Source organism: Halomonas sp. 5021, assembly GCF_036663435.1.
Classification (GTDB): domain Bacteria; phylum Pseudomonadota; class Gammaproteobacteria; order Pseudomonadales; family Halomonadaceae; genus Vreelandella; species Vreelandella janggokensis.
This window is the reverse complement of record NZ_JAXOVU010000009.1, coordinates 57,672-111,860: the sequence shown is the minus strand read 5'-3', so window position 1 is coordinate 111,860 and position 54,189 is coordinate 57,672. Positions and strand designations below refer to the sequence as shown.

Sequence of the window (54,189 nt, the reverse complement as noted above, 5' to 3'; positions counted from 1 at the left end):
GTTCACCGAGTCTGGGGTGTTGACCAACGGCTTCATTCTCTCCATGGGGTTATCGGCGCTGATGCTGTTGCCGGTGGGGCTGCTGGGCGGGCGCCTGATCCATCGTGTGGTCATTCGCACGCCTTATTATTTCCTGGTGCCGAGCATCGCCATGGTGACCATCCTTGGGACATTTGCATTGCGCAATAGCATGCTGGATGTAGGCATCATGCTCATCCTGGGCACGGCTGGCTACTTCTTGCGGCTGATCGGCATCCAGGCGGCCCCCATCGTGCTTGGCCTGATTCTGGGAGGCATTGCCGAACAGGGCTATGTGCAGACGTTGATGGCAGCGGTCGTCGACCCGATTCCCTGGCTGCGGCTGGTGAGCAATCCGCTTTCCATGGTGTTGGCCGGCATGGTGCTGCTGGGCGCCGCCACGGCACTGGTGCCCATGTGGCTGGCCCGCAAGGGGCTTTTGGACAAGGTCGAAGAGGATAGCGGAGGCTCGTCATGATCGTGCGCCTCAATACCGACATCGCCGCAGGCGCTCTAGGCCTGACTTTTGGTGCCGCGCTGTGGTTCCCGCGGGCGGATATCGGCCGACTGAGCATCATTTTTCCGCGTGCCGTCCTGCTGATCCTCACTCTCATTTCGGTCGCCCTGATCGTCAAGGGCTTCGTCAAGCCGAGTGGCCGCCAAGTCGAGATCACCGGCAGCCCACTGCGCCTGGTCACGGTGATCATCGGCTTCTTTCTCTGGTGGGGCCTGGTCGACCTGCTGGGGTTTCTGCTCACGACGCTGATCGCTTTCTTCGCGCTTACCTGGTACCTCGCCAGGGTCGAGACGGTGGTTAGCTGGCAGCGCATGCTGAAGTGGAGCCCCATCATCGTGGTGCTAGTCGGCGTCTTTTACCTGACCTTCACGGAGGTGCTCAATGTGCGCCTGCCGACGGGTTTGTTCTTTTAGTAGGAGTGATGCATGAAAATCACCGATATTCGTGAGGCGCGGGTGTCAATCGCCTCGGACATTGCCAACGCCTATATCTCCTTCGCGAAGATGGATGTATCGGTCCTGGCGATCTATACCGATGTCTGGGTCGATGGCCGTCAGGTAGTGGGCTACGGTTTCAATTCCAATGGCCGCTATGCGCAGAGTGGCCTGTTGCGCGAGCGCTTTCTGCCTCGCCTGCGTGAAGCCGACCCCACGGCCCTGGTCGATGACAGCGGGGCCAATCTCGACCCCTTCCGGGTCTGGAACGTGTTGATGGCCAACGAGAAACCCGGTGGGCACGGTGAGCGCTCGGTGGCGGTGGGCATCATCGACATGGCGGTGTGGGACATCGTCGCCAAGACGGAGAACAAGTCCCTGGCACAGCTACTGGCCGAGCGTCATGGCGATGGTAAAGCCGATGCGAACGTATCGGTCTACGCGGCAGGCGGTTACTACTATCCCGGTAAGCAGGTCAGTGCCCTTAAAGACGAGATGCGCGATTATCTCGACCTTGGCTATACCTGTACCAAGATGAAGATCGGCGGGGTGCCCTTGGCCGAAGACCTCGAACGGGTCGAGGCGGCAATCGACGTTGTCGGTGACGCTTCACGCCTTGCCGTTGATGCCAATGGCCGCTTCGATCTCAAGACCGCGCTGGCCTTCGCGGAGGGCCTGGCCCCCTATGGGGTTCGTTGGTACGAGGAGGCGGGAGACCCCCTCGACTACGCCTTGCAGCAGCAACTGGGTGAGCACTATGCGCCCCCCATGGCCACCGGCGAGAACTTGTTTTCTCATCAGGATGCTCGCAACCTGCTGCGTTACGGCGGCATGCGCGCTGATCGCGACATTCTGCAGATGGATCCCGTCCTCAGCTACGGGCTGGTGGAATACCTGCGCATGCTCGAGGTGCTGAAGCAACATGGCTGGTCATCGAGACAATGTATTCCGCACGGTGGCCACCAGTTCGCTCTCAACATCGCGTCCGGCCTCAAGCTGGGAGGAAATGAGTCCTACCCGAGGGTTTTTGCGCCGTTCGGCGGCTTCGCCGACTCGACACCCATCGAAAGTGGATATGTTGCCATCCCGGCGATGCCCGGCATTGGTTTCGAGGACAAACGAGAGCTCATGAACGTCTTCGATAAGCATCTCCGCTGAGCGGTACTGATAACGCCCTGGCCGCTCAGCCACAACAAGTTACAACAACGCTTTTTATAAAAGCAGGAGCTTACGATATGCGCAATCACCGTGTCGCTGTTATACCGGGTGATGGAATAGGCCTTGAAGTTATTGAAGCGGGTAAGCAGGTACTGGAAACGTTATCGCAGAAAAGTGACGATTTTCAGTTTGAATTCGAAGATTTCGATTGGAGTTCTAAGCGCTACCTCGAGACGGGCGAATACATCCCGGAGGGCGGACTCGAAAAGCTTTCGACATTTGATGCTATCTACTTCGGTGCGGTAGGCAGCCAGGAGGTTCCCGACCATATATCGCTTTGGGACCTTCGGCTCGCTATCTGCCAGGGCTTTGACCAATATGCCAATGTGCGCCCTGCCCGTGTGCTCCCTGGTGTGAATAGCCGCTTAAAGGGTGCTGAAACAATTGACTGGGTGATCGTTCGCGAAAATAGCGAAGGTGAATATGCGGGCAACGGTGGCCGAACGCATCGTGGGCATCCCGAGGAGGTCGGCACGGAGGTAGCGATATTTACTCGAAAAGGGATAGAACGCATTCACCGTTTCGCTTTTCAACTCGCCCAAAGCCGCCCGCGGAAAAAACTCACATTGGTCACCAAGTCCAACGCCCAGCGATACGGCATGGTGCTGTGGGATGAAGTGTTTTTCGAGGTTGCGAAAGAGTTTCCTGACGTGACGATTGATAGGGAACTTGTCGATGCAGCCACTACCCGTATGGTACTAAAACCCGAGACCATGGATGTTATTGTGGCGACTAACCTCCATGCCGATATCTTGTCGGACCTGGCCGCCGCTCTTTCAGGCAGCTTGGGCATTGCCCCCACTGCCAACCTTAATCCTGAGAGAGCGTTTCCCTCCATGTTTGAGCCGATTCATGGGTCAGCATTTGATATTGCTGGAAAAGGCATTGCCAACCCCGTGGGTGCCTTCTGGACAGCTGCCATGATGCTGGAGCACTTAGGGGAATTGACAGCAGCTGAGAGACTGATGGCGGCTATAGAGCGATTAACCGCCTCAGGCCAACAAACAATGGATCTTGGCGGTACTGCGACCACGCAGGATATGACCCGAGCCATCTGCTCCGACATCGAACAACAATAAGTGCATAGCCGTTGCTTCAAGCTAGCCGTTGCTTCAAGAATGGCGTTCTTGAAGCAACTTAAACAAAAAATTCGTGAATACGGCTTAACTGTGCCTCTTATACTTCATTTTTATCGACGACATACAGCACCTTAGATCGCATGACGGATTCAAAGAAGCAAAAGTGACCTTCCATCTGTCTTACCCTGGCAAGGTGAAGCGGAAGACATTTTTTCTTACGAAAAAACAGTATTCAGCTCTGATGGGAATGGTTGCATCTGTCAGGTAAACATCCCCGACATAGACAGGAATCGGCCAGGAGCGGACCCTGGCGGGAGTTCTGATTAACGCATAGCTCAGCCCCCGCTTTCAGCGGTTGGCGGGAGCGCTTTGTTCGGTACTGGCTTGGTGCTCAAGACGCTTACCCAGGATGCAAAGGTTATACTCTTTGCCATCCATCTGCGCGACATTCGGAAGCCGCCCCCACTCTTGATACCCGAATGCCTGCAGCAGTCGAATGCTCGGTGAATTGTGAGCGAAGACATAACCGACCAGAATCTGTATGCCCAGCCGAGGCGCCAACTCTTCCGCTGCCTGCAACATCTTCTTACCCATAAGCCTGCCCTGGTGCTCTGGCGCAACGTAAATGCTTAGTTCTGCCGTATGTTGGTATGCCGGCCTGCCGTAAAAGTCTTCGAAACTGATCCACGCCACAACCTCGTCGCCTTGCTCGTAAACGAGAAGAGGCCTACGGTCAGGATTGTGTTTGCGAAACCACTCAAGGCGCGAATTTATGGTGACTGTTTCGGTATCAGCCGTCGAACGCCGAGTCGGAATTGCGGCGTTATAAATTTCGACGATTCTCGGTAGATCCTGCTCCACAGCAGCCCTTATACCCACCTTAACTCCCTCCTTCCACATGGCCTTGAAAACTGCACTACTTGATACACAGAACGCCCGCCATTACCGGTGGCAAAACCAGAGGAAAGCGGAGGTTTTGGCATCCGGTGCATGGCCTGGTTATGCAGCATGTAGCGGCTTGATTCGATCCACTTCTTCCTTGACCGACTGAGCTGCCTTCCAAAGATCAACAGATCGCTGCGCATTCAGCCAACACCGAAACGGTAAAGCCATAGTCATCACCCCACTCAGTGGGAGTCACACACTTCGACTCCATAAGCATCGCCGTCTTCAAAACGAAAACAGATACGCCACTGATCATTGATTGAGATTGCGTGCTGCCCCTGCCTGTTTCCGGAAAGTGGGTGAAGGCGATTGCCGGGCGGCACTTTCAAATCCTCACGCTGTACGGCCAGATCCACGTATTCAAGTTTTCTAGCGGCTCTCGGTGCAACATCCGCAGGAAATTTCTTTGACTTGCCCTTGGAGAGTTCTTGGGTTCGTTTGTCAGCGAAGGGTTTGATAATGAGGAAAAACGTATTGCGTCACGGGACACTTGTCAACATAGCCTGAAAATGACGGAATAAACGGCGTTCGATGGAGGCCCATCGGACCGTCACGAATTTAATGCACTGCTTATTTGATGGCGGTCCACGTTGGCAGCCCCTCAAACTTGGGCACTTCCTCTAACCGCTCATCCCAAACAGCCTTGCCGGATGAGAAGATATGCGCCGTAGGCAACATCGTTATCTGAGAGTCCAGACACCCTGCCGGAACAACAAGCAAACCCGCGACCTGGGTATTTGGCAATGCTGAACCACACAACTTACAAAAGCTCTTGTTATGACGAGTACCTGGAAGCGTAAAGGAAACGACAGCCTCCGAACCCGATTGCCAGACCAATTTAGCGGAATGTGAGAATAGATTTGCCGCATGAGCCGACCCTGTGTCTTTTTGGCAATGTCGGCAATGGCACAGGTAGAAGCTATCGAAATCACCTTTTACCTGAAAACTCACTGTGCCACACAGACAAGAACCAAAATGATCAGTCATTAGAACCTCTTCCGTGGCCTAGAGGTGAAGTCCACTTAACAGCGTATTAGACGGCGCGTTCTATGATTGAATGAACGTGCTGGCACTTTTTCCAGCAAATGCAGCCTGCCAAACTCTCCCAAGCCTATGCTTATTTGGGATATTAATCACCTTCAGGCCGCATATCAAAACGTCGCGCGCTTGTGGCATTTCACGGCACTGCCACTCAGGGTTAACGACGTCATGCGCGCGCTCCCCCCCGCCGTCGCCTCAATCCCTTCAATCGGCTTCACCACGTAGCTCCAGGCAATGTCCTGGTTTTCGCCCAGCGAGAAATACGTGGTGTAACAACGGCTAAACGTTCGGGTTATCCCCATTCACAAACGAGTACAGCTGAATATCCGACCGACAGATCCAGCCCTGGCTAGCCCAGAATTGTTTGGCCGTTTCGTTCTCGGGGAGGATCATTAGATGCGACTTCAGAATGCCCTCATGCTTGAGCGCTTCCAGGCAAAGGCTTACCAACTGCGTGGCGATGCCTTTGCGGCGCTGGGAATCCGCCACCGATAAATGCTGGACATAGCCGCGCTTGCCGTCGTGGCCCGCCATGATCGTGCCCACCAGTTGCCCTTCCACTTCTGCCACAAAGCTCAGGCCGGGGTTGCGCCGCAGGTACTTCTCAATGCCCGCTCGGGAATCCGCATCGCGCAGCCGCACGCCCTCGCTTCCGCTCCATAGGTCGATGGTGGCGTCATAGTCATCGATGGTCATGGTGCGGTAGTGCATGTCTGTGGCTCTCACGGGTGACGGTTAGTTTCGGGCGTTAACATGCACTCTCACACATAGCGCGAACATCATCGATATCAACTGGTCTAGCGAGCTTCGATTTATAGTGAATCAAGTCTTCCTTCAACATCAGGGGAAGCGCAAGGCCCAATAAATTGACGGTTTCATAACGATCAAAATCTACGTCAAGCGGTACCCAGGACTGTCTGGCGGCATCTAGAATGTGCGCGCCTTTGGCGTTGCCAACTTCCACCTTGATGCCCTCATACTTGAACTGTACGTAGGTTAAATCCCAGCCCTCCTCGCAGCGGTGTGCGGCGGGCTTGGATAGGTAGGCCTGCCCTGCCTGCACCACCGTCGCGAAGTGCGCGTCGGGAACAAACAGATCAATATCATTCAGCGCTCGATCAGCACCATAGCCCCTTGCGGCGAGACCTCCGCAGATTTGAAACGGAATATTCCTATCCTTGAGTAGTCTCACTATCCATTGGGCGGCTAACTGATGCATGACGGCTCCTTTCAATGGGGCGTTGCAGCGGGTTCAATGCAGGCCGAGTCAGGGCCTTCCATAAACTGGTGGCCTCAGCTTAACGCAAGCGTTTCAACAACGGCTTTGACTCTTTCACGGGCTTCGCCTTGCAGCGTGTTCAGCGGCTGAGGCAGGCAGGGTTGGCTGACGTCACCGGTGAGTTCGGCGATGGTGGCGGTAACCCGTAGACTGCCGCCGTAGTCACGGTAGAGCGCCCATAGCGGCTCGAGTGCCTGGGAGCGGGCCATCGCTTGCTCGGTATCGCCTGCCTGGGCGGCGCGGGTGAGCGCCAGTGCGATGTCCGGGTAGAGCCCGCCGATCACCGAGTACCAGGCATCGCACCCGGCAAGTAACCCGGTGGCAGCGGCCGGGTCGCCGCTGATGCCGATGGTCACATCAGAAGGGATTACCCCGCGCAGCTCTGCAACGCGTGCCTGGGCAGCGGCCAGATCGTTCTGCACCGGCGGTATCTTGATCGAGCGCACCTGGGGCAGTTGGGCGATGCGCCCGTGCAGTTCGTCGCTGAAGTGAAAGTTCGTGGTGCCGGGATTGTCGTAAACGCAGAGCGGCACGCTCAGCGAGCGGCAGACCGTTTCGTACAGGCTGAACACTTCCTCATCGGTGAGCTTTTGATACGACACCGGCGCCAGCAGCACGCCACTTGCGCCTGCTTGCTGGGCATGTTCGGCATTGATCAGCACATCGCGGGTGCGTAGCGCGCCAATACCGGCGATGACGGGCACCCTGGCGGCCCTTTCCACGCTCAGTTTGACCACGCGGGCACGCTCGTCACTGTTCAAATAGGCGTAACTGCCCGTCGAGCCCAGCACACCGATGGAGTCCACCTCGGCTTCCGCCAGGCGCGCCACCAGGCGAGCAAACTCATGCTCGTTAATGCCCTGCTCGTTCATGGGGGTTAGCGGAAATGCGCTCAGGCCGGTCAACATGATGAAGGCTCCTTTACTGCCCAAAGCTGATCCCCAGGCGCAGCGCCTGGAGGCCGTCAAATTCGACACTGACTTCGTCAGAGAACACCGGGTGCCCCTGAACGGCCATATCCACGGTCGCCTGAGCGCCCTGATACGTAAGGGTAATGGCGATATTGGCTGAGGTGCTGATCGGCGCCGTCACCCCGTACGTCACGTCATCGACGTTGATGGACGACAGCCCGCGATCTTCCAGTTGCTGTTCAACTTCCTGTTGTACGGCCACGCCGTAATAGACGTACAAGCCAGCGTAACCCAGCGCTACCAGTACAATCAGTGAAAAGAGCTTTCCCATGTAAATTCCTCAAGCGTATGACGTTGGCACCATGCTGCCCGTCAGGGCTTTTCAGCGCTGGCCCACTCCGTCCGAGAGGTCGGGGCCGGGATACAGATGGCCCGGCCAGCGTAACACCATGATCGCCAGAACGTTGCGATGTTCACCCCCCGCCAGTCCCTTTTCCCCCGAGGGCGAGGGAATGATGCCGCTGGCCGGGTCCACCGCCGCCACCAGCGCCTCGCGCACCCGGCCCACCAGCGGGTGGTCGTCGCGACCGGCTAGCTGGAAGGCCAGTGCCACTTCGGCCTGGATGTCGGCCGTGGCCCGGGTCATGATACCGACTGCCTCCCGCTCCAGCGCTTCCAGCACCCAAGCGTGCACTTCCGGGTTCACCTTCCGCTGGTAGTAGCGGCTGTCAGCGATGACGAAGTGGGTCAAGCCATAGAGCCAGTTACGGTACTCGGCGTCGTCGAGTTCGGCGACTCGCTCGGGGGGGTAGTGGCGCCGGAAGGCTGCCTCCACCTCCCGGCGCAGATCCATCACGCCGAGCTGGTGAAGAAAGTACGCATAGTTGGCCACCTGAGCAGCATAGACCTCGATCACCGAGGGGTCGGTCAGGAAGGCCGCCCAGTCGACCTCTGCCTGGTAGTCCAGCGCCCGTTGGTGGTCCTCAATGGCTGGCAGCAGGTCGTGGTACTCGGCCTGGACAAGCCGGAACAGCAGAGACCGGGCAAAGGCGATTTCCCCCCACTCCCCCAGCATGGCACGTCGAGCGCGCTGCTTGGCCGTGCGCTGGGAGTAGTCGGCAACGATCGCCCGGCTGCGGGTAGCCGCGTACCCAGGCTCAGCCAGGCCGGCGATGTCTTCCTCGAGTCGCACCATTAGACGCTCGCCGTAGGCACGATTGAGGGGCCGCCAGCGCTGCTCGCCCGTCAGGCGGTAGAGCCGCTGGGCAAAGTGGCGCTGCTTGTCCTCGGACAGCGTCGGAAGCGCCTGTTCGTAGACTTCCTGGATGGCCAGACCGGCGTCACGCTGTGCGTCACGTTCCACTTGCGGCGCCATGACGGTGCAGCCGGTCAACAACAGCACCATCATCAATGAAAAGAGTTTTCTCATACCAACTCCTTGGTGGTGTTCGCTAGCGATAGCCCATCATTGCACAGTCGATGAGCAATTATGTACAAGCATCAGTGACATTGTCGGCATAAGCTAGGGGTGTGTTTCGAGGTGTTGGGTTTCATCAGGGGAGGTCGGCATGAGCAACGCTAGCCGGTTTGAGTTCTTCAAGAGTCATCATGTGCCGACACTGACGGTGCTGAAGGCGGCGATTGAGGATTTCAGCTACGACCCGCATGCCCATGAGGAGTATGCCTTTGGCGTTACGCTGGCCGGGCGTCAGGACTTTTTCAGCGGTGGGCAGTTTCACCGTAGCCCACCGGGCAACGTGATTCTATTCAACCCGGAAGAAGTCCACGACGGGCATTCGGGTGGTGAGCGGGCGCTGGATTACCTGATGGTGTACGCCCATCCGGAACAGGTGAAACCGCTGTTTGCTGATGTCTTGGGCCACGAGCGCGGCGCGGATTTCCGCTCCCGTCAAACACTGATCCAGGATGCGCCACTGCGCCAGGCCATTTTAGAACTGACGCGCTTGGTGACGTCTCAGGCCGGTAGCTGCATCGATCAGGAGAACGCGCTTTATCGGGTAGTAGAGCGTACGGCGCAGCTGGGCGGCCATGTTCAACCCAGCCAGGTTACGCACCGGCCGGAGGCCCTGCTGGACCTGGCGCGGGAGTATATCCACGCGCATCTGGAAGCGGATATGTCGCTGGACGACATCAGCCAGGCCGCACACCTGTCCAAGTACCATTTCTTGCGTCTGTTCCGTCAGCATTTCGGCATGACGCCGCATCAATACGTGATGAATGGCCGGGTCAATGCGGCCCGTGCCGCGCTCGACCAGGGCACCCCGTTGACCGAGGTAGCACTCCGCTTTGGCTTTGCCGACCTGAGCCATTTCAATCGCCGCTTCAAGCGTATTTATGGTATGACGCCCCACCAATATCAGCGCGATATCGCCCGCTAGTCCCACCACGCATAGAGGTTTTACCATGTTAGCAATCATCGCCTATGCCCTGGGCGTCATGTATACCCCTGGGCCTGTGAATCTGCTCGGCCTGAACGTGGGCATCAATGGCCAGGCCAGACAGTCGTTGGGATTTTGCCTTGGCGTGGGCACGGCGATGCTGGCGTATTTATTGGTGTTGGGTTGGGCGGGCGCTGCCTGGATCAATGATGACGCACTGGTGGTCGTAAGCGCCCTGGGGTGTAGTTATATCATTTATCTGGCCTGCAAAATTGCCCGCGCCAACGCCGACTTCAGCACGCCCGCTAACGTCCCTCGGCTGGTTAGTTATCGCGATGGGTTAGTCATGCAGTTACTGAACCCCAAAGCCATTGTCGCCACCCTGCCGATTACTACACTGCAATTTCCTGCCGCTGGCATTAATGGGCTTAGCCTAGTGATGTGGGCGTTCGGGCTTGCCATGCTAGCCGCGGGCGCGCCTGGCAGTTACGTAGTGATGGGCAGTTTGGTCGGCCAGCGGATTAAAAACCCAGCCGTTGTGAGGCGCTTTAATGGGCTAATGGCCGGGCTATTGGTCGCCGTGGCGTTTTCGATCGGGTTTGAGCATGTATGGCTGCCGCTTACCTCTTCTGCCAGTTAGGACGTTAGCTGATTGCTCAGAAAAAAAGCGCCCTGAGGGCGCTTTTCATAACGGCTAGCGATTAGAAAGAAGTCCATTTCTCGGTGTCTTGCTTGCCACCAATCACGTGAGCCGGCAAGCTTTTAGTGGCCCGTGGCTGGCTGTCACGCGCTTTTGGCGTAGCGGGTAGCGCACGTTGGCTTTGGCCGGTGGTCGTTCCTCTAAAGAACGATACCTCCTTCAACAACGCTTCCGCTTGGCTTTGCAATGAACGTCCTGCCGCACTGGACTCTTCCACCAGGCTCGCGTTCTGCTGGGTGACGCTGTCCATTTGCGAGACGGCCGTGTTTACCTGCTCGATACCTTGGGACTGCTCGCGGCTGGCAGTGGCAATCTCACCCATCAACACCGAGACGCGCTTAACACCATGAACGATACCTTCGAGCGACTTGCCTGCTTGGTTGACCAGACTTGAGCCGTTGTCGACTTGGCCGATACTCTCCTCAACGAGCTTTTTGATATCTTTGGCGGCGTCAGCACTACGCCCTGCCAGGTTGCGTACTTCGTTCGCCACTACCGCAAAGCCACGCCCCTGCTCGCCCGCACGTGCGGCTTCTACCGAGGCATTCAGCGCCAGCAAATTGGTCTGGAAGGCGATTTCATCGATCAAGCCGACGATACCGGCAATCTTGCGGCTTGAAGCGTTGATACCTTCCATTGCCTTGATGGCTTGACCTGCGATCTCGCCCCCGGCGTTAGCTTGCTGGTTAACATCGTGCACGAGCTTGTCGGCTTCGGAAGCGTTGTCGGCGTTCTGGCGCACGGTGGAGGTGATTTCGTCCATTGATGCCGCGGTCTGTTCGATGCTGGAGGCCTGCTCCTGCGTCCGGCGGCTGAGATCATCAGTGCCTAGCACGATTTCGTCGGCGGCCACATTCACGGACTCGGCGTTATTACGAACGGACATGACCACCTGCGAGAACTTGGTTTCCATGCTCTTTAACGCTCTGAGCATCACACCAAACTCATCCTTGGCTGAAGCGTCGACGTCGTTATCGAGCCTGCCTTCAGCCATGGCGTTGGCAAGTGCTTGCGCCTTGCCCAGCGGTGTCATGATGCCGCGAACCAACCATATTGAGAGCAGAATGCCGAAGATGATCGCCGCCACCATAACGCCTATAACGAAGTTGCGCGTCCAAATATAGTCGCTTGATGACTGCTGGTTATTGGCGGCGGCTTGGGCGCTGTTAAGGTCGATAAGGCCCTGAATCGCCGTGAGCACTTTAGGGTATTCAGCACGTAGCGTGGTGGTGGCTATCTCTCTGGCGGCGTCATAATCATTGCCAATCATTGCCGCGTTAATATCGTCAATACCGGCACGCAGACTGGCTAGCGACACGATAAAGCTTTCGGCTATTGCACGCTCTTGATCACCAGAAACACGCTCAGGGAAGTAATCATTCCAGGCGGCGTCGATAATGGCATCGTTCTCCGCAACCTCTTGTTTCGTTGTTATAGCAGATGCCGGGGTTCGATCACGCTGCTCGGCCGTTATCTTTACCCGGTTGCCGAGCAGTGCTTGGTTGACCTTAATAAGATCACCCAAGGTGAGTACGTTCCCCTCATAAGTACTGTTGAGGGCATCGTTGGTTTTGCTGAGACTGTAGAGACCGATAATACCGACAACAATTAACATTAAGATGCACGCGCCTAAACTCACGGCAAGCCGCAGTTTAACGCTTCGATTCAGAAGTAGCATGGGGGGATCTCGTGAAAGCCCGCAGCGCGTTGCATTGGGCAGGTGGAAGCCATCTCGGTAACTTCAAGTGTTTAGGCCCAACGCATCTTGATACCAAGCAAAATGCATTATCGGCACGCGCACAGAAACATTAAATTTTTTTAACTTATAAAGCGCCAATTTCTTATGTCATTACATGCTGCCCGCCCCCTTTGATGGTCATTAACTTATCATCTGCATGACACAGCTTTGTCACCTAGGAGCGCTAACGTTGCATTGTGAGTCACAATCAAGTGAGCTCATACATTGCAGAAGGTGATCCAATGGAGCCTGTTCAATTCTCTGACTTAATGCTCCGCATCGAGAAAATGGGGGTGACATATCCTGGGAATGTTCTCGCACTCCGACCCACCACCGTTGATTTCCACAAAGGCGAGTTTACGGTTCTACTCGGTCTTTCCGGTGCAGGTAAATCTACGTTACTGCGCTCCCTCAACCACTTGGTGCGGCCCAGCACCGGCAAAGTGATCTCGGCTGAACTAGGTGCGCTCGAAACCATTACTACGGTACGCCGCCATCGGTGCAAAACCGCCATGGTTTTCCAGCATCATCAGCTCATTGAACGCCACACGGCACTCCAGAATGTGCTGATGGGTCGGCTTGCTTACCACAGCACCTGGCGCAGTTTGTTTCCGCTACCCAGGCAGGAACAGGAGCTTGCCCTGCACTGCCTGGATCGCGTAGGCCTGGCTGAGAAGGCGCTTACCAGGGTCGATCAGCTTTCCGGAGGGCAGCAGCAGCGCGTGGGCATTGCGCGTGCCTTGGCGCAGCAGCCCGCCATGATCCTGGCGGACGAGCCAGTGGCCAGCCTTGACCCGGCAACCTCTGAGCGAGTGCTTACATTATTGCGAGACATATGCCGTGAAGATGGTATTACCGCCATTATTTCACTGCACCAGCTGGAATATGCCCAGCGGTTTGCTGACCGCATTATTGGTTTAGCGAATGCCCAAATCGTTTTCGATGCAGCCCCGGCACAGTTACAGCAATGCCACCTGGATGAGATTTACCACGGTGCGCCAGGGGTTTTACCCGAAGCCGATGAAACCACCAACCCCAACCCTCAATCCGCGAATACCACTTCGATAAAACTGGAGATTGCACAATGAAACCGCTATTCAGCTTTTTCTTCGCTATCTGTCTTATGGCTGGAATGACCGTGTCGGCCTTAGCTGCGGATCCTGATCCAAATCCAGACCTGTTAAAAGTCGCACTGCTCCCTGATGAAAACGCTTCTGAACTGATCAAACGCAACCAGCCATTGAAAGACTATCTTGAAAGCACGCTTGGCAAAGAAATTGAGCTAATTGTCACTACAGATTACTCCTCCATGATCGAAGCCATGCGTTTTGGTCGCATCGACCTCGCCTACTTCGGGCCCCTCTCCTATGTGATGGCAAAAAGCAAAAGCGAGATCGAACCCTTTGCGGCCATGATTGTGGATGGCAAGCCCACCTACCGCTCCATCATTATTGCCAATGTCGATTCCGGCGTTGAGTCTTATGCCGATATCGAGGGCATGAAGATGGCCTATGGCGACCGAGCCTCCACTTCAAGCCACCTGATTCCCAAAACCGTGTTGCTTGAATCGGCTGGTTTGGAAGCAGGAGAGGACTATGAAGCCCATTTTGTTGGCTCCCATGATGCCGTGGCGGTGAACGTTGCCAATGGTAATGCAGATGCAGGGGGACTATCGGAAGTGATCTTTGAACATGTGATGGACCGCGGCCTGATAGATCGCAGCAAGGTTAGGGTGTTGGGTCACAGTGGGGAGTATCCGCAGTACCCCTGGGCGATGCGTTCCAACTTGAGCCCGGAACTCAAGCAGGAGATACAAGACGCTTTCATTAGCATTGATGATGAAGAAATCCTGAGCAACCTGAAAGCCGAAGGTTTCGCCGTTATCACTGACTCCGATTACGATGTGATCCGGGAAATGGGTAGTCTGCTCAACCTTGACTTCGCCAAGATGTAAGGGGGCATTATGAATCAGACCAAAACGGATCCGCCGGCCCTTTCTTCATTTTCTCCTGACGCGGTGCTGGCCGAACACGCGCGCGGCTGGCGGAGTAAGCTCTTCCAAGTGGGCTCGTTACTGGCAGTGGTTCTCCTGGCTAGTTGGTACGTGGACTTGCTGGATTTTCGCACCCTAGCCAACGGGGTTCCTGCCATCGCCACCCTGCTGGGTGAATCGCTACCGCCCGATTTCACCAATGCCAGGGATTGGATGTCTCCGTTGGTCGATACGCTCGCCATGAGCATTGCTGGCACGGCAATAGCGGTCATCGCTTCCGTGCCCCTGGCGTTCCTGGCTGCTCGCAATACCTCGCCCCATCCCGTGGTCTTCCACGTAACCCGCACGTTGCTAAATGCTCTGCGCTCGGTGCCCGAGTTGATTATGGGCATTATCTTCGTTGCTGCAGTGGGTTTTGGCGCCTTGCCGGGCGTGCTAGCGCTCGGCCTTCATTCCATCGGGATGGTGGGTAAATTCTTTGCCGAAGCGATTGAGCATGTCGACCCAGACCCAGTGGAAGCCGCCAATGCCGCTGGCGCAACTCGATTACAGATTCACTGGCACGCTGTGCTGCCGCAGGTTCTTCCGCAGTTTGCCGATGTTTCCATCTATCGCTGGGAATACAATTTTCGCGCCTCTACGGTCATGGGCATGGTGGGGGCTGGCGGGATCGGCTTCGAGCTAATGGGCTCTTTACGTGTCATGCAGTACCAGGAAGTCAGCGCCATCCTGATTGTCATACTCGTTATGGTGACGATGGTGGATAGCCTTAGCGGCCATCTTCGTAAGAAATTCAAGTAAGGAAATCAAATGAAACCAAGAGTTTTCATTACCCACCGGGTACATAACAGTGTGCTGGAAAGGCTGGAACAGAGCTGTGAATTAATCACCAACCAGTCAGACACTACCTTACCCGCCGCCGAGGTAAAGGCCCGCGCGGCAACCGCAGATGGCATGATGGTGTTTATGCCGGATCGGGTCAGCGAGGAATTTCTGGCTGGCTGCCCCAAGCTGAAAGTCATTGGCGCCGCCTTGAAGGGATACGATAATTTCGATGTGGAGGCCTGTACGCGTCATGGCGTTTGGCTGACCTTCGTACCGGATTTGCTGACAGTGCCAACGGCTGAACTCACCATAGGGCTAACCATTAGCCTAATCCGACATGTTCGGGCGGCCGATGAGTATGTTCGTTCTGGCCAGTTCAGAGGGTGGCAGCCAATGTTCTATGGGCTTGGGATTGCAGACGCCACTGTGGGTATCGTCGGCATGGGGCCCATCGGCAAGGCTGTGGCAACACGGCTCAAAGGCTGGGGGGCCACCTTGCTGTATTCTCAGCCAGACGCCTTGCCCGCCGCTGAGGAGGAAACGCTCGGCGTGGCGCGCAAGTCGCTTGAAGAGCTGCTCGGGCAAGCCGACATTGTCATTTTGGCCCTGCCGCTCAATAAACAAACCCTGCATACCATGAACGCTGCGCGCTTGGCTCTGATGAAACCAGGCGCCTATTTGATCAACCCATGCCGGGGTTCTGTAGTGCAGGAAGCTGCCGTTTTGGAAGCATTGGGGTCTGGGCAGTTGGGCGGCTACGCAGCGGATGTTTTTGAAATGGAAGATTGGGCTCGAGAGGATCGTCCGCAAGAGATTTGCCCCACTTTGCGAGCACATCCCAACACGCTATTCACGGCACACATTGGCTCTGCCGTCCAGGATGTGCGGCTGATGATTGAACAGCGTGCTGCCGACAACATTCTGCAAGCGTTACAAGGAGAACGCCCTCAGGATGCGGCTAATTCGCCCACTATCACTGAGACAACTCCATGCTGAACTTGGTCTGGCTGAAAAGTTTTACCACACTGGTTCAGCATCGACGTTTTCAGGCCGCCGCCCAAGCTCTCGGTATCGCACAACCCACGCTTTCACAGCACATTCAAAAGCTCGAAGAGCAGCTAGGTGCCCTGTTGATACGCCGCAGTAAAACGGGATGCGAGCCCACCAAAGCAGCCCTGGCGCTTATGCCTCTAGCGCTTAGTATGTTGCAACTGGACGAGCGTGCCCGAGAAGTCGTTAGCGGTACGCGTTTACGCGTAGGGGCAAGTTCTAACATCGGTATTTACATGCTCCAGCCCTACGTGAGCACGTTCAAGAACATTCCGACGGTACCTGAGCTGGACCTAGTGATTGATAACAATCCAAACATTGCCAGACAATTGACCAGCGGCGAGCTGGATATTGCGGTGATGGAGTGGTGGAACCCGAAACCTGGCTTCCAGGCAATGGATTGGCGACAGGAACCCGTGGTTTTAATTACCCGACCAGATCACCCCTATGCGGGCTGGCATGAAATAGACCGGGAAACCCTTGCCGGAATGAGCTTGCTTGGTGGTGAACCCGGAACAGGTACTGGCCGGTTGCTGGCGAACTTCTTTGGCGAAAGAGGGCCGTTCCCGAAGGTTTCAATGCAACTGGGCAGTACCGAAGCGGTTAAACAGGCTGTCAAAGCTGGCCTGGGCGTATCACTGGTGCTGGCAGCTTGCGTCGAAGAGGAGATTCAAGCGGGCACCTTATGTGCCATCCCGGTCAGTGATGCCGCATTGGCAAAAAAACTGATGGTCATTTGCCCTGAGACGCTTGCGCGGCAACCGCCAGTTTCCACTTTCGTCAGCCATATATGTCAGTGAAAATTGAGGGACATCTTTAGAGCCAGGGAAGGCGTGTGGGTGGCTAAGAATAGGTGCCATTGAGACCCCAAACTTCGCAGAATCGTTAGAAGACGCGGGTGGGGTTGGGTGAGACTCAGTGCAATGATTACAGAGTTACGTACAAGGTATAATTGTAGTTATGTCTCTTGCACTAGCGCTAGCACTACAGCTAAACGTTCTCGTTATCTCCATTTACAAACGAATAGAGCAGAATATCGGATCGGTACGCCCAGCCCTGATTGGCCCAGAACGTCTGGGCGGCTTCGTTCTCGGGAAGAATCATCAGGTGTGATTTTTGGATGCCTTCGCTCTTGAGCGCTTCCAGGCAGAGGCTTACCAGCCGTGTGGCGATGCCTAACCGGCGGTGAGAATCCGCCACCGAGAGGTGCTGCACATAACCACGCTTACCGTCGTGGCCCGCCATAATTGTTCCCACCAGCTCTTCTTCTCCATCTCCTTCGCCTTCTACTTCTGCCACAAAGCTCAGGCCGGGGTTGCGCAGCAGGTATTTCTCGATGCCTTCACGTGAATCAGCGTCGCGAATCCTCACGCCTTCACTCTCGCTCCATAGGGCAATGGCGGCGTCATAGTCGTTGATGGTCATGGTGCGGTAGTGCATTAGGCGGCTCTCATTGGGTGGCGGCGGTGTCTTGATCGTTCTGTTCGGCTGGCTGTTGGAAGTGGTCCTTCTGCTCGGCCCATTTCAGCAAGGCATCCAGCGCCGGGCAGAGCGTTTGCCCCCATTCGGTGAGGCGGTACTCCACTTTTGGCGGCACCTGGGGGTAGACCTTGCGGGCCACGATGCCATCCGCTTCCAGTTGGCGCAGCTGTTGGGCCAGCATTTTCTGGGAGATGTCGGGGATGAGTTTTTCGAAATCGGAGTAGCGCTGCACTTTTCCATCGAAGAGATGAAAGAGAATAATGAGCTTCCAGCGCCCTTCCAGCATTTTTAATACATTTTCCACATCGCTTGCGGCGGTAGCGGGCGTATAAATCTTTCTCATGGGTGAGCTTTTGTGCGTTCTTGATAACGCGTCAGTCTAGGCAGAAGATTCTCTCACATTAACTTACGAGAGATGACCATCATGAGCTTGTCACTGCCAGACGCGATCACTACTTACTTCAGCATCAGCAACGGTGCGGATGCCTCCCACATTGCGGATTGCTTCACTCAAGATGCCTGTGTGTTTGACGAAGGCGAGACGCACCGCGGGCACACCGCTATTCAAGCGTGGATGCGTGCCACCCGCGAGAAGATTGAGTATAGCGTCGAGCCGGTCAGTGTTTCCCAGCAAGGCAACACGATGGTGGTTACCGCGACCGTTACCGGCAACTTCCCCGGCAGCCCGGTGCAACTTGACCACGCTTTCCAGCTTGCCGAGTCGCAAATCCAGTCATTGGAGATCCACTAATGAACCTGAACTTGAACGGGCGACGCGTATTGATCACCGGCGGCAGCAAAGGGGTTGGTGCGGCCGCGGTGGCTCTCTTTCGCGAGGAAGGCGCGCAAGTGCTAACAACCGCCCGTACTCGCCCCGCCGACCTGCCCGATGAGCTGTTTGTAACTGCTGACCTGACGACGGCCGAAGGCTGTGCCACGGTGGCCGATGCAGTCAACGATCGCTTGGGCGGCGTGGATATTGTCGTTCACGTACTGGGTGGTTCATCCGCCCCCGGCGGCGGGTTCGCGGCCCTTGGGGAGGAAGAGTGGCAGCGCGAGCTCGACATCAATCTGTTCCCTGCCGTACGGCTGGATCGCGCCCTGCTGCCCGGCATGCTAGCCCAGGGCGATGGAGTGATTATCCACGTGACCTCCATTCAGCGTGAACTTCCCCTCCCCGAATCAACTACGGCTTACGCGGCGGCCAAAGCGGCGCTCTCCACCTATAGCAAGAGCTTGTCAAAAGAGGTGTCACCCAAAGGGGTGCGCGTGGTTCGGGTGTCGCCGGGCTGGATCGAGACGGAAGCCGCCGTTGCGCTGGCCGAGCGGATTGCCCAAGACGCAGGGACCGATTACGCAGGCGGCAAGCAGATCATCATGGAAGCGCTGGGCGGCATCCCGATTGGCCGTCCTTCTAAACCTGCGGAAGTGGCCAACCTGATTGGATTTCTGGCGTCGCCGCTGGCGGCCACCATCACGGGCACGGAGTACGTGATCGATGGCGGCACCGTGCCCGTCGCTTAAGGAGGCGGCGAAGTGGCGGCCACCTGGTTTTAGTCGTCACCCTGCCCGAAGCCAATGCCCAGGCGCAGCGCCTGAAGGCCGTCGAACTCGACGCTGACCTCGTCTGAAAAGACCGGGTGGCCTTGCACGGCCAAGTCCAGCGCGGCTTCAGCGCCGCGGTACGCGACGGTCATGGTGATGTTCGCGGAGGTGCTGATGGGCGCCAGCAGGCCATACTCGACGTGGTCCACACTGACGGAGGAAAGCCCGCGCTCATCCAACTGCGCTTGCGCTTCCTGCTTCACGGTCACGCCGTAATAGACGTAGAGCCCGGCATAGCCCAGTGCGAGCACAACTAACAGTGATAATAGCTTTTTCATCGCGTTTCTCGAATTGTCAGAACTTGGATGGCGGATGCCTGTGGTAACGGAGACCCTAACGCAACGCCGCCACCCTGGTATCGCGTAAGCGACGCAGGGCGGCGGAGTGTCGGTTAGTAGACGGGCAATGCCGGCGGCGATGGTTACTTGATGATATCGCCTATCGGCCGTTTGCCGTCCAACAGCATGAATTCCTGGTTGGTAATGTTGGCGTTTTGCACGGTATGCAGCAGCGCGTGGGCGACGTTGGCGCGGGAGATCTGGTTATCGCCCGCTTCTTCCAAGGAATCCGCGAACTGCTGGCTTGCGGGTTCGTCCGTCAGGCGACCGGGTTTGAGGATGACATAGGGTACGCCGCTGGTGCGCAGATGAGCATCGGCGGCGAATTTCGCGGCCATGTAGGGGCGCAGTTTTTCCGGCGCTTGCATGGGGTCTTCGGCGCGCATGGCGCTGATCATCACGTAGCGCGAAAGGCCCTGCTCGCTTGCGATATCCGACGCACGAACGGCCGCGTAAAGGTCGATCAGCAGAGTTTTATCCGGCCCGGTGTGAGGGCCTGAACCGGCGGTGAACACCACCTGGTCGCAGCCTTCAAAGGCGTGGGCAAAATCGCCTTCCAGATCGGCAATCACGGTCTTGATGCCGCGCTCCTTAAACCACGGCAACTGTTCTTCACTGCGCAGCATCGCCTTGATAGGCGTGCCCGCCTGCTGAGCCAGCTCGCAGAACTGTTTGCCAATCTGTCCGTTCGCACCAATCACTAGCGTGGTCATAGCACCTCCTTATGGTGAACTGATATCCCATCAGTGTAGGCGGATTGGCATAATTCAACCGGGCGCGTCCGAGAGGTCGGGGCCGGGATGCAGGCGGCCCGGCCAGCGCAGCACCATAATCGCCAGAACGTTGCGGTGTTCACCCCCCGCCAGCCCCGTTTCCCCTTCGGGCGAGGGAATGATACCGCTGGCCGGGTCTATCGCCGCTACCAGCGCCTCACGGACCTGGCCCACCAGCGGGTGGTCCTCACGACCGGCCAGCAGGAAGGCCATTGCCACCTCGGCTTGGATGTCGGCCGTGGCGCGGGCCAAGATGCCGGTTGTCTCCCGCTCCAGCGCGTCCAGCACCCAAGCGTGCACCTCTGGGTCCACCTTGCGCTGATAGTAGCGGCTGTCAGCGATGACGAAGTGGGTCAGACCATAGAGCCAGTTACGGTACTCGGCGTCGTCGAGCTTGGCGACTCGATCAGGCGGGTAGCGACGCTGGAAAGCCGCCTCCACCTCCCGGCGCAGGTCCATCACGCCTAGCTGGTGAAGGAAGTACGTATAGTTGGCCACCTGAGCGGCATAGATCCCGATCACCGCGGGGTCAGTCAAAAAGGGCGCCCAGGCGACCTCGGCTTGGTAGCCCAACGCCCGCTCGTGATCTTCAAGGGCCGGCAGCAGGCCGTGGTACTCGGCCTGAACCTGCCGGAACAGCAGCGAACGGGCGAAGGCGATCTCCCCCCACTCCCCCAGCATGGCGCGTCGGGCACGCTGCTTGGCTGTGCTCTGGGAGTAGTCGGCAACGATCGCCCGGCTGCGGGCAGTCGCGTACCCGGGCTCGGCCAGGCCGACGATGTCCTCCTCGAGTCGCGTCAGTAGTCGCTCGCCGTAGGCTTGATTGAGGGGCCGCCAGCGCTGCTCGCCAGTCAGGCGGTAGAGCCGCTGGGCAAAGTGGCGCTGCTTGTCCTCGGACAGCGTCGGCAGCGCCTGCTCGTAGACCGCCTGGATGGCCAAACCGGCATCGCGCTGGGCGTCACGCTCCGTCTGCTGCTCGATGGCGGCACAGCCGACCAACGCCAGCACCATCATCAGTGAAAAGAGTTTTCTCATGCCGACTCCCTTGAGGGTGTTCACTAACGATAGTCGATCATTGCACTGTCGATGAGCAATTATGTACAAGCATCAGTGACATTGTCGGCATAAGCTAGGGCTGTGTTTCGAGGTGTTGGGTTTCATCAGGAGAGGTCGGCATGAGCAACGCCAGCCGGTTTAAGTTCTTCAAAAGTCATCATGTGCCGACGCTAACGGTGCTGAAAGCGGCCATTGAAGACTTCAGCTACGACCCGCATGCCCATGAGGAATATGCCTTTGGCGTGACGCTGGCCGGGCGTCAGGACTTTTTCAGCGGCGGCCAGTTTCATCGCAGCCCGCCGGGCAACGTGATTTTGTTTAATCCAGAAGAAGTCCACGACGGGCATTCGGGTGGTGAGCGGGCGCTGGATTACCTGATGGTGTACGCCCATCCGGAACAGGTGACGCCGCTGTTCGCCGAGGTACTTGGCCGCGAAAGCGCCACAGGCTTCCGTTCCGACCAAACGCTGATTCAGGATGCGCCCCTGCGCCATGCCATTATCGAGCTGGCCCGTTTGGTAAGTACCCAGGCCGGTAGCTGCATTGACCAGGAGAATGTGCTTTATCAGGTGGTTGAGCGAACCGTTCAGCTAGGCGGCCGCGTTCAACCCAGCCGCGTCACGCAACGGCCGGATGCCCTGCTGGACCTTGCCAGGGCGTATATCCTCGCCCACCTGGAAACCGATATGTCGCTTGACGACATCAGCCAGGCTGCGCATTTATCCAAGTACCACTTTTTGCGGCTGTTTCGGCAGCACTACGGCATGACGCCTCACCAGTACGTGATTAATTGCCGGATCAATGCGGCCCGTGCAGCGCTGGATCAGGGGGCGCCGCTGAATGAGGTGGCGTTGCGGTTTGGGTTTGCCGACCTTAGCCATTTCAATCGCCGCTTCAAGCGCATCTACGGCATGACGCCCCACCAATACCAGCGCGATATCACGCGTTAGCCAAACCCCACTTAGAGGTTCCAACATGTTAGCAATCGTCGCCTATGCCCTGGGCGTCATGTACACCCCTGGGCCTGTGAATCTGCTCGGCCTGAATGTAGGTATCAATGGCCAGGCCAGACAGTCGGTGGGGTTTTGCCTGGGCGTGGGAACGGCCATGCTTGTGTACCTGCTGGTGTTGGGCTGGGCGGGCGCTGCCTGGATCAGCGGTAACGCCCTGATCCTGGTGAGTGCGCTGGGCTGTAGCTATATTGTTTACTTGGCCGTCAAGATTGCCCGCGCCAGCGCGGATTTGGACGAGCCTGATCATGCACCGCGCCTGCTGAACTTTCGCGATGGGCTGGTGATGCAGCTGCTCAACCCGAAGGCCATCGTCGCGACCCTGCCCATAGCCACCCTTCAGTTTCCGGCGGCGGGCATTCAGGGCGTCAGCCTGGTGATCTGGGCGCTGGGGCTGTCCGCCATGGCGGCGGGCGCCCCCGGCAGCTATGTGGTCATTGGCAGCCTGGTGGGTGAGCGTATTAAAAGCACGCGGGTCGTGAAGGGCTTCAACTGGCTGATGGCGGGGCTATTGGTCGCCGTGGCGCTGTCGATTGGTGCCGAACATGTGTGGAGGCCGCTTGTGTCCTGAGCGTTTAACACTTCGACAGCGATGACATGGTCCAACCGCCAATCACCTTATAACCCCTATTCGCTTTTTATTTAATAGCCATGAGTTTCCGGCCCCACAGCGTCGTTTCCGCTTCTGTCTACCTCCGGCAGGCCCTGACGCTTTCCGCCAGTTCACTGACCAACCCATGTACCCGCTCCACGGCTTCATCAGGCGTCGTGGCGTGTTCGATGCAGTCGACCAGTGCGGAGCCCACCACCACCGCATCGCTATAGCGGCCAATGGTTGCCGCCTGCTCGGCGGTGCGGATACCGAAGCCGACGGCGATGGGCAGTTCGGTATCTTCCCGCAGGCGCGAAACTGAGGCTTCCAGCCGTTCCGGTGTGGGGGCACTGCCGCCGGTCACGCCCGCCACGGAGACGTAGTAGATAAACCCGGAGGCGTTCGCCAACACTCGGGGCAGGCGTTTGGCATCGGTGGTTGGGGTGGCCAGACGGATAAAGTCGATGCCGTGCCGAAACGCAGGCTGGCAGAGTTCTTCGTCGTGCTCGGGGGGCAGATCCACCACGATCAGACCGTCTACCCCGGCACGGGCGGCATCGGTCAAGAAGCGCTCAACGCCGTAGCGGTAAATGGGATTGTAGTAACCCATGAGCACAATCGGCGTGGTGCTGTCCTGTTCGCGGAAGGTGCGTACCATGTCCAGCGTTTTGGCCTGGGTCTGGCCGTTGTTCAGGGCGCGCTGGGCTGCTTTTTGAATGGCGGGACCATCGGCCATGGGGTCGCTGAACGGCATGCCCAGCTCGATAATATCCACCCCGGCGGCAGGCAGCCCGTGCAGCAGGCGACGCGAGGTGACGGCATCCGGGTCACCGGCGGTCAGGTAGCTGATCAGTGCCGGACGGTTTTGCTGCTTGAGTGTACTGAAGCAGCGGTCAAGACGTGTTGGGTTGCGCATGGTCTGACTCACGGTAGCGTTCATCGCGTTTTCCTGGATAGCGCTCATACGTTTTTCACTCCGAATTTATCGCCAAGGTGATGGGCGACGCTCGTCATGTCCTTGTCGCCACGGCCGCTCAGGTTGATCACCATCAAGTGCTCGCGGGGAAGCTGGGGCGCGCGTTTGGCCACTTCTGCCAACGCATGGGCGGTTTCCAGGGCGGGAATAATGCCTTCCTTGCGGCAGCAGATCTGGAATGCCTCCAGCGCCTCGTCATCGGTGGCCGAGACGTACTCGACCCGCTTCTGCTCGTGTAACCAGGCGTGCTCGGGCCCGATACCGGGGTAGTCCAGCCCGGCGGAAATCGAGTGGGCATCGGTAATCTGGCCGTCTTCGTCTTGCAGCAGGTAGGTGCGGTTGCCGTGCAGGACCCCAGGGGTGCCGCCGTTCAGGCTGGCAGCGTGCAGGCCGCTTTTGACGCCCTTGCCGCCCGCTTCCACACCGACCATGTGAACGTCCGGGTCATCCAGGAACGGGTAGAACAGCCCAATGGCATTTGAGCCGCCGCCCACGCAGGCAACGAGTGAATCCGGCAGACGGCCTTCCTTTTCCAGCATCTGGGCGCGGGTTTCATGGCCGATGACGGCCTGGAAGTCACGCACCATGGCGGGGTACGGGTGCGGCCCGGCCACGGTGCCAATGATGTAGAAGGTGTCGTCCACATTGGTGACCCAGTCACGCAGCGCTTCGTTCATGGCGTCCTTGAGCGTGCCGGTGCCGGAAGTGACGGGGACGATTTCCGCGCCCAGCAGCTTCATGCGGAAGACGTTGGTCTGCTGGCGTTCGATGTCCGTCGTGCCCATGTAGATGACGCAGGGCAAACCAAAACGCGCCGCTACGGTGGCAGTGGCGACGCCGTGCATCCCTGCGCCGGTTTCGGCGATGATGCGCTTCTTGCCCATCTGCTTGGCCAGCAGCACCTGGCCGATGCAGTTGTTGATCTTGTGCGCGCCGGTGTGGTTGAGCTCTTCACGCTTGAGATAAATGCTCGCTCCGCCAAAGTGCTCGGTCAGCCGTTCGGCGAAATAGAGCGGGCTGGGCCGCCCTACGTAATCGCCCTGAAAGTAGTCCAGCTGACGCTGAAATTCGGGGTCGTTTTTGGCGGTGGTGTATTCGTCTTGCAGCTCCAGAATCAGCGGCATCAGGGTTTCGGCGACAAAGCGGCCGCCAAAGTTGCCAAACAGGCCGTTGGCATCGGGCAGGCTCTGGGATATGTCTACAGGTTGATTCATCACGACCTCTGAATGCGTTATCGAACAATGCAATGAAAGTAGCGCAAGCAGGCGGGGAGAAAAATCGATAAGATGTCATCAACCTGTGAGCTGGAGTCACACATCAATGCACAATAGCCTGCCACCGCTTAGCGCCTTGCGCGCCTTCGAGGCCACTGCCCGGCTGGGCAGCGTGACCGCCGCTGCCGAGGAGTTGAGCGTGACCCACGGCGCCGTCAGCCGCCAATTAAGAAGCCTGGATGACCATTTTGGCGTGGCGCTGTTTACCAAAGCGGGCCGCGGCATTGTGCTGACGCCCCACGGCGAGAAGCTACAAAGCGGCCTGAGCGATGCTTTTGCCCAACTGCGCGATAGTTGCGCCGCGCTCAAACGTGATGTGGAGGATGCGCCCTTCACTCTCGCCTGCCCCGGCAGCCTGCTGGCCCGCTGGCTGATTCCCCGGCTGGACCGCCTTCACCGTGACCTGCCTGACCTCAAGCTGAAAGTGGTGGTTAGCGAAAGTGAGCATCCTGAAAAGCAGACGGACGCCAGCGCGAGCCTTGCGTTTTCCGAGCCGCCCTGGCCCGCCGAGGTGGACGTCGTCGAGCTTATCCCGGAGCAGATATGCGCGGTGGCGAGCCCGCCACTGGCCGCGCAGTGCGACCCAGCCAACCCGGCAACGCTATTCGACAACACGCTGCTATACACCGCCTCGCGCCCTCAGGCCTGGCCGCAGTGGGCCAGTGCACATGGGCTTGAGCAGTCACAACTTGAAGCGGCGCTACGTAAAGGTCAGGGATTTGAGCACCTTTACTACCTGATGGAAGCGGCCGTGGCGGGGTTGGGCGTGGCGATTGCCCCCACGCTATTGGTGGAAGACGACCTGAAGAGCGGCCGACTGGTCGCCCCCTGGGGCAGCATCGAAACCCCCGCCCGGCTCTGCCTGTGGCTGCCCGCTCAGGCGGACTTACTCACCCACCCCCGCCGAAGCGAGCCGCTGGCGGAATGGCTTAAGGGGGAGCTTGGGAGATAAATGCGAAGGCGTTAGTGAGGCTGCGTGTTGTCCGGAAGCTTGTGACTCGCTTCGGCTTTCAACCGTTCAACCAGCCAAACTTTGATAATAGATTGACGCGTAACGCCGATACGGGCGGCCTCACGATCCAGGGACTCAACCACCCAAGCGGGGAAGTCGACATTGATTCGCTTCGGATCTTGATTAACATGGTGTGCCGTAGATAAATCAAGATCGTCAACGATGTCTTCGCTATCCTGGTCAAATTTTTGATCAAAGTCGTTAGCTTTCATAGAGTTCTACCTCTCTTTTTCGCGAGCGCCTTACCGAAATGAGTCGAATTTTTTCATTTCGGTAGGTGATGACGGCAGACCAGTGTTTATCACCAATCAGCCCTATCATCAGAAAACGCGGCTCATCATCATGATTTGGCTTGAATTTCCAGCAAATCAGGATCATTCCAAAGCGCCTGAGCATCTAGAAAGTCAATTCCATGCTTTATCCGATTGGCTACGCTTTTGTCATCATCATACTCAAAGTCGCTCATGAGTATAAATTATTCCTTTTTTACTCAAACCACAAGGTAGCCCAACACTTCCTTGCTGCTCAACAAGCATGCCGAGACAGCTTTATGCCGCCTTTTTACCTCTACTCACCCACTCAAGCGCTCGCTGTTACTGGCTACCCGTTCCGCCAGAAAATCCGCCACGGCCCGGATACGGGCTGATTGGGTAAGATCCGTCTGGATGACCAGGTAAATGGGCTGATCCACGCCGATATCGGACTCGAGGCAGACGAGCTCAGCCTCCAGCGCCAGAAAGTGCGGCAGCACCGCGATCCCCAGCCCCGCTTTGGCCGCCGCTAGCTGGGTCGCAAGCGACGTCGTGGTCAATGCAGGTTCGCGACCTCGTAGCATCCGTTCAACCCACTGGGCAGCGGGCAAGTGCGCTTGCGTATCCCCCCAGGTGATAAAGGCATCCGTGTCATAATCGCCCGCGTCATCATGAGCCTTGCGCTGCGCTGTATAGCCGGGGCTCGCGTAAAGTCCGAACCCCAGCATACCCAAGCGTCGAAGGGTGACATTGCCCCGCTCGGGCTTGACCATTCTAAGGGCTAAATCGGCGTCGCGACGGTGCAGGTTGACGGTGGTGATATCGGTCACCAACTCAAGCGTGATGCCGGGGTACTGCGCATGAAATTGTGGCAATGCGGGCAGAATCAGCGCCGTGGCCAGGTTTTCAGCGGTCGCCAAACGCACTCTGCCGCTCAGTTGCGCAGTATTGGAAACCCCGCTGGTAAACGCCGCCGCTGCTGCCTCCAAGGCTTCAGCTTTCTCGATTAGCCCCGCGCCCTCCTCGGTAAGCTGATAGCCAGATTGCTGGCGTACAAACAGTGGCAGCTTTAAAGCGTTTTCCAGCCGTTCGATACGCCGGGAGAGCGTGGCGATGCCCAGGTTCAGCTCGGCGGCGGCACCACTCAGCGTGCCGTGGCGGGCCACTGCCAGAAAGGTGCGTGTGTCGTCCCATACCCAACCACGCGGCATGTGTTTTTCATAATCGGAAATTTGTTTATCGAATTCGTTAATTTTTTTCATTAACGGATAGTGCCACGCTGCTACGGCGCCACTCAAGAACGCGTCACTTCTGGAGACATAGCATGCAACAACGAACGCTGGGCAGCGATCTAACCGTTTCCGCTATCGGCTTAGGCTGCATGGGGATGAGCGAGTTTTACGGCCCTCGGGACGACAGCGAGTCGCTTCGGGTATTAGCGCGGGCGGTAGAACTAGGTATCGACTTTTTCGACACGGCGGATATGTACGGGCCGCATCATAACGAGGCGTTGATTGGCCGCTTTCTCGCCAGTCAAAAGCCTAAGGTCCGTATCGCCACCAAGTTTGGCATTGTGCGCAACCCTGGAGAATATCAACGTAGCCTGAACAGCAGCGCCCACTATGCCCAACAAGCCTGCGAGGCATCACTGCGGCGGCTGGGTATCGAGCAGATCGATCTCTACTACGTCCACCGCGTTAACCCCGACACGCCAATTGAAGAGACCATGGAGGGCTTGGCGCAACTGGTGAAAGAGGGAAAAATTGCCCACATTGGCCTCTGCGAGGTTAGCGCAGAGACCCTTCGTCGAGCCCATGCGGTACATCCCGTCACCGCTGTGCAAACCGAGTATTCGCTCTGGACGCGGGACGTTGAACAAGCAGTATTGCCCACCTGCCAGGAACTCGGCATCGGCTTTGTGCCCTACTCACCGCTGGGCCGTGGCTTTTTGACGGGAAAACTTCAGGCGAATGCCGACTTTGGCGAAGGTGATTTTCGTCCTAACCTGCCGCGCTTCTCTGAACAGGCCATGCATGCCAACCGCCGAATCGCCGACGTGATTGGTGAAATGGCCACCCATAAAGGCTGCACCCCGGCGCAGCTTTCGCTGGCTTGGCTGTTATCCAAAGGCGATAACATTGTGCCGATTCCCGGCACCAAGCGTCTGCGCTACCTTGAAGAGAATGCGGCTGCAACGTCCATCACCCTGACCGCCGATGAGCAGCAACGGCTTGAAGCGGCCACCGAGCGCCTTCCGGTAACCGGTGAGCGCTACACGCCGGAAGGCATGAAGGGGGTTAACGCCTGAACGGCTGGTGGCTCATTGAGAACGTCTACTTGATAATTTCGTCGATCGACCGCTTGCCGTCCAGCAACGCGAACTCCTTGTTGATAACACTGCTTTGCAGCGCGTAGTGCAACGCATGCGCGACATTGGCGCGGGAGATTTGATTGTCGCCGGCCTCGTCGATTGAGCTTGCAAACTGCTGGCTGGCGGCGTCATCCGTCAAACGCCCGGGTTTAAGAATCACGTAGGGTACGCCGCTGTTGCGCAGATGGGCATCGGCGGCGAATTTTGCGGCCATGTAGGGGCGCAACTTCTCGGGCGCTTCCATGGGGTTTTCGGCCCGTATCGCGCTGATCATCAGGTAGCGGGAAATACCTTTCTGCTTGGCGATATCGGCAGCACGAATGGCCCCGTAAAGATCGATCAACAGGGTCTTGTCCGGCCCGGTGTGCGGTCCTGAACCAGCGGTGAAGACCACTTGATCACAGCCTTCAAAGGCATGCGAAAAGTCGTCTTCCAGGTCGGCAATGACGGTATCGATACCTCTGTCATTGAACCATGGCACCTGCTCTTCGCTGCGAATCATCGCCTTGATGGGCGTGCCCGCTTTTTGGGCCAGCTCGCAGAACTGTTTGCCAATCTGTCCGTTCGCGCCAATCACTAACGCCGTCATAACGTCTCCTTGTGTGTTGCCTACCCTTCTAAGAGTGCAGGCACTTAGCCGAAATTCAAGCCTGTAGTATTGTCGCTATAACCGATCAGACGTTTAAGCCATCACGCCAAATGTATGTCCGATGACATATGTTAACCCCATGGCAAGTGCGCCCCAAAACATCACTCTCGCCGCAGCTTTTAGAATGGGCGCTCCTCCAACACGGGCAGCAATAGCACCGAGCAAGGCTAAAAAGAGCAGTGAGAACAACGCGACTAGAGGTATAAGCAGCGCGGGGGGTGCCCACCAAGCCACCAGTAGCGGTAGCAGTGCGCCGATAGTGAATGTCGCGGCTGAAGAGAGTGCTGCCTGAAGTGGCTGCGCTTGGCTGATGTCGGTGATGCCAATCTCATCTCGTGCATGCGCGCCTAGGGCATCGTTGATCATCAATTGCTCGGCGACTTGCCGAGCCAAGTCAGGCGTCAAGCCACGAGTTTCATAGATAGCGGCAAGTTCTTCCTGCTCGAGTTCGTAATGTTCAGCCAATGCTTTGCGTTCGATGTCGAGATCGGCATTTTCGGTGTCCGATTGCGAGCTTACCGACACATATTCTCCCGCTGCCATCGACATTGCGCCGGCCACCAGGCCTGCAATACCCGCCAGCATAATATCACTTTGGGTGGTATTGGCTGCGGCAACGCCTAATATCAAACTGCTGGTAGAAACAATGCCATCATTGGCACCCATCACAGCGGCACGCAGCCAGCCGGCACGGTGAGATCTATGGTGTTCTGAATGTATCATAGGTGTAATACCATCATTGGGCAGCATGCATGGGTCTTATGACCAGCAAAAGACAACCTGTGGCGCCAGAGCTCAAGTAGGAAGTTCCCATCTCACGCTTACCTCTAGTCCACTGGGCTCACGGTTGGAGAGGGTAAGAGTTGCTTGTTGGCGCTGCACGAGCTCAGAGACAATCGACAAACCCAATCCGCTACCGGTGGTGCCTTGACCAGACGCGCGCCTGAAGCGCTCAGTGACTTTCTCTAACAGTGCCTCGGGGAGTCCGGGTCCAGTATCTCTGACAATAAGCTGAGGCAAACCCTCCCAAAGCGCCAACTCTACCTCTACTTGGCCGCCTTTCGGCGTATAGCGCAAGGCGTTATCCAGCAGGTTACGAAACAGAATGCCTACCTCGACGTCGTCGGCGCGAACTTCCAGCCGGGTTAAGCCTGTTAGCTTCAAGTGCTGATCTCGATCTTCAGCGAGTGGCCATAGCTCGGCTACCAACTCAGCAATAATCGGGTAAAGGTCGATAGTGGCCCGTGATGCTGTGGCGACTTGATCCAAACGCGCCAAAATAAGCAGCTGTTCTACTACCCGCTGAAGCCGCTCTACCCCAACATAAGCCTTTTGTAATGATTGATCGCCTCCGGCCTGCGCATTATCCAAGTGGATTCTAAGCGCTGCCAAGGGAGTGCGTAATTCATGGGCCGCATCTGCAGTGAAGCGCCTCTCGCGCTCTAGCGTTGCTTTCAACCGGGCGATAAAGTCGTTGAGCGATTGGCGTAATTCAATAAGTTCTTGTGGAACCGGGTTATCGATTTTACGCAGGTCGTTGGCAGAGCGGCCTTGTACCTGGCTGGAAAGCGCTTGGATGGGCGCTATACCACGCCGGATAATGCGACTCATCAGCCAAAGGAGGAGTGGTAGCAAAAAGAGCATCGGCAATAAATTGTTCCAGGTGATCCGCTCCACCACTTCATCATGAAACGACCCGCGTAGCCCCATGCTGATCCAGGTATCGCTGGCAACGTCGAACATGCTGAACACCCGCCAACGATGACCATCGTAGTTTTCCCAGCGAAAACCCTCCTCGAAAGGGGCGGGGAAAGGGCCGGCATCCTTCCATTTACCTCCTAACAGCCTGGGTGAGCCATCTGAATTCCAAAAACCCAGTACTAATTTAAGCTCTTCCTCGTGGTAAAGCTTGGTACCTGACTCAGAGCTACTCACTGGTGCTTTGTTACCGTCGCGATATAGCTGGGCCGGATATTCTGGAAAGCCCATGCGCGAAGCGAGGCGAGCGTAGTCGTCAATGGTCGCGTCTGGGTCCAATTGGCCAGCCACAATCCGGCTATGCAGGCTGAGCTGTGTATCGAGAATTTCTTCTAGCTCGTGATCGGTAATTAAGTAAGCGGCGGTAACCGCAATGCCCCCAGCGACAACCAAGGTAATGGCTAGCGTACGAAGTAAATAACGCCGTATCGATCTCATTGTGCTTGGCTATCCAGCCGGTAGCCGATCCCGCGCACGTTAATGATCAGATGCTTTTCAAGCTTTTTTCGCAGATGGTGAATGTGAACCTCCACCGCATTGGACTCGACCTCTTCGCCCCAGCCGTAAAGCAAATTTTCTAAACGAGGACGAGATAGCACCTTGTCCGGATGTCTGGCTAGCTCTAACAATAAGGCATACTCCCGTCGGCCCAACTTTACGTCTTTACCCCGCCAACTCACCACATGACGAGCCTCATCAATACTCAGCGCCCCCAGCGTCAATATCTGCGAGGCCCGCCCCTCAGCGCGTCGCATTACGACACGCAAACGGGCGAGCAGCTCCTGCAAATTGAAAGGCTTGAGCACATAGTCATCTGCCCCGGCATCTAAACCACCAATACGGTCTTCCATCGCATCGCGGGCGGTCAAAATCAGAATAGGTAGGATGGATTGCTGACGGAGTAACTGGAGCACCTGCATGCCGTCCATATCAGGCAGGCCAAGATCCAGGATGATCACACTGAAAGTCTCGCTTCCGATAGCGCGGATGGCCTCGCGGCCAAGCATAAACCAATCGACCGTGTACCCCTCGCGTTCCAGCGCCGTTTTAATCCCATCCCCAAGCAAGGGATCATCTTCTATTAGCAGTGCACGCATGCTGCTCCCCCAATCCACGAACCGCTATCTTCGCTACCAAAACTTAAGCTTTTCTTAAATACGGCAACTTATACCCCACAAAGCATACGTATCTGAATTCAACCAGTAAGCCAGCCCCCTTTTTTTGCAAACCTCTTATGCAGCTTAACTCTTCTTTAAGTTATTTAGGCTCAAGCTGCCTCTTTCGCCATGGGCAAGGCCAAAGTAGCGCCTTCAATGGCAGTCATTTTGAATCTGCCTTGTCGCTGCCGCGGGCAGACCATTGTCTATTAACTGAACAGAGCGCCATAGCATGCACTTACTAACACTTATTAGATCAAACTATTATTTAAAAATAATGGCCCGTTTTTTAGAAAAAAGAATGAAGCGATATTTGCTGGGAGCCATGCGGCACATCCTCAAACAGCCTGCACCAGAAACCATTGATAGCCTTGTGGACATAAAGAAAATTTTAATTATTCGCCCCAATTTTCGTCTGGGCAACGCGCTAATCAGCACCCCTGCCATCGATGCTTTTCGTGAACGTTTTCCTTCCGCGCGCATAGACTATTTAGCGACCGACAAAACATGGCCACTGTTGCAACAGCGCCCTGTTGACCATTTCCATTTACTGTCAAGAACTGCCATTCTCCGTCCCTGGCAGTATGTGACACTATGTCGACGCTTACGAGCACAAAACTATGACCTGGCGGTACAAGTGAGCGGAGGATCAACGAGCGGCTTTATAGTGACCCGGTTAATAGGGGCGCGGTACAGCATGGGGGCACGTAAAGGTCACCAGCGGTGGTACAGTATTGAAGTGGAGGGGAAATCATCACATGCCTACGATGCTATCGTTAATTTGACACGCCCGCTCGGTGTTGCTTGTCGTAATCGGCCATTGCTCCAGCTGACGGAGCAGGAACGCTATCAGGCCATCACGAAGATACGACAGCTATTCAGCCTGCATATCAATCAACCGTCAGAAAGTGACTTTATTGCGATCTTCGTAGGCGGGCATCAAAACAAACGTTGGCCGCTGGCATTTTGGCAAATGCTCATCGATGACATAGAAGTCTGCAAAATACGTTATGTCGTTTTCCTTGGGCCGGAGGAATTTAGGCTTCTAGCTCCGATTGAGCAGCGCTTGATGTCATCGCGTTATGGCAGCTTATGCCCACCGCTTCCTATCCGTCACTTTGCTGCAGTTCTAGAGCGTGCGCGATTACTCGTGACACCCGACTCAGGGCCAATGCACTTAGCAGCAGCACTCGATGTGGCCACCATTTCCCTGGTACGTCAGAAAAAATCACTCGCCTTCGTACCGAGAGAAGCCTATGACACGATCCTCTGGCGTCCAGACATCAGTACGGTAGTAGACGCCATACACGCTAATCTTGACAGGCAAGCCACAGCGGCTCCCATGCATGCTATTTCGGTAAAAAAATATCCAAAACAGCGCGTAACGTCACAGCCCAGTGCAGCCCCTACGTACTCTAGTTAATGAATTAACGCGCATAACCGTTCGTAAATCTTTTCATAGAGAGCCTTTCGATGCCCCCTTCGCTTTCATTACCTTCAAAACTTATTGACACCGGTTGGCGTTATCGCCCCGCATTAAGCACGGAGCAACTTGTCTTATAGGTCGTTGTCATATTCAGTTCTTTTACAATGTACCTTTTTTGCAACAAGCCCTTGCTGGCTATGACCTTCTTTCCTTACAGGCGTGGTTTACCTTTGCCACTATGTTTTGATAATGACCTGCCTTCACTTTTGGGTCTTCATGAGCTTTACTTTTCGAACAGTGGGAAAGGATGCCCGTACCATTTCACACGTGGGTGACAAACTTACACTGTTCGTCATCGTGGTGGGCGAAACGGCGCGGGCGGCGAATTGGGGATTAAATGGTTATGGACGCCAAACCACGCCCATACTTGCCCAGCAGCCCGACATTATCCATTTTTCAGAAGTGACTGCTTGCGGCACAAGCACGGCGGTCTCATTCCCCTGTATGTTTTCATTGCCGGGGCGTGACGATTACGTAAGTGCCTATGCTCAGCAGCATGAATCTTTGCTGAACGCATTAGCCCACGCCGGAATAGAAGGTCACCTGGCTTGATAACCAGTCAGGCTGTAAGGGTGTCGGGAGTGACACAAAAGCGCTCTCGCCATAGGACTGTGCGCTTTTGTGCCAAGATGGACGGTACTTGGACGAGGCGCTGGTTCAAGATTTAACCACGCAAATTGACAGTACCTCAGCTGACCATGTGGTCGTGGTGCATAAGCTGGGCAACCATGGGCCCAGCTATTACAAACGCTACCCTGTTGCTTTCGAACGTTTTGTGCCCACCTGCAACTGCTCTGATTTAGCCACGTGCTCAAGACAACGGATGTTTTCCAAAAAAGCAAGATAAAAGCCAACTGTGCCGTTTCCTGCCCAATCACCAACTTTTAAGTAGTCGTTAAGTCTTTGATGACATGATGTGGTTATTCTAACAACCTCAGTGGTGGATGCATGTTCCTACCTCACTTACCCAAACCCTATCTAGCTCATAAAGGCCTGGATGACGGCATTAATAATAAAAGCCTTACCTTAAACGTCATGTTTGTATTAATCATTTTATTAACAGCACTACTTGTGCTCTTTGAAATAAACTCGATAGAAATAATTATCATGTTATTGAGCGTGACGACAAGCAGTATAGGTCAGCTACTTAGGTTCTTCTACTCTGACGATCCACCAGCTTTTTCCCCCTGTGAGTTAATAGATGTACTAGAAGCGATAGGGGTCGCAGAGGTCGGAACGTTAGTATGTTTATATCTGCTTGCCTAGCTCGAACTTCTCATGGGACAGAAAAGAAAGTGACTGAAAGGGCCATGAGAAATCCAGGCTACGGTATCACTTTCAGCAACCTGCCCTGCGGGCTGTCGGTGAGCAGGTAGATCGCGCCTTCCGGCCCTTGACGCACATCGCGAATGCGCTCTTCCAGCTCGCCGAACAACCCTTCTACGTCTTTGGCACTTGAGCCGTCATCAGATAATCGGACGCGGCGCACTTCTTTATTGACCAGTGCGCCGACCAGCAAGTCGCCCTGCCATTCGGGAAACAGCTCACCGCTGTAGAGCGCCATGCCGGAAGGTGCAATCGAGGGCGTCCATTCAAGCGTCGGTGGTTCGGTACCTGGGTAGTCTTCGAACGGCGTCACCCGTGCGCCGGTGTAATCCAGCCCACCCGTGGCGATTGGCCAGCCGTAGTTAGCACCTGCTTCGATGATATTGATCTCGTCACCGCCCCGCGGGCCGTGTTCGTGGGCGATAAGCCGCTGTTGTTGGTTGTCGAACACCAACCCTTGTACGTTGCGGTGCCCAAGACTGTAGATTTCCGGGCGAGCCTCACCGTAGTACACAAAGGGGTTGTCCTGGGGCACGCTGCCATCCGGGTTTAGCCGCACAAGGCTGCCGATATGATTGCCCAGATTCTGTGCCTCCTCGCGGTAATCAAAGCCATCGCCCAGGGTCAGTATCAGGGTGCCATCCGGTAGCCAGGCGATGCGCCCGCCGAAGTGGGCAGCGCCCTGCTTGGCGGGTTGAGCACGAAATATCTCGCTGACGTTTTCCAGGCTGTTCTCTGCCAGTGTGGCCCGGGCCAGACAGGTGTGGTTGGCCTGTGCAGTGCCGCAGGCGTAGCTGAGATACACCTGCCGGTCGTCTTCAAACTGCGGTGAAAGCGCCACATCAAACAGCCCTGCTTGCCCAGCGGCAAATACCTCCGGCACGCCGCCCAGCGATTCCACCAGTGTTTCCCCTTCATTGCTCAGCAGCCGGAGTCGGCCCGGGCGCTCGGTGACCAGCATCCGCCCGTCGGGCAGAAAGGCCAGCGACCAAGGGTGCGCTAAATCGTCGGCAAGCGTTTCAATATGATACGGCGGGTCGGCCTGCGCCTGGGCCGGTTGGCTAATCCCAGGCAATACCGTGGCCAAACCACCGACAGCGACCAACACCGCGAAACCGGAAAAACCGCGCGGGCGCCTGGCATCTTGGACACGTCGACGCAGCCCCGCGAACACGGTACCGGCCACTCCCGCGGTCGCCAGCATGGCAACAAGCCCGCCAGCACCACGCGTTGCGGCAATCAAGGTGGGCGGTGGGGCCAGGATATTAACCAGCCACAACGTGGCCCAGAGCCCGACAATCCCGGCGACCCCACACAGCGGTATTGAATACCGACCGCCCAGTTGACGGGACAGCAGCACGGCCGAGGTCTGGGAAACCAAGAAACCCACGCCAAACAACAGTGCGTAAAGCGGCGCAAAACTGAGCAGATCCTGCCATGTGGTGTTGATTCTTACGGCTGGCGGTATTGCCACGCCCATCGACTGTATCGCTGCCAGGTTGAGCTGGGTTTGCACCACGCTACCCAGGACCACGCCTACCAGCAGGGCGATTACAAAATAGATTCCGGTCAGTGCCCAGCGGAGTTGGTGGGTCATTGGAAGTCTCTTGTGGTAGGCAATTCGCATGGGAGTAGTCGCTTCAGTATTGCGTTGACAAGCTGTTTTATTCAAATGGCTTTTCTTAACTTGACGGTGCCATTTCAGAACATCGCATGACGTGCACGCGAAGTGTCATGTAAGCCATATCTTACATGGCTGTAGGTTTTGGCTTACAAAAAAAGCATGACAAAACTGGTAACATTAAGAAGACTTTATACATAGCTCACCTCTAGCGTATTGACGAATCTTGAGGCTTGTCGGACCTCTCGATATAAAAACTCCAACCGACAAAATAAATCATTAGGGAATACCATGCTGAAACGTTCTATGACAGCGGCTGTTGCACTGTTAGGCGCTACCGCCGTACTTACCTTGAGCACCACCACTTTCGCCAACGATCATCAGGGTGATATCAATCCGTGGCAACATTGCGGTATCGGTGCCGCTATTTTTGACGACAACACCACAGCGGCTGCCATCTCGAATGTGATTTGGGACTCGGGCACCACCGCCGTCACGTCAGCCACAATCTCTCCCGAGACCTGCGAAAGCGAAGAAGTCAAGGTGGCTCAGTTTATCGATGAAACCTACGACCAGTTGGCCATGGAAGCGGCCATGGGCGAAGGCGAGCACCTGACGGCTGCCCTCGGACTCGTGGGCTGTGATGCCAGCAACTCAGCAAGCGTTGCCCAGCTGCGAAACGACCTGAGCACCGTCAGCGCTGACGCCAGCTACTCTTCCATGAGCCATGAAGACAAGGCTTACCGTTTCTACAACAGCCTGAATCAAGCGGCTGCGAACTGTTCAGCCAGCTAATGCCTCATGTGGGCTGGCTTTCTGCCAGCCCACTCCGCTTCCCTAAAGGATACTTCGCGCATGCGGCGGCTTTGGCTGACGACCCTGTTGCTATGCTCACTGTCTAGCACCCTGTTACACGCAGAAGAAACGACCCTTTCGCAACACCCCCAATGGCGTTCGCTACTGCATTTTGACCGCCAGACGCCTTTTTCTCCGCCGCGCAGCGCCGTGATCGATGACGCCTTTTTCCTAGCTGAAAATGGCCGCTACGATCCTCGTGCCGAACTGGAAGCAACGCTTGCCGCCTTGCGCTCGCCTTCCCGCGCACCGGGGAAACATGCCCGCTGCCAATTTCCTGCGCGGGCCATGTGGCTCTCAGAAAAAACAGGTGAGCAGTGGCCAGGTGCTGACTGCCCTGAATTCAACGAATGGCAATCAACGCATCAGGGCGCCGGTCTGGGCCTGATGTTTGCGACGGGCTATCTCGGCAATCCCGCCTCGTTTTTTGGTCACATCATGCTTCACTCGGCTTCCGGACAGAGCGTTGGCGCGTCGTCGAATCCACAACACCTGCTGGATACCAGCCTGAACTTCGGCGCGGATGTTCCAAACGATGACGGCATGCTGACCTACATGGCCAAGGGCCTTTTTGGCGGCTACAACGCGACATTTTCCAATGCGTCCTTCTATCGCAATGCCACGCTTTATTCCGAACGGGAAATGCGTGATTTATGGCATTACCAGTTACGCCTGACGGATCAGGAAGCGTCGCTTTTAACAGCGCACCTTTTTGAAATTGTAGGTCAAGATTACGAGTATCTGTTTTTATCCCAGAACTGCGCGTCACGCATTGCCCGCACACTTGAGCTGGTTATCGATGAGGACCTGACGCCGGGTATTTCTCCATGGGTGGCCCCTGAAGACCTGTTAAGAACCTTGAGTCGCGCAGAACATCACGGCCAGCCTTTGCTCGCCGACACGCGCCACATCCCATCGCGACGGCTCACGACCCAACGCCAGTTCACGGCACTAAGCGCGCGTCAACAAGAGGCGGCGAACGCCGTATGGCCCGAGGAAGATAACCTGCAGATGCTGGCGGCCGAATTTACCCAGCTGCCTGCTGCTCAACGAAGCGACGTTCTGGATACGCTGCTCAGCCACGCCTCTTTTCTGCGCCAAACCGGCGATACCGAGCAGCTACCGGAAATCGAGCGGCAACTGCTGCAGGCGCGATTGCGCCTCCCCAAAGGGGATACGCAGACGAACCACCCCAAACCACCTGCCATACATGAAGTGGCGCCACCTGCCTTGGTGAATGTCAGCGGTGTCCATAACAGTCACTCGGGCAATGCGTTTCGCCTTAGATTTCGACCACTTCAGTACGATCTACTGGATACCAATCGGGCGCGCATGCCCCATTCGGCGGTTGAAATTGCCAACGTCGAAATCAACGCCGACGAACAAGGGGTATCATTACAGCGTTTCGACCTTTTTAACATTACCAACCTGCACACCAACGCTATTACATTGCCTACCCTGCCACAAACCGCCTGGCAGATATCGGCGGGGATCCAGCGGAATCGCTTAAGCTGCCGACGCTGCTTCGATGGCGTGGCCAATGTGCTGGGAGGTAAGTCATGGTCGCTAGGTTCTCACCTGCCGTACGTCCTGGCAGGTGCCCAGTTGCGCACCCAACGGCATTACGAAGGGGTAGCGGTACCCATGATCAAAGCGGGCGTGGTCAGTAGCTGGTCGCCACGCCAGCGCACCCACTTGCAGCTGACCCATCGGCGAAACGTTGGTTACGACGACCGCCAGCGGACGGAGTGGCAACTACAACATCGGGTGGCGCTATCCACTGCGTGGGATATCCGGTTTGAACTGCAGCGAGACCAATCGGCTACCGAGGCGAGCCTTGGGTTTTCCCGTTACTTCTAGCGAACGATGCGCACCAACCCAATGATGCAGCGCCATCATCATTACGCGTATTCCGATGAGACTCACCGTTTGGCTTTCATTCGTGAATCCGTGTAGGGTTATTGATCAAACATTCAATTTAAGGAATTCCTATGCAACGTCGTCCTCTGATTGTCGCCATGTCATTGGGTCTTTTCGCTGGTGCTGCCACGACCGCCGCCTTGGCGGATACCTCGCCGCTGGAGCAGCAGCTAAAAGATCTGCAATCGTTTCAAGTCATCGCCCACCGGGGCGCCAGCGGCCATGCGCCGGAGAGCACCATGGCGGCCTACGAACTGGCCCATGAGTGGGGGGTTGATTACCTGGAGTTGGACGCCCAGCTTTCGTCCGACGGTGAAGTGGTGGTGTTTCATGATGACGCCATCGACCGCACCAGCGATGGCGAAGGCGCGATCAACGACTACACCCTGGAAGAGCTGAAGGCGCTGGATACCGGCACCTGGTTCAACGAGGCAAACCCCGATAGCGCCAGCGATGACTTTGCAGGGGCGCAGATGCTCACCCTGGATGAGCTGTTCGAACACTTTGGTCACGATGCCCGCTACTACATCGAAACAAAGTCGCCCCAGTTGAACCCGGGCCTGGAAGAAGCACTGGTGGAAAAGCTGGAAGAATACGACATGATCGAGAACGGTCGCGTCCTTGTTCAGTCCTTCGAGCAGGACAGCCTGTTGAAAGTGCAGGAACTTAACGACGACGTACCGCTGATCCAGCTGGTGTGGTACTACCCCAGCGAAGAAGACGATTCGACACTGGTGGAGTGGACAGGCGTAACACCGGGCCCCGCCGAGATTACCGATGAAGACTTCCAGGTAGTTGCCGACTACGCCGTGGGCATCGGCACGAACTACCTCTATGACGGCCAGGAGGTCATTGACGCCGACTTTGTCCAGCAAGCCCAGGAAAACGGCCTGCCGGTGCACGTCTATACCATCAACGAAACCGAGGAAATGGAGCGTCTGATGGACATGGGCGTCAACGGTCTGTTCACCAACTATCCTGACCGCCTGCTCGAACTCGTCGAGTAACCACTGTTTCACGCACTATCACACCCGGCCACGGCCGGGTGTTTTTTCTAGCGAAACGCGTGTTCGTCGGGCCTGTGCTCGTTCATGGGGGTGAGCGGAAAGGCACTCAATCCTAGAAACATTCACTACTCCTTGTCACCAGATGCCCAACTGAGCCGAGACCCACCGCCCAGGCATCAATGTGCCGATAAAGGCGCCTAACAAGCCGACATAAGCGCCAAGCATCCATCGTTTGTGATCTCGGACACGGCCCTGCAGGATCGCCAGAAGCGCTAGCGATATAGCTACCAGCATCCACAACGATAACAGGTGGATAGGGCCCCAATGACCGATCATGGGAAACACCCCACCCCCCAGCCAAAAGGAGCTGAGCGCCGATGCCACCATTGCAGATACCCACGCTATGCCCAAGGTTTTGTGCAGCCAGTCGCCTTTATGCCTTAGCAATACGATTACGCCTACACCAAGTCCTGTAAACGATGCCCACAGATGTAACGTTAACACCACATTCCTCTCGCGCCTCTGATCCTGAACGCCCTGACATTAAATGCAACTTGTTGCATATCAAGAAGCATAGTAGCGACGCGCTCAGTATGCAACAATATGCATAAATGCAACGAGGCCATCCATGTCATTACGAGCCGTACTGCTTATCACACTACAACGCGAACCGGGTACTGGGTACGACGTTCTACAGCGTTTCAGGACAGGACTCGCTCATGTCTGGCAGGCCAGCCACCAGCAGATTTACCGTGAGCTGGACAAAATGCATCGAGAGCAACTGTTGAGCTGTCAGACCGTGGCCCAATACGACAAGCCGGATCGCAAGGTTTACCACATTACCTCGGAAGGAATTGCATTTCTGGAATCGTGGCTGGCCAGCCCACTGGGGCCCCAACCCGTGAGGTCGCCGTTGTTTGCCAAATTCTTTGTCTGGGAACGCTGGCCAGCCGACGCCCGCCATGCGGAACTGGCTTCGCTGCGCAACACCTTGGAGGAACGGATGGATAGCTACCAGGCTATTGAGTCGGCGTGTTTTTCCTCTCCCGACTCACTTCACCCGCACGAGCGCGCCCCGTGGCACACGTTGCGCCTGGGCAAACGCTTGACCCAGACCTGGCTGGCCTGGATCGATGAAGTGCTAGAGGAAGATCGCGAGGCAATCAGTTAGCGGTGGGCCTTTGAAAATCGTTGATCGATATACTGGCAAATTTTTCCAGGAAGAACACCAACGACTCGGGATGGCGGAAGCGTTCGCTGAAAGCTTCCTGACCTTCCGGCGAGTGGCGGGTGATATTGGCCTCGTACTCGTTACCTACCTTGAACACGTTGGCATGGTTTTCGCGCTCGCCTTCGCGGTGAACCGCAGTGAGCGCTGTTTGCTGCTGGAGCATGACCCGTAATCGGTTTGCATCACTTCTCTCGTCTTCCGTGGCCCACAGCGGCTGGTCGCGGTTACCGTAGTGATAGAGCATAATCGCCAGCAGAATGGCAAAGATGCTGCTGGTCAATACCCATGTCAGGGTGACACCTGACACCGACATTTGCAGCATCACCACAAATTGCACGACCGCACCCACGGCCAGTGCAACCGCCAGCGGTCGCCACATACGCGGGTTCATCACGCTGCGCTGAAGGCTTATTCCCCAAAGCCCCAGCACGGCAAAAAAACCGACGACCAGATACACCGCCGCGAGCAGCGTACCGCCACCCATCAATATGGCAATAATGCCGATTACCAATAACAGGCTATAAAAGGCTGCCAGCAGGCAGTAGGCACGCTGTAGGGTCATTGGATCCTCCTGAGCCACGTTGTTGTTATGCGGGGTCTTCACAACCGAGTATAGCCAATTCACCTGAGCATGCCTGCTGCCCCCCAACTAGCGTTTGGGCATACCAGCGAAGTTGATCCCCGCGGGCAGGCTGTCAACGCTAATCGCGTGATCCACCGTTGGCGTCGTCCGGCTTGGCCTTCACGGAAAGATCCTTGTCGCCGCGAATTTGTGCGTGGCTGATCAACGCAAAAATAAAGGTACCCCCGATCACGTTACCCGCCAGCGTGGGCAGGCCAAACTGGAACACCAGCTCGCTCCAACTGATATTACCGATCAGCAACAGGTAAAACCCTTCGCTCGCACCCACCACGATGTGGGTGAACTCGCCGATCGCCATGACGTAAGTAATAATGATGATGACCCACACCTTGGCTTGCCCGGCCGCGGGAATCAGCCACACCAGCGTGGCAATCATCCAGCCGGCGAGAATGGCCTTGGCAAACATCTCGTAGGGCGAGTTTTCCATCATGTGCTCGCCAATCGCGGTAAACGACTCATGAGTGGCCGCGTCAAACATTGGCATATACAGAAACGTGGCAGCAGAAAGTGCCGCGCCCAATAAGTTACCGACGAGCACCACACTCCAGAGACGCCCCAGGAAAGCAAAATTTTTCCGTGTCGGGTTGCTCATAATGGGCAATACCGCCGTCACGGTATTTTCCGTAAACAGCTGCTGGCGGGCCAGGATCACGGCAATAAAGCCGATGGTGTAACCCAGGCACTCGATCAGAAACCCCACATCACTATCCGGCAGTTTGGCGTGCATGACACCCCGTGCCACCATGGAAAAGCTCATCGAGATGCCCGCGGCCACCGCCGACAGCAGCAGTGCCATCGAGCCGCGCGCCAGCTCCTTTTGGCCATCCATGCGCAGCCGCTGGTGAACGGCGGCAGCCTGAGAAGGAAGTTCTTTGGCCTCTTGCTGCTCGGCATTCTCAGTGTTTCGCTTTGAACGCTCGATGGTGTCGTCGGTCTCTTGCTCACCGGCCGCCTCCGCATCCAGGCCACCTTCAAAATCATCTTCTGCGTGATGCACTTCCTGGTTCATAACCTTGCGTCCTCTGCCAACAATCCAAAATTCCAACAAAACAACAGGCTACTAGCCTAGCGGTAACCCTGAGAATTGGATAGCCAAATGCTTCCGGAGCGACCTTACCTACTCAGGTCCCTTCAGATACAAAAACCAACGCTTGGGTTGCAGTAAAACGCCTTGCGCACAACGCACCAACCCCGATGTCACGCTATACTTAGTCAATGGTTTTAACGGAACACCACGCTTGGATGCATTTATGACCGATACATCACGCCAGTCGACTCGGCAATCCTGGAACCCTGAAGGATATGCCCAGCATGCCAACTTTGTCCCCGACATGGGCAACGAAGTGCTTGCATTGCTTGCCCCCAAGCAGGGTGAACGGATTTTGGACCTGGGTTGCGGCGATGGCGTACTAACCGAGCGCATCGCCAAGAGCGGGGCTGAGGTGGTGGGAATCGATGCCTCGCAAGACATGGTCAGTGCCGCCCAGGAGCGCGGGCTGAACGCGCGGGTCATGGACGCCTACCAGATGCCGTTCGATCAGGAGTTCGACGCGGTTTTCAGCAACGCAGCGCTGCACTGGATGCTCGACCCTCAAGCGGTACTGGCCAGTATCAAACGCGCCCTGAAACCGGGCGGGCGTTTTGTCGCCGAGTTTGGCGGGCATGGCAACGTCGCCGCCATTTGCACTGCGTTGATTGGCGCCCTGCAGTTCCGCGGTATCAGCGCGCGTGGCCGCCACCCCTGGTATTTCCCAACGGCGGAAGATTATCGCCACCTGCTGGAAACCGTCGGCTTCAAGGTCGAGTCGATTGAGCTTATCCCTCGCCCAACGCGACTTCCCGCCGGCATGACCGGCTGGCTGAACACCTTCGCCAATCCGTTCTTCCATGGTTTGGAAGATGATTTGCGTGAATCAGTGATCGACAACACCCAACTTCTATTGGGCCACAGCCTGCGCGATGCACAGGGCAACTGGACCGCCGACTATGTCCGTTTAAGGGTATCTGCTCGAGTCTGACCCGCCCGTCCCCGCCTCGCTTGAGGCGGGGACGCGCCTTACGCTTTGCTAGAACTCGTCCCAATCATCGTTATCCTGTTGCGCCGTCGCTGTCTGCTTGCTGCGTGGGGGTTCTGATACCGGCGCCGCCAATGTAGCGTTCGGCTGCGAGACATCCGGCTTGCGAGTATCAGCGCTGGACAGCGCAGCACCGCCCTCTTCCAGGCGGAAGGTGGCCATCAGGGCGGCAAGCTGTTTTGCCTGACCTTCCAGCGAGGCAGCGGCCACATTGGTTTGCTGCACCAGCGCGGCGTTTTGCTGGGTCACCGAGTCCATTTCAGTCAAGGCGGCGTTTATCTGTTCGATGCCGTTGTTCTGTTCCCGCGTGGCGGTGGAGATTTCGCTTACCAGGGTGGTGACCTGGCGGATGGAATCCACGGTGTCATTGATCGTTTCACCGCTTCTTTCAGCCTGTTGCGCACCCTGATGAATCTGGCCGGTGGTGGCCTCGATCAGTTGGCGGATCTCTTTAGCCGATTCGGCACTGCGGCTTGCCAACTGGCGCACTTCGCTGGCAACCACGGCAAACCCGCGCCCCTGTTCGCCAGCCCGCGCCGCTTCTACCGAAGCGTTCAATGCAAGAATATTGGTTTGAAAGGCAATTGAGTCGATCACGCCAATGATGTCGTTAACGCGCTCGGCACTGGTGGCAATATCACGCATCAGTTGCACCGTATGGGCCACTTCCTTGCCGCCACTTTCCGCTGACTGCGAAGCCGACACCGACAGCTGATCTGCCTCTTGGGCGGTTTCGGTATTGCGGCTCACCGCGGTGGCCATTTGCTCCATGCTGGAGGCGGTTTGCTGAAGTGCGGAAGCCTGCTGTTCCGTACGTGCGGAAAGGTCCTGGCTGCCTGCGGAAATATCCCCAGTACCGCTGAATACGCTATCGCTGCTTTCGCGCAGCGAGACCACCAGCGATTTAAGCTTGGTCTGCATATAGGCTAACCCTTTATAAAGCTGGCCTACCTCGTTACGTCCCCGGTCCTCGATGTCGGCAGTCAAGTCGCCGCTGGCGATACGCTCGAAGTGCTCCACCGCCTCTCGCAGCGGCGTGACCAGTCCGCGAACAATCACCATGCGCATGATCAGCGTCGCCAGTACGGCCGCGACCAACAGGACAATGGCGATAATGCCGACGATACGGTTCAGCGAAGAAACCTCGACCAGCATTTCGTCGCTGCGCTGATTGGCATAATGGGTAAACGCCTGCATGGCATCGTCAAAGGCGATACCCAGCTCGCTTAAGTCTTCCTGGCTGCGCTGGACTTGGAACGGTGCTGCCTCCAGCAGAGGTTTAATACCCTCGGTCACGAACGCATCGTAGGTCGATACCATCTCGTCAACGTACTCATTGCGAGGATCATCCTCGGCAAGCTCAACCTGTCGGAACTGCTCGAAACGCTCGTCGGCGGCCTCAATGGCGGCCTGGGCCATCGCCTGGCTCTCCTGGCCTTTTTCCGGGTTCCCTTGCATGCTGAAGCTGGCATAGCGATCGAGAAAAATCTGGGCGCGCAATGCGTTGACCTGGGTGCGGTTGGCGGCGTTGGCCAACTCTCCGTTGTTGATGGCCAGCTCGTTCAGCGCATTTTCGCTGGTGGTGTTCGAATAGAAGCCCAGCCCGCCAATCAGCCCAATCATCAGCAGTAAGATAACCAGCGCGGCGGTCAGGCTCCATTTAATCGAGAGGTGCTTCATCCTGTTGATCCCTTGGGGTTTTTAAGAATAGGTATCAAGGCCTATCGGCAGGCAACGCCGAAAATGAAGTCACATTAGGAAAATTTAGACGTTAGTCTCACAAAAAAGCCCGGTGATGGGCAGAAAGCTCATCACCGGGCAGTCACGTAAGCTAGCGTTGGACTAACGGCAAGGCGTTAGATGGTTGCCATGTCGATGACAAAACGGTAGCGAACATCGCCTTTTTCCATGCGCTCAAAACCTTCATTGATGTTGTTGATATCCAGCATTTCAACATCGCAGGTAATCCCCTGGTCGGCACACAGCTGCAGCACTTCCTCTGTTTCCGCAATGCCGCCAATCAGCGACCCGGCGACCACGCGGCGTTTGAAGACCAGATTGAAGCCTTCAATGGCCGGCTCAATGGGCTCCAACAGACCCACAATGATGTGTGTGCCGTCGTACTTGAGAGACGCCAGATATGGGTTGATATCGTGCTGGACCGGCACGGTGTCGAGCATGAAATCGAAGGTCTCTGCCACGGCGTCCATCTGTGCCTGGTCGCTGGATACCACAACATGATCCGCACCGTTGCGCTTGGCTTCTTCCACCTTGGCGTCCGAGCGGGTAAACACGGTGACTTCAGCGCCCAGCGCTTTGGCCAGTTTGACGCCCATATGGCCCAGGCCGCCCATGCCGATGACGCCCACCTTGTGGCCTTCACCCACACCGTGATGCTTGAGCGGCGAATAGGTAGTGATACCGGCGCATAAGATCGGCGCCGCAGACGCCAGGTCAATGCCATCTGGCATTTTCATCACAAAGTGATCGCTGACCACGATCTTGTTGGAGTAACCGCCCTGGGTCATGGTGCCATCCTGACGGTCCTCGCTACCGTAAGTCATGGTAAACCCGTTCAGGCAATACTGTTCCACGCCATCCTGGCAGGCCGAGCAGGTACGGCAGGAATCCACCATACAACCAACACCGACAATATCGCCTTCTTTGAAGCGGCTTACCTTGTCGCCAACAGATGTAACGCGGCCGACGATTTCGTGACCGGGCACAATTGGGTACTGGGTCATTCCCCAGTCATTCTTGGCGAAATGCAGGTCACTATGGCAAACGCCGCAGTACATGATATCAATGGCGACATCGTCTGGGCGGGGTTCGCGACGATCAAAGGTAAACGGGGCTAGCGGTTTTTCTGCAGAAAAGGCGGCGTAGGCTTTTGCTTCGCTCATCAAATAAAGCTCCTTGTTCGGATGATTCCCTGAAAACTAGGGACTGGCTCCCAGTATCGACCTCAAGAGCGCTTTTAGCGATGAGTGAATCTACGAAACTTTTGCATGATCCTCCATATAATTGCTATAAAATAACAAAAGATCCTTAGAAAACTGTCATAATTATCCTATCAACAAAACTTTATCATGAGGCCGACATGCCGATCGACGTAGCCAACCCTGACGACGGCGAGGAGACACCGGTCATCAGCGAGCTGGCCGAATTGATTACCCCACTGGTTTATCAGCAAGGCATGACGCCTACCGCGCTAAGCGGGGTATCGCTCCTCAGCCTTGACCGCCACCAACCGCGAACGCCGCTGCTTTACCAGCCTAGTCTGATTATCATCGCCCAGGGCCGTAAGATCGGCTACCTGGGAGACAGGGAAATTCATTACGACCCGGGCCAGTACCTGGTACAAACCCTGCCATTGCCGTTCGAGTGTGAAACCTACGGCTCGCCTGAAGCGCCCTTGCTGGGGGTTTCCATTCAATTGGAGCCAGCCCTGCTCAGCGAGATGGTCACCACCATGGGCGATGCACCCAGCCACAGCCAGACCACGCTGCCCATGGCATCGGTGGCCATGACACCAGGCATGCAGGCGGCCGTATTACGCCTGGTGCATGCCCTTCATGAGCCTTCAGAGCTCAACACAATGGGCACCGCACGGATACGCGATGTGGTATTTGAGGCGCTGAAAGGAGAGCAGGGGCAGGCGCTCAAGGCATTGGTGCGCGGCCACGGCCATTACGCACGCATCGTTCAAGTGCTGTCGTTGCTGCATCGCGATTTTGCCAATGATTACAGCGTTGATCAGCTAGCCCGGCAGGCGAGTATGAGTCCCTCGACGTTTCATCAGCACTTCAAACAAATTACTCGCGCATCGCCGACCCAGTACATCAAGCAACTCCGGTTGATCAAGGCCCAACAGCTGTTGCTTCAGGACGACCATAACGTCAGCCAGGCGGCACAGGCGGTGGGCTACCGTAGCGTGCCGCAATTCAGCCGCGACTATAAGCGTTATTTTGGCGACGCGCCGTTGCAGCATCGTCGCCAGGAGCAGGCCATGCGCTCTTGAGACTGTGTTATCTCGAAAAAAGGGCTATTTGGCGAATAGCTGGCTCATGTCCTTGAAGGCCTTGAACTCCAGCGCGTTGCCACACGGGTCGAGCAGGAACATGGTGGCCTGCTCGCCCACTTCGCCCTTGAAACGCACATAAGGCTCAATCACGAAGTCGGTATCACGGGCCTTGAGGCGTTCTGCCAAGGCTTCCCATTCATCCCAGCCAAGCACCACACCAAAATGCGGCACCGGCACATTGTGGCCATCGACCGGATTGGTATGGACCTCTTCCTGGCCTGGCGTTTTGGGGTGTTCATGGATCACCAACTGGTGACCAAAGAAGTTGAAGTCGACCCAGTGATCGCTTGAGCGACCCTCAGACAAACCAAACACATCGTTATAAAACGCCCGCGCGGCATTCAGGTCGTAGACGGGAATCGCCAGATGAAACGGGGAAAGGCTCATGGTTATCTCCTGAAAGGTGAGTTGTGTTCATACCACTTTTGGGTTGGCTAACGCCTTGCGCCAGCCAGGCTGAATTGCCTTATCCTAGAGCGCGCCGTACCAAAATAAAATCCATTACGCGTTGATAATAGCGTTTTGAAACGATAAAAGGTGCTTCCATCAAGCGTTATAGGAATCAACAGGTGAACCCAGAAGACTTGGAAAAGCTGGTGACACGTAAAATGCCCTTCGGCAAATATGAAGGCTGGCTTATTGCCGACTTGCCCGGGCCCTACCTGAACTGGTTTGCGCGGGAGGGTTTTCCAACCGGCGAAATCGGTCAACTGCTACATTTAATGCATGAGATCGACCATAACGGCCTGAGCGGCCTACTCGACCCACTGCGCAAAGGATAGCGTGGTTGCAACGGGTCGTTTCGAAATTCAAGCATGTCGAGATTCAAGCGCCCTGTCACGCTCAGCGATATATAACGCTTCATGTTGGCGGGCGTCGGCAGGGAAACGCCCCAGAGCCACCGCCTGATCAAAAAAGCCAGCGGCGGGAAGACCGGCACCTTGGCGACTGACGACTAAGGCCGCGACCATTGGCTGACCGGCGGCCACATCCTCTTCCATGAGCTGCTCGAGCGCCTGAGCAACGCGCTGGATAGTACGGGGCGGCGTAAGCCCTAGCGCGTTCGCCACCTGCTGATAGGTCATGGGCAATGCATCGCGAGGTGCGTTTACCAGCAATGTGCGCACCTGTTTTGCCATCGTGGTGTAGGTATCGTGCTGGGTCATCGTGGTCAGAGGCTCTCTGGTCGGGAAAACAGGCATACCGATCAATAGCTGGTTATGCTGAAGATATCCTGAATATATTAACGCTTTGAACGCTGGGAGAAAGGCATGGCAACACAATCAAGCGCTCAGCACCCGAAAGGGGGCAAATGGCCTACCCTATTGGCATGGCTGAGCGTGCTTGCTTTGCTCGGGGCCGCCATACTGATGGGCCTGGCAGGCCCCGCTTACCGTTGGGAGCTCATCGCACTCGGTGATGCCTTCAGCCTGCTACGCTATGGTGTGTACGTGGCCGCTGCTGCCGGGGCGCTGAGCCTACTACTGCTGATCGCCGGCGCGATGACCCGCCGCTTTGGCGCGGGTGTCGTGGCGATTGTCGTCTTTTCGGGCACCGTCGCGCTGCTTTATTTGCCGTGGCAGCATTGGCAGCGTGCTCAGCAGGCCCCGATGATTCATGATATTACCACCGACACGCAGAACCCACCGGCCTTTGATGCCTTGCGCGATGCCAGAGACGCCGCGCCCAACGCTGTTGATTATCCCGGTGAAGAAACCGCCCGCCAACAACAGGAAGCTTACCCTGAGGTGGAACCTCTCGTAGTATCGGCACCAGCGCCGAGCGTTCTTGGCGCGGCTCAGGCAGAAGTGGAAGCCGCTGGCTGGCAGATTGAAACGATGACTGATAATACCATTGAGGCAACGGCCACCACCCCCTGGTTTGGCTTCAAGGATGACGTGGTGATTCGCCTGACCGAGCAGGAAAACGGCGTACGAGTGGATATGCGCTCGGCGTCGCGGCTGGGCGCAAGCGATGTAGGTACCAACGCATTACGCATTGAAACCTTCCTTGATCGCCTGGGTGAGCGATTTGAATAGAGCGTCAGTGGACCTGCTTTGCCTGTGGAATAGTGTCGCGACAAACCATCTGCTCGGCATCCAGCGACGCAATCGGCACCTCCAGATTTTGCGGTATATCCCCGCTTAACTGTAAGGCCTGGTAGCGTAGCGCACATACGCGCAAAAACGACGTGAAGTTGCCCGCATCATGCCCGGCGGCTATGGATTCGTGATACAGCCGCGTGATCATTTGCGCCGTGTTCATACCGTCACGCCGGGCAATTTCACCGAGTATCTGCCAGAAATAATTCTCCAGACGTACGCTGGTCACCATGCCGTCAATGCGCAGTGAGTGGCTGGCACTTTGCCAAAGCGAGGGGTCTGCATCGATAAACAGTTTGCACATCACACCGTCTCTTCACCGTGATTCATGTTTCCAGCATAGCCGCCATACAGGACTACGCCCAGATAACCTGGGCGTAGGATGATCATTGGGCGGCGATGATGTCAGCGATCCAGTACCGCCATGAACTGGGCCAGCCAGGCAGGGTGTGCAGGCCATGCGGGCGCGGTCACCAGATTGCCGTCGGTTACTGCATCGGTCACCTCCAGGTTGGCGAAGCGCCCCCCGGCAAGCTCTACCTCGGGCTGACAAGCCGGATAAGCGGAGCACTGCCTGCCGTCCAGCACCTTGGCAGCCGCTAGCAGCTGCGCACCGTGGCAGATCGCTGCTACCGGTTTATCGGCCTCGAAAAAGTGCTGCACCATGGTGAGCACTTGCTTGTTCAGGCGAAGATACTCCGGCGCACGACCACCGGGCACCACCAAGGCATCGTAATCCGCCGGATCGATATCGGCGAAGGTCGCGTTGAGCGCGAATCGGTGGCCGGGTTTTTCGGTGTAGGTCTGGTCGCCTTCGAAATCATGGATCGCCGTCGCCACGCTATCCCCCGCTTTTTTGTCGGGGCATACCGCATCTACCTGGTGGCCCACCGCCATTAGCGCCTGGAACGGCACCATGGTTTCATAATCCTCGGTGAAGTCGCCGGTAATCATTAAAATGCGCTTGCTGCTCATCTCAAGTCTCCTTGTTATCAGCAACGAGGTTATCAATCATTAATCAACAACCGCATTGCTCAAGATAGCGTTACTACGCGGAGTCGCGTGTGTATTGAGCGTAGCAAGGGTGGGTAAAAGACGGGTAGTAGGCCATTACTACACTACCCACCATCTCCACATACTGTGATGACGGTGGGTAGAACGTACGCGTTAGCTAAGGCGAGGCGCGGCCTTTTGCTCCGGCAGTGATAAATGCCGTTGACCGGCGTCTTCACCAACCCGGAATCGGCTTACCAGCAGGTTCATGTCGCCGGCTCGCTCGTCGAGCGTCTGGCTTTCGGTTGAAGCCTCCTGCACCAGGCGGGCATTCTGGTGGGTCACCTGATCCAACTGGGCAATCGCCTGATTGATCTGCTCGATGCCGGACGACTGCTCATGGGTCGCCTGAGCGATTTCCGTCACGTAGCGCGTGACTTCACCCAGGCTATCGACGATTTCCTGGAGGTGGGTACTGGACGCGTTGACCAAGTGCTCCCCTTCGCTGACCTTGGCCACGCTGTCGTCGACCAGATGGCGAATTTGTGCCGCTTCCTCAGCGCTTCGCCCTGCCAGCTTGCGGACTTCCTGGGCCACCACGGCAAAACCGCGGCCCTGCTCGCCCGCCCGCGCCGCTTCCACCGATGCATTCAGCGCCAGCAGGTTGGTCTGAAAGGCAATATCGTCAATCGCCTTGATAATGCTGGTGATTTTTTCGCTGGATTCGCGAATGTTACCCATCGCCTCGGTGGTCCGTTGAGCGACATCGCCAGCAGAACGGGCGCGCTGGTCAACGCTGGTGCTCGCGCCTTTGGCATGATCCGCATAATCGGCGGTCTGCTTGACCGTCGCGGTGATCTGCTCAAGGCTGGAGGCGGTTTCCGCCAGCGAAGCCGCCTGTTGATCGGTACGCTGGGAAAGGTTTTCGTTACCCGAGGCAATCTGTCGGCTACTCGCGGCAATCGCCTCGGCGCTTTGGCGAATTTGCGCCACCATCCCTTCAAAGGTATCCATCATGCGGTTGAAGGCCTGGGCCGTTTGCCCGACTTCGTCGTTACGCTGCAGATCCAGGCGCATGGAAAGATCAGCGTTTTCACCGGCAGCACCGCTGATATTTTCCATCTGTCGACGCATGGTCGTCAGCGGCCCCAGTACCCGTACCATGGTACGCCAGCCGAAAATTGCCAGCAGCGTAATGACCACAAGCGTCACAACGATCAATAGCGTACGGCCTGCATTGGCCAGCGCTTCGGCCTGCGCAGCGGCAGTGTCGGCCTGCTCTACCGCGTAAGCTTCCACGTCTGTCAAGGCGTCGCCCATTTGCGCCATTGCCTGGCTGACGTTATTCAGCTCGTTCTGGACCTGTGCCTGGCGGTCCAACTGCTGCTGGCGTAAGGCATAAACCGAACTGTCGTCACTGATCATCAAGCTTTCCAGCTCGACAATAATGTCATCCAGCCCGTTCACCAGTTCCATCTGCTCGGTATCGGTGCTTGGCGAACGGGTAATACCTGCCAACGACTGGCGGGCCAAACCAATTTGCTGACCAATTTGGTTGTAACGCAGATTGACCAGTTCATCTTCACTTTCGACCTGCATCAAGCGTCGCCCCAAATCGGCGAGCATCGCCACAGCAATGCGCACTTCACTGCTTAGCCGGGTGACATCGGCTTCATTGCTGAACAGGTTATCCAGCAGACCGGTAGGCAATGTTGTCATTCCGTCCTGGCGCCAGGCATTCAGGCGGTCTTCAAGCGCACGTTGTTCACGCACCTGAACCAGCGCGGTCCGTCCGGCAATATCGCCGGCACTGTTCATGACCTCGCCGATCAGCGCCTGCATCTCGGCGAGCTTTTCATCCATCTGTGCTTGCAGGGCAAGCTCTTCCTGACGAACGTTTTGCAGTGAAGTATCGCTCTCCAGCAGGGTCTGGTAGTGCTCATCAAGAGCGGCCAACTGGCTTGACTGGGTTTCGGCATCGTCGGCAGCCAGGTCATTGCGCGCCTGGCTGAAACGCTCATCAAGCGTCTCCCGCGGGGTAATGTCAGCCATGTCAGCTGCGCTTTCAGCCGCCAGCAGATCGGCATGACGCTGGCCAAAAGCGCCCATCGTCGACACCATTTCGCGACTGGCATTTTGCAATGGCATCACATCATTGGTGATGTAACGCTGTGAGTCGATCAAGCGCTGATTGGTTGCCCAGCCGGTGACGGCCAGTACAACGGCACCGATAACGGCGGCCAGAAACAGGCCTATCAACATGGCACGTAAACTGAGTGTTTTTTTCATTAGACTAGCTTCGCTCGTATCAGGGTAAATGACGTAACAGCGGCGGGTATGAGCGTTAGCGCAGCAGCGTTGACCACTCTACTAACTCGAATTGGCCATCGGTAAT

General features: G+C 56.6%; 64 protein-coding genes (2 of these 64 running past the window's edge). 28 read left to right on the top strand and 36 right to left on the bottom strand.

Features of this window, described 5'->3' with window-relative positions:
* The 4 genes from R3F64_RS14490 to R3F64_RS14475 form a co-directional block, all read left to right on the top strand.
* Nucleotides 1-496 carry the end of a tripartite tricarboxylate transporter permease gene (locus R3F64_RS14490; protein ID WP_085920365.1) on the top strand. It extends 1,043 nt beyond the left edge of the window, so only the last 496 of its 1,539 coding nucleotides appear in the window; the start codon falls outside the window, past its left edge; it ends in the stop codon at nt 494-496.
* Nucleotides 493-948, top strand: a complete 456-nt coding sequence (locus R3F64_RS14485; RefSeq protein ID WP_066321644.1) for a tripartite tricarboxylate transporter TctB family protein — start codon at nt 493-495, stop codon at nt 946-948. The genes R3F64_RS14490 and R3F64_RS14485 overlap by 4 nt, the downstream gene beginning before the upstream one ends.
* A gap of 12 nt (nt 949-960) precedes the next feature.
* Nucleotides 961-2,127, top strand: a complete 1,167-nt coding sequence (locus tag R3F64_RS14480; protein ID WP_085920363.1) for a mandelate racemase/muconate lactonizing enzyme family protein — start codon at nt 961-963, stop codon at nt 2,125-2,127.
* A gap of 77 nt (nt 2,128-2,204) precedes the next feature.
* Nucleotides 2,205-3,266, top strand: a complete 1,062-nt coding sequence (locus tag R3F64_RS14475; RefSeq protein ID WP_085920362.1) for a tartrate dehydrogenase — start codon at nt 2,205-2,207, stop codon at nt 3,264-3,266.
* A 348-nt stretch (nt 3,267-3,614) separates the two neighbouring features.
* Here the strand turns inward: R3F64_RS14475 and R3F64_RS14470 are convergent, their stop codons facing one another.
* From R3F64_RS14470 to R3F64_RS14435, 8 genes are all read right to left on the bottom strand, one after another.
* Nucleotides 3,615-4,166 (bottom strand): GNAT family N-acetyltransferase, encoded by a 552-nt coding sequence (locus R3F64_RS14470; protein ID WP_332612194.1) that lies wholly within the window; start codon nt 4,164-4,166, stop codon nt 3,615-3,617.
* 227 nt (nt 4,167-4,393) lie between these two features.
* A complete protein-coding gene (locus tag R3F64_RS14465) occupies nt 4,394-4,669 on the bottom strand; it encodes a type II toxin-antitoxin system RelE/ParE family toxin (protein ID WP_332612243.1) in 276 nt (91 codons plus the stop codon).
* A 112-nt stretch (nt 4,670-4,781) separates the two neighbouring features.
* Complete coding sequence (locus tag R3F64_RS14460; protein ID WP_309781944.1) at nt 4,782-5,198, bottom strand: GFA family protein; 417 nt, start codon at nt 5,196-5,198, stop codon at nt 4,782-4,784.
* A gap of 333 nt (nt 5,199-5,531) precedes the next feature.
* The gene (locus R3F64_RS14455; protein WP_264827801.1) at nt 5,532-5,963 is read right to left on the bottom strand and encodes a GNAT family N-acetyltransferase; all 432 of its coding nucleotides are present in this window, start codon (nt 5,961-5,963) and stop codon (nt 5,532-5,534) included.
* Nucleotides 5,964-6,000: 37 nt separating this feature from the next.
* Complete coding sequence (locus R3F64_RS14450) at nt 6,001-6,471, bottom strand: nucleotidyltransferase (protein WP_264827803.1); 471 nt, start codon at nt 6,469-6,471, stop codon at nt 6,001-6,003.
* Between the two features lie 74 nt (nt 6,472-6,545).
* Entirely contained in the window at nt 6,546-7,439 is an 894-nt protein-coding gene (locus R3F64_RS14445; protein ID WP_332612187.1) for a dihydrodipicolinate synthase family protein, read from the bottom strand.
* Nucleotides 7,440-7,452: 13 nt separating this feature from the next.
* Nucleotides 7,453-7,773 carry a hypothetical protein gene (locus R3F64_RS14440; protein ID WP_332612185.1) on the bottom strand — a complete coding sequence of 107 codons (321 nt, stop codon included), beginning with the start codon at nt 7,771-7,773 and terminating at the stop codon, nt 7,453-7,455.
* A 51-nt stretch (nt 7,774-7,824) separates the two neighbouring features.
* On the bottom strand, nt 7,825-8,871 hold the full coding sequence (locus R3F64_RS14435; RefSeq protein WP_332612182.1) for a DUF3541 domain-containing protein: 1,047 nt from the start codon (nt 8,869-8,871) through the stop codon (nt 7,825-7,827).
* A 139-nt stretch (nt 8,872-9,010) separates the two neighbouring features.
* Here R3F64_RS14435 and R3F64_RS14430 point away from each other — a divergent pair, with 139 nt between their 5' ends.
* Together R3F64_RS14430 and R3F64_RS14425 are read left to right on the top strand one after the other, a co-directional pair.
* On the top strand, nt 9,011-9,841 hold the full coding sequence (locus R3F64_RS14430; protein WP_332612180.1) for an AraC family transcriptional regulator: 831 nt from the start codon (nt 9,011-9,013) through the stop codon (nt 9,839-9,841).
* A gap of 25 nt (nt 9,842-9,866) precedes the next feature.
* Entirely contained in the window at nt 9,867-10,481 is a 615-nt protein-coding gene (locus tag R3F64_RS14425; protein ID WP_199284857.1) for a LysE family translocator, read from the top strand.
* A gap of 61 nt (nt 10,482-10,542) precedes the next feature.
* On the opposite strand, the gene R3F64_RS14420 is transcribed toward R3F64_RS14425, so the two are convergent.
* Nucleotides 10,543-12,219 (bottom strand): methyl-accepting chemotaxis protein, encoded by a 1,677-nt coding sequence (locus R3F64_RS14420; protein ID WP_199284856.1) that lies wholly within the window; start codon nt 12,217-12,219, stop codon nt 10,543-10,545.
* A 302-nt stretch (nt 12,220-12,521) separates the two neighbouring features.
* Between R3F64_RS14420 and phnC the strand changes: the two genes are divergently transcribed.
* The 5 genes from phnC to R3F64_RS14395 are packed head-to-tail and all read left to right on the top strand — an operon-like array spanning nt 12,522 to nt 16,947.
* Nucleotides 12,522-13,367 (top strand): phosphonate ABC transporter ATP-binding protein, encoded by an 846-nt coding sequence (gene phnC / locus R3F64_RS14415; protein WP_199284855.1) that lies wholly within the window; start codon nt 12,522-12,524, stop codon nt 13,365-13,367.
* Nucleotides 13,364-14,233 carry a phosphate/phosphite/phosphonate ABC transporter substrate-binding protein gene (phnD, locus tag R3F64_RS14410; protein WP_199284854.1) on the top strand — a complete coding sequence of 290 codons (870 nt, stop codon included), beginning with the start codon at nt 13,364-13,366 and terminating at the stop codon, nt 14,231-14,233. Before phnC ends, phnD begins: the two co-directional genes overlap by 4 nt.
* A 9-nt stretch (nt 14,234-14,242) precedes the next feature.
* On the top strand, nt 14,243-15,073 hold the full coding sequence (phnE, locus tag R3F64_RS14405) for a phosphonate ABC transporter, permease protein PhnE (RefSeq protein ID WP_199284853.1): 831 nt from the start codon (nt 14,243-14,245) through the stop codon (nt 15,071-15,073).
* Nucleotides 15,074-15,082: 9 nt separating this feature from the next.
* Nucleotides 15,083-16,093 carry a phosphonate dehydrogenase gene (locus tag R3F64_RS14400; protein WP_199284852.1) on the top strand — a complete coding sequence of 337 codons (1,011 nt, stop codon included), beginning with the start codon at nt 15,083-15,085 and terminating at the stop codon, nt 16,091-16,093.
* Complete coding sequence (locus R3F64_RS14395; protein ID WP_199284851.1) at nt 16,087-16,947, top strand: LysR family transcriptional regulator; 861 nt, start codon at nt 16,087-16,089, stop codon at nt 16,945-16,947. The genes R3F64_RS14400 and R3F64_RS14395 overlap by 7 nt, the downstream gene beginning before the upstream one ends.
* Nucleotides 16,948-17,137: 190 nt before the next feature.
* Here the strand turns inward: R3F64_RS14395 and R3F64_RS14390 are convergent, their stop codons facing one another.
* Complete coding sequence (locus R3F64_RS14390) at nt 17,138-17,587, bottom strand: GNAT family N-acetyltransferase (protein ID WP_199284850.1); 450 nt, start codon at nt 17,585-17,587, stop codon at nt 17,138-17,140.
* A gap of 10 nt (nt 17,588-17,597) precedes the next feature.
* Nucleotides 17,598-17,972 carry a winged helix-turn-helix transcriptional regulator gene (locus R3F64_RS14385; RefSeq protein WP_176301976.1) on the bottom strand — a complete coding sequence of 125 codons (375 nt, stop codon included), beginning with the start codon at nt 17,970-17,972 and terminating at the stop codon, nt 17,598-17,600.
* Between the two features lie 81 nt (nt 17,973-18,053).
* Here R3F64_RS14385 and R3F64_RS14380 point away from each other — a divergent pair, with 81 nt between their 5' ends.
* Together R3F64_RS14380 and R3F64_RS14375 are read left to right on the top strand one after the other, a co-directional pair.
* Complete coding sequence (locus tag R3F64_RS14380) at nt 18,054-18,380, top strand: nuclear transport factor 2 family protein (RefSeq protein ID WP_233337369.1); 327 nt, start codon at nt 18,054-18,056, stop codon at nt 18,378-18,380.
* Entirely contained in the window at nt 18,380-19,153 is a 774-nt protein-coding gene (locus R3F64_RS14375) for an SDR family oxidoreductase (protein WP_199284848.1), read from the top strand. The genes R3F64_RS14380 and R3F64_RS14375 overlap by 1 nt, the downstream gene beginning before the upstream one ends.
* A 29-nt stretch (nt 19,154-19,182) precedes the next feature.
* Here the strand turns inward: R3F64_RS14375 and R3F64_RS14370 are convergent, their stop codons facing one another.
* The 3 genes from R3F64_RS14370 to R3F64_RS14360 all read right to left on the bottom strand — a co-directional run bounded on the left by R3F64_RS14370 (nt 19,183) and on the right by R3F64_RS14360 (nt 21,380).
* Complete coding sequence (locus tag R3F64_RS14370; RefSeq protein ID WP_199284847.1) at nt 19,183-19,512, bottom strand: hypothetical protein; 330 nt, start codon at nt 19,510-19,512, stop codon at nt 19,183-19,185.
* A 143-nt stretch (nt 19,513-19,655) separates the two neighbouring features.
* Nucleotides 19,656-20,285, bottom strand: coding sequence for an SDR family oxidoreductase (locus R3F64_RS14365; protein ID WP_199284846.1), 630 nt, complete (start codon nt 20,283-20,285; stop codon nt 19,656-19,658).
* A gap of 54 nt (nt 20,286-20,339) precedes the next feature.
* Nucleotides 20,340-21,380, bottom strand: coding sequence for a DUF3541 domain-containing protein (locus tag R3F64_RS14360; RefSeq protein ID WP_199284845.1), 1,041 nt, complete (start codon nt 21,378-21,380; stop codon nt 20,340-20,342).
* 140 nt (nt 21,381-21,520) lie between these two features.
* Between R3F64_RS14360 and R3F64_RS14355 the strand changes: the two genes are divergently transcribed.
* Together R3F64_RS14355 and R3F64_RS14350 are read left to right on the top strand one after the other, a co-directional pair.
* Entirely contained in the window at nt 21,521-22,351 is an 831-nt protein-coding gene (locus tag R3F64_RS14355) for an AraC family transcriptional regulator (protein WP_199284844.1), read from the top strand.
* Nucleotides 22,352-22,376: 25 nt separating this feature from the next.
* Entirely contained in the window at nt 22,377-22,982 is a 606-nt protein-coding gene (locus R3F64_RS14350) for a LysE family translocator (RefSeq protein WP_085920356.1), read from the top strand.
* Between the two features lie 118 nt (nt 22,983-23,100).
* Here the strand turns inward: R3F64_RS14350 and trpA are convergent, their stop codons facing one another.
* Both trpA and trpB read right to left on the bottom strand, forming a co-directional pair.
* Complete coding sequence (gene trpA / locus R3F64_RS14345) at nt 23,101-23,919, bottom strand: tryptophan synthase subunit alpha (RefSeq protein ID WP_309782397.1); 819 nt, start codon at nt 23,917-23,919, stop codon at nt 23,101-23,103.
* Nucleotides 23,920-23,963: 44 nt separating this feature from the next.
* Nucleotides 23,964-25,193, bottom strand: coding sequence for a tryptophan synthase subunit beta (gene trpB, locus R3F64_RS14340; RefSeq protein WP_309781956.1), 1,230 nt, complete (start codon nt 25,191-25,193; stop codon nt 23,964-23,966).
* Between the two features lie 106 nt (nt 25,194-25,299).
* Between trpB and R3F64_RS14335 the strand changes: the two genes are divergently transcribed.
* Complete coding sequence (locus R3F64_RS14335) at nt 25,300-26,205, top strand: LysR family transcriptional regulator (RefSeq protein WP_309781958.1); 906 nt, start codon at nt 25,300-25,302, stop codon at nt 26,203-26,205.
* A gap of 11 nt (nt 26,206-26,216) precedes the next feature.
* Here the strand turns inward: R3F64_RS14335 and brnA are convergent, their stop codons facing one another.
* The 4 genes from brnA to R3F64_RS14315 form a co-directional block, all read right to left on the bottom strand.
* Nucleotides 26,217-26,477 carry a type II toxin-antitoxin system BrnA family antitoxin gene (gene brnA, locus R3F64_RS14330; protein WP_085920353.1) on the bottom strand — a complete coding sequence of 87 codons (261 nt, stop codon included), beginning with the start codon at nt 26,475-26,477 and terminating at the stop codon, nt 26,217-26,219.
* Nucleotides 26,467-26,586 (bottom strand): BrnT family toxin, encoded by a 120-nt coding sequence (locus R3F64_RS14325; RefSeq protein WP_254902987.1) that lies wholly within the window; start codon nt 26,584-26,586, stop codon nt 26,467-26,469. The genes brnA and R3F64_RS14325 overlap by 11 nt, the downstream gene beginning before the upstream one ends.
* 19 nt (nt 26,587-26,605) lie before the next feature.
* Nucleotides 26,606-26,731, bottom strand: a complete 126-nt coding sequence (locus R3F64_RS14320; RefSeq protein ID WP_254902988.1) for a hypothetical protein — start codon at nt 26,729-26,731, stop codon at nt 26,606-26,608.
* Nucleotides 26,732-26,836: 105 nt separating this feature from the next.
* Nucleotides 26,837-27,778, bottom strand: a complete 942-nt coding sequence (locus R3F64_RS14315; RefSeq protein ID WP_332612158.1) for a LysR family transcriptional regulator — start codon at nt 27,776-27,778, stop codon at nt 26,837-26,839.
* A gap of 62 nt (nt 27,779-27,840) precedes the next feature.
* On the opposite strand from R3F64_RS14315, the gene R3F64_RS14310 reads away from it, so the two are divergent.
* On the top strand, nt 27,841-28,824 hold the full coding sequence (locus R3F64_RS14310) for an aldo/keto reductase (protein ID WP_332612156.1): 984 nt from the start codon (nt 27,841-27,843) through the stop codon (nt 28,822-28,824).
* A 25-nt stretch (nt 28,825-28,849) separates the two neighbouring features.
* Here R3F64_RS14310 and R3F64_RS14305 read toward each other — a convergent pair whose 3' ends face one another.
* From R3F64_RS14305 to R3F64_RS14290, 4 genes are all read right to left on the bottom strand, one after another.
* Nucleotides 28,850-29,476, bottom strand: a complete 627-nt coding sequence (locus R3F64_RS14305) for an SDR family oxidoreductase (RefSeq protein ID WP_309781963.1) — start codon at nt 29,474-29,476, stop codon at nt 28,850-28,852.
* A 93-nt stretch (nt 29,477-29,569) separates the two neighbouring features.
* Complete coding sequence (locus tag R3F64_RS14300; RefSeq protein ID WP_085920370.1) at nt 29,570-30,259, bottom strand: VIT1/CCC1 transporter family protein; 690 nt, start codon at nt 30,257-30,259, stop codon at nt 29,570-29,572.
* Nucleotides 30,260-30,331: 72 nt separating this feature from the next.
* Nucleotides 30,332-31,732, bottom strand: coding sequence for an ATP-binding protein (locus tag R3F64_RS14295; protein WP_332612152.1), 1,401 nt, complete (start codon nt 31,730-31,732; stop codon nt 30,332-30,334).
* Nucleotides 31,729-32,391 (bottom strand): response regulator, encoded by a 663-nt coding sequence (locus R3F64_RS14290; RefSeq protein ID WP_199284833.1) that lies wholly within the window; start codon nt 32,389-32,391, stop codon nt 31,729-31,731. Before R3F64_RS14290 ends, R3F64_RS14295 begins: the two co-directional genes overlap by 4 nt.
* A gap of 292 nt (nt 32,392-32,683) precedes the next feature.
* Here R3F64_RS14290 and R3F64_RS14285 point away from each other — a divergent pair, with 292 nt between their 5' ends.
* The 3 genes from R3F64_RS14285 to R3F64_RS14275 all read left to right on the top strand — a co-directional run bounded on the left by R3F64_RS14285 (nt 32,684) and on the right by R3F64_RS14275 (nt 34,784).
* The gene (locus R3F64_RS14285) at nt 32,684-33,874 is read left to right on the top strand and encodes a glycosyltransferase family 9 protein (RefSeq protein WP_332612150.1); all 1,191 of its coding nucleotides are present in this window, start codon (nt 32,684-32,686) and stop codon (nt 33,872-33,874) included.
* Between the two features lie 279 nt (nt 33,875-34,153).
* On the top strand, nt 34,154-34,489 hold the full coding sequence (locus tag R3F64_RS14280; RefSeq protein WP_332612148.1) for a sulfatase-like hydrolase/transferase: 336 nt from the start codon (nt 34,154-34,156) through the stop codon (nt 34,487-34,489).
* Nucleotides 34,490-34,556: 67 nt separating this feature from the next.
* Nucleotides 34,557-34,784: a sulfatase-like hydrolase/transferase gene (locus R3F64_RS14275; RefSeq protein ID WP_332612147.1), complete on the top strand. Its 228-nt coding sequence runs from the start codon at nt 34,557-34,559 to the stop codon at nt 34,782-34,784.
* Between the two features lie 477 nt (nt 34,785-35,261).
* Here R3F64_RS14275 and R3F64_RS14270 read toward each other — a convergent pair whose 3' ends face one another.
* Nucleotides 35,262-36,860: a PQQ-dependent sugar dehydrogenase gene (locus tag R3F64_RS14270; RefSeq protein ID WP_332612145.1), complete on the bottom strand. Its 1,599-nt coding sequence runs from the start codon at nt 36,858-36,860 to the stop codon at nt 35,262-35,264.
* A gap of 315 nt (nt 36,861-37,175) precedes the next feature.
* Here R3F64_RS14270 and R3F64_RS14265 point away from each other — a divergent pair, with 315 nt between their 5' ends.
* The 3 genes from R3F64_RS14265 to R3F64_RS14255 all read left to right on the top strand — a co-directional run bounded on the left by R3F64_RS14265 (nt 37,176) and on the right by R3F64_RS14255 (nt 40,666).
* Nucleotides 37,176-37,679, top strand: coding sequence for a DUF3015 family protein (locus R3F64_RS14265; RefSeq protein ID WP_332612143.1), 504 nt, complete (start codon nt 37,176-37,178; stop codon nt 37,677-37,679).
* A gap of 60 nt (nt 37,680-37,739) precedes the next feature.
* Entirely contained in the window at nt 37,740-39,599 is a 1,860-nt protein-coding gene (locus tag R3F64_RS14260) for an Lnb N-terminal periplasmic domain-containing protein (protein WP_332612142.1), read from the top strand.
* A gap of 131 nt (nt 39,600-39,730) precedes the next feature.
* Entirely contained in the window at nt 39,731-40,666 is a 936-nt protein-coding gene (locus tag R3F64_RS14255; RefSeq protein ID WP_332612140.1) for a glycerophosphodiester phosphodiesterase, read from the top strand.
* Nucleotides 40,667-40,801: 135 nt separating this feature from the next.
* On the opposite strand, the gene R3F64_RS14250 is transcribed toward R3F64_RS14255, so the two are convergent.
* Complete coding sequence (locus R3F64_RS14250; protein WP_085917826.1) at nt 40,802-41,170, bottom strand: DUF2306 domain-containing protein; 369 nt, start codon at nt 41,168-41,170, stop codon at nt 40,802-40,804.
* 124 nt (nt 41,171-41,294) lie between these two features.
* On the opposite strand from R3F64_RS14250, the gene R3F64_RS14245 reads away from it, so the two are divergent.
* The gene (locus R3F64_RS14245; RefSeq protein WP_332612138.1) at nt 41,295-41,837 is read left to right on the top strand and encodes a PadR family transcriptional regulator; all 543 of its coding nucleotides are present in this window, start codon (nt 41,295-41,297) and stop codon (nt 41,835-41,837) included.
* On the opposite strand, the gene R3F64_RS14240 is transcribed toward R3F64_RS14245, so the two are convergent.
* Nucleotides 41,830-42,459 (bottom strand): hypothetical protein, encoded by a 630-nt coding sequence (locus tag R3F64_RS14240; protein WP_085917828.1) that lies wholly within the window; start codon nt 42,457-42,459, stop codon nt 41,830-41,832. The two genes, R3F64_RS14245 and R3F64_RS14240, sit on opposite strands and share 8 nt — an antisense overlap.
* A 139-nt stretch (nt 42,460-42,598) precedes the next feature.
* On the bottom strand, nt 42,599-43,549 hold the full coding sequence (locus R3F64_RS14235; protein ID WP_085917829.1) for a formate/nitrite transporter family protein: 951 nt from the start codon (nt 43,547-43,549) through the stop codon (nt 42,599-42,601).
* A gap of 241 nt (nt 43,550-43,790) precedes the next feature.
* On the opposite strand from R3F64_RS14235, the gene R3F64_RS14230 reads away from it, so the two are divergent.
* Nucleotides 43,791-44,558: a class I SAM-dependent methyltransferase gene (locus tag R3F64_RS14230; RefSeq protein WP_085917830.1), complete on the top strand. Its 768-nt coding sequence runs from the start codon at nt 43,791-43,793 to the stop codon at nt 44,556-44,558.
* A gap of 48 nt (nt 44,559-44,606) precedes the next feature.
* On the opposite strand, the gene R3F64_RS14225 is transcribed toward R3F64_RS14230, so the two are convergent.
* Together R3F64_RS14225 and R3F64_RS14220 are read right to left on the bottom strand one after the other, a co-directional pair.
* Nucleotides 44,607-46,295, bottom strand: a complete 1,689-nt coding sequence (locus R3F64_RS14225; protein ID WP_332612135.1) for a methyl-accepting chemotaxis protein — start codon at nt 46,293-46,295, stop codon at nt 44,607-44,609.
* A 176-nt stretch (nt 46,296-46,471) separates the two neighbouring features.
* Nucleotides 46,472-47,518, bottom strand: coding sequence for an NAD(P)-dependent alcohol dehydrogenase (locus tag R3F64_RS14220; protein WP_085917832.1), 1,047 nt, complete (start codon nt 47,516-47,518; stop codon nt 46,472-46,474).
* Nucleotides 47,519-47,715: 197 nt separating this feature from the next.
* Between R3F64_RS14220 and R3F64_RS14215 the strand changes: the two genes are divergently transcribed.
* On the top strand, nt 47,716-48,636 hold the full coding sequence (locus R3F64_RS14215; protein ID WP_199284826.1) for an AraC family transcriptional regulator: 921 nt from the start codon (nt 47,716-47,718) through the stop codon (nt 48,634-48,636).
* Between the two features lie 24 nt (nt 48,637-48,660).
* Here R3F64_RS14215 and R3F64_RS14210 read toward each other — a convergent pair whose 3' ends face one another.
* The gene (locus R3F64_RS14210; RefSeq protein WP_066321605.1) at nt 48,661-49,086 is read right to left on the bottom strand and encodes a VOC family protein; all 426 of its coding nucleotides are present in this window, start codon (nt 49,084-49,086) and stop codon (nt 48,661-48,663) included.
* Nucleotides 49,087-49,268: 182 nt separating this feature from the next.
* On the opposite strand from R3F64_RS14210, the gene R3F64_RS14205 reads away from it, so the two are divergent.
* The gene (locus tag R3F64_RS14205; protein ID WP_085917834.1) at nt 49,269-49,481 is read left to right on the top strand and encodes a DUF3820 family protein; all 213 of its coding nucleotides are present in this window, start codon (nt 49,269-49,271) and stop codon (nt 49,479-49,481) included.
* Between the two features lie 27 nt (nt 49,482-49,508).
* On the opposite strand, the gene R3F64_RS14200 is transcribed toward R3F64_RS14205, so the two are convergent.
* Nucleotides 49,509-49,865: a hypothetical protein gene (locus R3F64_RS14200; RefSeq protein ID WP_332612129.1), complete on the bottom strand. Its 357-nt coding sequence runs from the start codon at nt 49,863-49,865 to the stop codon at nt 49,509-49,511.
* A gap of 105 nt (nt 49,866-49,970) precedes the next feature.
* On the opposite strand from R3F64_RS14200, the gene R3F64_RS14195 reads away from it, so the two are divergent.
* A complete protein-coding gene (locus R3F64_RS14195; protein WP_199284825.1) occupies nt 49,971-50,738 on the top strand; it encodes a DUF1499 domain-containing protein in 768 nt (255 codons plus the stop codon).
* Between the two features lie 4 nt (nt 50,739-50,742).
* Here R3F64_RS14195 and R3F64_RS14190 read toward each other — a convergent pair whose 3' ends face one another.
* From R3F64_RS14190 to R3F64_RS14175, 4 genes are all read right to left on the bottom strand, one after another.
* The gene (locus R3F64_RS14190) at nt 50,743-51,105 is read right to left on the bottom strand and encodes a ribbon-helix-helix domain-containing protein (RefSeq protein WP_332612125.1); all 363 of its coding nucleotides are present in this window, start codon (nt 51,103-51,105) and stop codon (nt 50,743-50,745) included.
* 101 nt (nt 51,106-51,206) lie between these two features.
* Nucleotides 51,207-51,776 (bottom strand): DJ-1/PfpI family protein, encoded by a 570-nt coding sequence (locus R3F64_RS14185; RefSeq protein ID WP_085917837.1) that lies wholly within the window; start codon nt 51,774-51,776, stop codon nt 51,207-51,209.
* Nucleotides 51,777-51,968: 192 nt separating this feature from the next.
* Nucleotides 51,969-54,083 (bottom strand): methyl-accepting chemotaxis protein, encoded by a 2,115-nt coding sequence (locus R3F64_RS14180; protein ID WP_264827153.1) that lies wholly within the window; start codon nt 54,081-54,083, stop codon nt 51,969-51,971.
* 55 nt (nt 54,084-54,138) lie between these two features.
* Nucleotides 54,139-54,189, bottom strand: the 3' portion of a protein-coding gene (locus R3F64_RS14175) for an ABC transporter substrate-binding protein (protein ID WP_332612121.1). 1,104 nt of this gene lie beyond the right edge of the window; only the last 51 of its 1,155 coding nucleotides appear in the window; its start codon lies beyond the right edge, outside the window — the gene reads right to left on this strand; the stop codon is at nt 54,139-54,141.

Coding starts and splice junctions, on each gene's coding strand:
- R3F64_RS14485 (WP_066321644.1), top strand. CDS start 493: ATGATCGTGCGCCTCAATACCGACATCGCCGCAGGCGCTCTAGGCCTG.
- R3F64_RS14480 (WP_085920363.1), top strand. CDS start 961: ATGAAAATCACCGATATTCGTGAGGCGCGGGTGTCAATCGCCTCGGAC.
- R3F64_RS14475 (WP_085920362.1), top strand. CDS start 2,205: ATGCGCAATCACCGTGTCGCTGTTATACCGGGTGATGGAATAGGCCTT.
- R3F64_RS14470 (WP_332612194.1), bottom strand. CDS start 4,166: ATGTGGAAGGAGGGAGTTAAGGTGGGTATAAGGGCTGCTGTGGAGCAG.
- R3F64_RS14460 (WP_309781944.1), bottom strand. CDS start 5,198: ATGACTGATCATTTTGGTTCTTGTCTGTGTGGCACAGTGAGTTTTCAG.
- R3F64_RS14455 (WP_264827801.1), bottom strand. CDS start 5,963: ATGCACTACCGCACCATGACCATCGATGACTATGACGCCACCATCGAC.
- R3F64_RS14450 (WP_264827803.1), bottom strand. CDS start 6,471: ATGCATCAGTTAGCCGCCCAATGGATAGTGAGACTACTCAAGGATAGG.
- R3F64_RS14445 (WP_332612187.1), bottom strand. CDS start 7,439: ATGTTGACCGGCCTGAGCGCATTTCCGCTAACCCCCATGAACGAGCAG.
- R3F64_RS14440 (WP_332612185.1), bottom strand. CDS start 7,773: ATGGGAAAGCTCTTTTCACTGATTGTACTGGTAGCGCTGGGTTACGCT.
- R3F64_RS14435 (WP_332612182.1), bottom strand. CDS start 8,871: ATGAGAAAACTCTTTTCATTGATGATGGTGCTGTTGTTGACCGGCTGC.
- R3F64_RS14430 (WP_332612180.1), top strand. CDS start 9,011: ATGAGCAACGCTAGCCGGTTTGAGTTCTTCAAGAGTCATCATGTGCCG.
- R3F64_RS14425 (WP_199284857.1), top strand. CDS start 9,867: ATGTTAGCAATCATCGCCTATGCCCTGGGCGTCATGTATACCCCTGGG.
- R3F64_RS14420 (WP_199284856.1), bottom strand. CDS start 12,219: ATGCTACTTCTGAATCGAAGCGTTAAACTGCGGCTTGCCGTGAGTTTA.
- phnC (WP_199284855.1), top strand. CDS start 12,522: ATGGAGCCTGTTCAATTCTCTGACTTAATGCTCCGCATCGAGAAAATG.
- phnD (WP_199284854.1), top strand. CDS start 13,364: ATGAAACCGCTATTCAGCTTTTTCTTCGCTATCTGTCTTATGGCTGGA.
- phnE (WP_199284853.1), top strand. CDS start 14,243: ATGAATCAGACCAAAACGGATCCGCCGGCCCTTTCTTCATTTTCTCCT.
- R3F64_RS14400 (WP_199284852.1), top strand. CDS start 15,083: ATGAAACCAAGAGTTTTCATTACCCACCGGGTACATAACAGTGTGCTG.
- R3F64_RS14395 (WP_199284851.1), top strand. CDS start 16,087: ATGCTGAACTTGGTCTGGCTGAAAAGTTTTACCACACTGGTTCAGCAT.
- R3F64_RS14390 (WP_199284850.1), bottom strand. CDS start 17,587: ATGCACTACCGCACCATGACCATCAACGACTATGACGCCGCCATTGCC.
- R3F64_RS14385 (WP_176301976.1), bottom strand. CDS start 17,972: ATGAGAAAGATTTATACGCCCGCTACCGCCGCAAGCGATGTGGAAAAT.
- R3F64_RS14380 (WP_233337369.1), top strand. CDS start 18,054: ATGAGCTTGTCACTGCCAGACGCGATCACTACTTACTTCAGCATCAGC.
- R3F64_RS14375 (WP_199284848.1), top strand. CDS start 18,380: ATGAACCTGAACTTGAACGGGCGACGCGTATTGATCACCGGCGGCAGC.
- R3F64_RS14370 (WP_199284847.1), bottom strand. CDS start 19,512: ATGAAAAAGCTATTATCACTGTTAGTTGTGCTCGCACTGGGCTATGCC.
- R3F64_RS14365 (WP_199284846.1), bottom strand. CDS start 20,285: ATGACCACGCTAGTGATTGGTGCGAACGGACAGATTGGCAAACAGTTC.
- R3F64_RS14360 (WP_199284845.1), bottom strand. CDS start 21,380: ATGAGAAAACTCTTTTCACTGATGATGGTGCTGGCGTTGGTCGGCTGT.
- R3F64_RS14355 (WP_199284844.1), top strand. CDS start 21,521: ATGAGCAACGCCAGCCGGTTTAAGTTCTTCAAAAGTCATCATGTGCCG.
- R3F64_RS14350 (WP_085920356.1), top strand. CDS start 22,377: ATGTTAGCAATCGTCGCCTATGCCCTGGGCGTCATGTACACCCCTGGG.
- trpA (WP_309782397.1), bottom strand. CDS start 23,919: ATGCGCAACCCAACACGTCTTGACCGCTGCTTCAGTACACTCAAGCAG.
- trpB (WP_309781956.1), bottom strand. CDS start 25,193: ATGAATCAACCTGTAGACATATCCCAGAGCCTGCCCGATGCCAACGGC.
- R3F64_RS14335 (WP_309781958.1), top strand. CDS start 25,300: ATGCACAATAGCCTGCCACCGCTTAGCGCCTTGCGCGCCTTCGAGGCC.
- brnA (WP_085920353.1), bottom strand. CDS start 26,477: ATGAAAGCTAACGACTTTGATCAAAAATTTGACCAGGATAGCGAAGAC.
- R3F64_RS14325 (WP_254902987.1), bottom strand. CDS start 26,586: ATGATAGGGCTGATTGGTGATAAACACTGGTCTGCCGTCATCACCTAC.
- R3F64_RS14320 (WP_254902988.1), bottom strand. CDS start 26,731: ATGAGCGACTTTGAGTATGATGATGACAAAAGCGTAGCCAATCGGATA.
- R3F64_RS14315 (WP_332612158.1), bottom strand. CDS start 27,778: ATGAAAAAAATTAACGAATTCGATAAACAAATTTCCGATTATGAAAAA.
- R3F64_RS14310 (WP_332612156.1), top strand. CDS start 27,841: ATGCAACAACGAACGCTGGGCAGCGATCTAACCGTTTCCGCTATCGGC.
- R3F64_RS14305 (WP_309781963.1), bottom strand. CDS start 29,476: ATGACGGCGTTAGTGATTGGCGCGAACGGACAGATTGGCAAACAGTTC.
- R3F64_RS14300 (WP_085920370.1), bottom strand. CDS start 30,259: ATGATACATTCAGAACACCATAGATCTCACCGTGCCGGCTGGCTGCGT.
- R3F64_RS14295 (WP_332612152.1), bottom strand. CDS start 31,732: ATGAGATCGATACGGCGTTATTTACTTCGTACGCTAGCCATTACCTTG.
- R3F64_RS14290 (WP_199284833.1), bottom strand. CDS start 32,391: ATGCGTGCACTGCTAATAGAAGATGATCCCTTGCTTGGGGATGGGATT.
- R3F64_RS14285 (WP_332612150.1), top strand. CDS start 32,684: ATGCACTTACTAACACTTATTAGATCAAACTATTATTTAAAAATAATG.
- R3F64_RS14280 (WP_332612148.1), top strand. CDS start 34,154: ATGAGCTTTACTTTTCGAACAGTGGGAAAGGATGCCCGTACCATTTCA.
- R3F64_RS14270 (WP_332612145.1), bottom strand. CDS start 36,860: ATGACCCACCAACTCCGCTGGGCACTGACCGGAATCTATTTTGTAATC.
- R3F64_RS14265 (WP_332612143.1), top strand. CDS start 37,176: ATGCTGAAACGTTCTATGACAGCGGCTGTTGCACTGTTAGGCGCTACC.
- R3F64_RS14260 (WP_332612142.1), top strand. CDS start 37,740: ATGCGGCGGCTTTGGCTGACGACCCTGTTGCTATGCTCACTGTCTAGC.
- R3F64_RS14255 (WP_332612140.1), top strand. CDS start 39,731: ATGCAACGTCGTCCTCTGATTGTCGCCATGTCATTGGGTCTTTTCGCT.
- R3F64_RS14245 (WP_332612138.1), top strand. CDS start 41,295: ATGTCATTACGAGCCGTACTGCTTATCACACTACAACGCGAACCGGGT.
- R3F64_RS14240 (WP_085917828.1), bottom strand. CDS start 42,459: ATGACCCTACAGCGTGCCTACTGCCTGCTGGCAGCCTTTTATAGCCTG.
- R3F64_RS14235 (WP_085917829.1), bottom strand. CDS start 43,549: ATGAACCAGGAAGTGCATCACGCAGAAGATGATTTTGAAGGTGGCCTG.
- R3F64_RS14230 (WP_085917830.1), top strand. CDS start 43,791: ATGACCGATACATCACGCCAGTCGACTCGGCAATCCTGGAACCCTGAA.
- R3F64_RS14225 (WP_332612135.1), bottom strand. CDS start 46,295: ATGAAGCACCTCTCGATTAAATGGAGCCTGACCGCCGCGCTGGTTATC.
- R3F64_RS14220 (WP_085917832.1), bottom strand. CDS start 47,518: ATGAGCGAAGCAAAAGCCTACGCCGCCTTTTCTGCAGAAAAACCGCTA.
- R3F64_RS14215 (WP_199284826.1), top strand. CDS start 47,716: ATGCCGATCGACGTAGCCAACCCTGACGACGGCGAGGAGACACCGGTC.
- R3F64_RS14210 (WP_066321605.1), bottom strand. CDS start 49,086: ATGAGCCTTTCCCCGTTTCATCTGGCGATTCCCGTCTACGACCTGAAT.
- R3F64_RS14200 (WP_332612129.1), bottom strand. CDS start 49,865: ATGACCCAGCACGATACCTACACCACGATGGCAAAACAGGTGCGCACA.
- R3F64_RS14195 (WP_199284825.1), top strand. CDS start 49,971: ATGGCAACACAATCAAGCGCTCAGCACCCGAAAGGGGGCAAATGGCCT.
- R3F64_RS14190 (WP_332612125.1), bottom strand. CDS start 51,105: ATGTGCAAACTGTTTATCGATGCAGACCCCTCGCTTTGGCAAAGTGCC.
- R3F64_RS14185 (WP_085917837.1), bottom strand. CDS start 51,776: ATGAGCAGCAAGCGCATTTTAATGATTACCGGCGACTTCACCGAGGAT.
- R3F64_RS14180 (WP_264827153.1), bottom strand. CDS start 54,083: ATGAAAAAAACACTCAGTTTACGTGCCATGTTGATAGGCCTGTTTCTG.